This is a genomic window from Streptomyces sp. Q2, assembly GCF_056820935.1.
This window is the reverse complement of the sequence record NZ_JBXEJE010000019.1, coordinates 1664-56770: the sequence shown is the minus strand read 5'-3', so window position 1 is coordinate 56770 and position 55107 is coordinate 1664. Positions and strand designations below refer to the sequence as shown.

The following is a 55107-nucleotide window of genomic DNA, read 5'->3' as shown; positions in this document are numbered from 1 at the left end:
AGATCATGCCCGCCGTGCGCGACGGGAAGGTCGACGCGGGACTCGTCATCCACGAGGCGCGCTTCACGTACCGGAACTACGGGTTGCACAAGCTCGCGGACATGGGCGAGCACTGGGAGAACACGACCGGGCTGCCGATCCCGCTGGGCGCGATCATCGCCAGGCGGTCGCTGGGCGCGGAGAAGCTGACGCTGCTCGCCGACTCGATCCGTACGTCCGTCCGCGCGGCCTGGGACGATCCCGCGGTTTCCCGCCCGTACGTCATGGAGCACGCCCAGGAAATGGATCCGGCCGTCGCCGACCAGCACATCGGACTGTACGTCAACGAATTCACGGCGGATCTGGGCGAGGACGGTTACGCGGCCGTACGCGGGCTGCTCACCCGTGCGGCGGCCGAGGGGCTGGTACCGCCCCTCGGCCCGAACGCGCTGGATTTCCCCTGAGGGACGGTTATACGTCGAGCTGGTCGGCGACCGCCCGCAACAGGCCGGCGATCTTCGCGCCGGCGGCCTTGTCGGGGTAACGGCCCCTTTCGAGCATCGGCGTGATGTTTTCCAGGAGGGTCGTCAGATCCTGGACGATGGAGGCCAGTTCGTCCGGCTTCTTGCGGGTCGCGGCCGCGACCGAGGGTGTCGGGTCGAGGATGGTGACCGAAAGAGCCTGGTCGCCGCGCTGACCGGCGACGACACCGAACTCGACTCGCTGGCCCGGCTTGAGCATCTCGACTCCGGCGGGGAGGACCGAGGAATGGACGAAGACGTCACCGCCGTCGTCGCGGGAGAGAAAGCCGAAGCCCTTCTCGCTGTTGAACCACTTGACCTTGCCGGTAGGCACGTCTGTCCTCGTCCTCGTACTCGTCGGAAAACTGCTTCTGGAAACGGCTCTTGATAGCACTGGGGCGGGTCGTCGGGACCCGCCGGTTCCCAGGCTAATGGTCTTCAGGCCGGTGACAAGACGTCGCCCGGTTGTTCCTTCGCGCAGGGAACTACCCTGGTCCGGTGCGTGACAAAACCCAAACGAATTCCGTCGAGCCCGGTGACCGACTGATCCGCGCCGGTGCGCTCGTGTTCTTCATCGGTGCCGTGGCCACTTTGGTCACGGTGGCCCCGATGCTGCTCGGTACGACGCCCTTTCCGACGTACATGTTCGGCCTGAGCATGCTCATGGGCGTCGGCTTCCTGCTGTCCGGAGCGGGAGTGCTCCGGTCGGTCGCGGCGGGGCGCCGTCAGGCGCGGGCCGGGAGGTAGTCCGCCAGCCAGTCGGGGAACTCGGTGAGGTCCTTCAGGACGACGTCCGCGCCCGCCGTACGCAGTTCGTCCGGATCGCACGGGCCGGTGGCCACCGCGACCGAGAGCGCGCCGGCCTTGCGCGCGCCCCGTACGTCCCCGACGTGGTCGCCGACGTAGACACCCGCGTCGTGCTCGCGCAGCGCGTCCGCCTTCTGCTCCGCCCACAGGTCACCGATGACCTCGTCGGGCGCTATGCCCAGGTGGGCCAGGTGCAGCTCGGCGTTCGGCTCGTGCTTGGCGGTGACGACGATCGCGCGTCCGCCGGCCGCCCGGACCGCCGCGATCGCCTCACGGGCGCCGGGCATCGCGGGGGTCGGCACGATGGCGATGGTCGGGTACATCGAGCGGTACAGGTCGGCCATGGGCTCGACCCGCTCCGCCGGGAACCAGTTGACCAGTTCCTGGGCGAGTGGCGGCCCGAGCCGGGTGACCGCCAGGTCGGCGTCGATGTACGTCCCCGTCCGCTCGGACAGCGCCAGGTAGCAGGCGTGGATGCCGGGCCGGGAGTCGATGAGGGTCATGTCGAGGTCGAAGCCGACGGTCAGCGCGGGGGAGGTCGTAAAGGCCATATGGGCCATTGTGCCCAGCCGCCGTCACGGCAGGCCGGCCGTGTGCCCTGCCCATGCCTGCGCGTGTGCCCTTGTCTGTGCGTGTGCCCTTGCCTGTGCGTGTGCCTGTGCCTGTGATCGCGGACTACCGCCGTCGCTGCGACCGCCACACCAGGAACAGCGCCGACGCGACGGCCGCGCCCCGCACCACCCACGGCCAGGTCTGCGCGATCGCGTCGCTCATGTGTCCCTCGGCGACGGGGTCGCCCCACCGGCCCTCCGTCCGCCCCCACAGCCATACCGCGCCGGCCGTCAGGGACAGGCAGGGCAGGACCACGACCGCCCACTTCGTCTCGGCGTCGCTCAGCCGCCGCGACGCGTAGGCGATGCCCCAGCCCAGCACGAGGGCGATCCAGTTGCCGAGCACGGCACCGGCGACGAGCAGGGCGGCGGCGAGGAGGAGGAACGGGTTGGTCCAGCCGCCCGTGCCGCCGTCGCCTCCGGTGTCTCCGTTGCCCCTGTGGCCCAGGAGCCGGAAGCGGGGGCGGGCGGCGGGCGCCTCGGCCACGGCCTCCACGACGGGCGCTGGAGGGGGCGTGGTCTTCTGGAGCCGGACCAGCTTCCCGAGCGTCCCCGCCTTCTTGTGGACCGTGGGCGCGGGCTGCTGTTCGGCGGGCTGTTTCGCGACCGCCGGCTCCTCCTTCGGCGGCGGCCTGAGCAGCTCCGGGATCTCCACACCTCCGACGAAGCCGGGCACGCTGTCGCCCACCCCGAACGGGCTGCTGTCCACCCGCCACCAGTCCGGCTGCGTCGCGCTGTCCCCGAGCTCGTGCGTGCTCGCCATGTGCGGCGGCGAGGGCACGTCGGACGGGCCGGGGTCGGGGGACGCCTGGGCCGGTCGCGGCCTCGGTACGACCCGCCGCAGCCCCTTCGGGCGGACGCGTTCCTCCGCTTCCCGGTCCCGCTGTACGGGCACTGCGGCGGCCGGCGGCTGCGGTGTACCGCCGGTGTTGCCGGTGTTGCCCGTGCCGCCTGCGGCCTGGACGACCTCGTCGGGGCTGCCCAGGCGGTCGATGATGCGGCGGACGGCGGCGGGGCTGTCGACGGTGACCTTCGCGCGACGCCGGTCGATCTCGTTGCGCAGCTCCGACACCAGGCGCATCCGGGTGGCCGACGGCAACTGCCGCTGCTGGGCCACGTCGCCGACGCGGCTCAGATACTCGTAGACGACCTGGTCGCTCTCGATACCCACGAAGTCCCCTCCGGGGTTGGCGCGTTGGATACCTCGTCGGACGACGGTATCGCGGGTGGGCGCATCTGCCGTAGCGGCGGGCAGCGCGTCGGCAGGGTCATCGGCGGGGTCATCGGCGGGGTAGGACGGCGGGGTGGGACGGCGGGGTGGGACTCGCGGCCCGGCGTTGCGGGGTGCTGGGGGGCCGCGGGGTGCTGGGGGCGGGTCGCGCAGCCCGGCGTTGCGGGGTGCCGCTGCGCCCACCCGTGCCGCCCCAGCGGCACGACTGCCCGCAGCTGGGGGGTACGACTGCCCGCAGCTGGGGAGGCACACGGGCGCCCTGTCGTCGTGGCCACCCGCTACCGTGGGTCGGATGAGCAACCCGGCAACACCGCCGCGCTCCCTCGCCGAAGCGCTCCGTGCCAGGGACGACGCCTCCCTGGCCGCACTCCTGCGCGCCCGTCCCGACCTCATCACGCCCGTGCCCACCGACCTCACCCAGCTCGCGACCCGCGCCGGCACCCGCGCGTCGGTCGTGCGGGCCCTGGAGCGGCTCGACCGGTTCGCGTTGCAGACGGCGGAGGCGCTGGCGGTGGCGGCGGACCCGGCGGCGTACGAGGAACTGCTCGGGCTGATGGCGGGCGACGAGCGGGACCCGGCGGTCACGGCCGCGCTGCCCCGGGCGCTCGGGACGCTGCGCGAGCAGGCGCTGGTGTGGGGCGCCGACGACCGGCTGCGGCTCGTCCGTACGGCCCGGGAACTGCTGGCGCCCTCGCCGCAGCATCCGTCGCCCACCGGGCTGGGCCCGACGGTCCAGGAGGCGACCGCGGGCATGTCGCCGGGTCGTATCCAGGACATCGTGACGGCGGCGGGGCTGACGTCCACGCACGACGCGGTCTCGGCGGTGGCGGCGCTCACCGCACTGTTCAGGAACCGGAAGCGGATGGGGACGCTGCTCGCCGGCGCCCCCGAGGAGTCGCGGGAGGTGCTGGCCCGGCTGGTCTGGGGGCCGCCGTACGGCCAGGTCACCGCGGATCCCGCAGCCCATCTGCGCTGGCTCGTCGACCGGGGTCTGCTGCTGCCGACGGCGCCCGGGACGGTCGTCCTCCCCCGGGAGGTGGCCCTGCACCTGCGCGGCGGCCGGGCGCACCGGGCCGCCGAGCCGCTACCGCCGGCCGTGGAGGCCGCGGCCACGCACCGTCCGCAGGTGGTGGACGCGACAGCGGCCGGGCAGGCGTACACCGCGCTGGCGACCGTCGAGGAACTGCTGAAGGACTGGGACGAGGGCGGGCCCGCGGTGCTGCGGGCGGGCGGGCTCAGCCTCCGTGACCTGAAGCGGACCGCCGTCGCCCTCGACGTGTCCGAGCCGATGGCCGCCTTCTGGGTCGAACTCGCCTACGCGGCGGGGCTGCTGGCCTCCGACGGCGAGCCCGACGAGCGGTACGCGGCGACACCGGCCCACGACGAGTGGCTGGAGCAGCCCCCGGCCCAGCGCTGGGCGCGGCTCGCGGAGGCGTGGCTGACGGCGACGCGGACGTCCGGGCTGGTGGGCGGCCGGGACGTGAAGGAGCGCACGCTGTCGGCGCTGGGGCCGGGGCTGGACCGCTCGGCCGCGCCCGAGGTGCGGCACCGGGTGCTGGCCCTGCTGGCCGGTCTGCCGGAGGGCGCCTCGCCGTCCGCCGAGTCGGTGCTGGCCCGCCTGAGCTGGGAGCGCCCCCTGCGCGGGCCCCAGCGGCAGGACGACCTGCGGGCCCGGATCGCCCGGTGGACGCTGTCGGAGGCGGAGCTGCTGGGGGTGACCGGCCGGGGCGCGATGTCGACGCAGGGGCGGGCGCTGCTGGGCGCGCCGGCGCCGAAAGCGGCAGCGGAGGAACCGGTCGGGCCCGGCGACAAGCTCCCCGTGCACCACCACCCCGTGCCGGCCGTCGAACCCCTCTCGCCTCCCGAACAGGCCACCGCCTCCGCGGCGGCCGCCCGCCTTCTCGCACCCCTGCTCCCCGAGCCCCTGGACCACGTCCTGCTCCAGGCCGACCTGACGGCGGTGGCGCCGGGGCCGTTGCGGCGGCCGTTGGCGGAGATGCTGGGGGTGCTCGCCGACGTGGAGTCGAAGGGCGGGGCGACGGTCTACCGGTTCACGCCCGGCTCGGTGCGCCGCGCGCTGGACTCCGGCCGGGCCGCCTCCGACCTGCACGCGTTCCTGGCCGAGCACTCCCGTACGCCGGTTCCGCAGCCGTTGTCGTACCTGATCGACGACGTGGCGCGCAGGCACGGCCATCTGCGGGTCGGTGCCGCCTCCGCCTACGTCCGCTGCGACGACGACGCCCTGCTCAACGAGATCATGGCCGACAAGCGTGCCGCGGGCCTGCGGCTGCGCCGGCTGGCCCCCACGGTCCTGGCCACCCAGGCCGAACCGGCCGCGCTGCTCGACGGGCTGCGCGCGATGGGGTTCGCGCCGGCCGCCGAGTCCGCCGAGGGCGACGTCCTGATCTCCCGCGCCCACGCCCACCGCACCCCGCCGCGCACCGCCCCCGCGCCGGTGCCGGAGGGCCCCCCGGTCCCCGACGCGACCCTCCTGAACGCCGCGATCCGTGCCATCCGCGCCGGCGACCTGGCCTCCACGGCCCCCCGCAAGCCGACGGCCACCACACCCGTCACCGGCGGCGACCTCCCCCGCACCAGCTCCGCCGAGACCCTCGCCACGATGCAGGCCGCCGTCCTCACGGGCGAGGCCCTGTGGATCGGCTACGTCAACGCCGAGGGGACCGCCACCCAGCGCCTCATCGCCCCGATCCGCGTCGAGGGCGGCTTCGTCACGGCGTTCGACCACACGGCGGACGAGGTGCGGACGTATCCGCTGCACCGGGTGACGGGGGTGGCGGAGCTTGCGGAGGACACCGGCTGACCGGCGGTCTCCGCGCCGCCGACGCCACCGTCCTCTCCGTCCTCTCCGTTCGGTGTGACGCGCGCCCCACCCCGACAGCGGCCCGTGAGGCACACTGGACGTTTGGCCGTGACTCTGGCCTTTCGGAAAGGGTGCCGAGCGTGAATGGTCCACTCATCGTCCAGTCGGACAAGACTCTGCTGCTCGAAGTCGACCACGAGCGGGCCGACGACTGCCGTCGGGTCATCGCGCCGTTCGCGGAGCTGGAGCGGGCGCCGGAGCACATCCACACCTACCGGGTCACGCCGCTCGGGCTGTGGAACGCGCGGGCGGCCGGGCACGACGCCGAGCAGGTCGTGGACGCGCTGGTCGAGTTCAGCCGGTATCCGGTGCCGCACGCGCTGCTCGTGGACATCGCGGAGACGATGGACCGCTACGGCCGCCTCACCCTGTCCAAGCACCCGGCCCACGGGCTGGTCCTCACCTCCACCGACCGGCCGGTCCTGGAGGAGGTCCTGCGGTCGAAGCGGATCGCCCCGCTGGTCGGCAACCGCATCGACCCCGACACCGTCGCCGTGCACCCCTCCGAACGCGGGCAGATCAAGCAGACGCTGCTCAAGCTGGGCTGGCCGGCCGAGGACCTCGCGGGGTACGTCGACGGCGAGGCGCACGCGATCGAGCTGGCCGAGGAGGGATGGGCGCTCAGGCCGTACCAGAAACAGGCCGTGGAGAACTTCTGGCACGGCGGGTCCGGTGTGGTCGTCCTGCCCTGCGGGGCCGGGAAGACGCTGGTCGGCGCCGGAGCCATGGCGCAGGCCAAGTCGACCACCCTCATCCTCGTCACGAACACCGTCTCCGCGCGGCAGTGGAAGCACGAGCTGGTGAAGCGGACCTCCCTGACCGAGGAGGAGATCGGCGAGTACAGCGGGACGAGGAAGGAGATCCGGCCCGTCACCATCGCCACCTACCAGGTGCTGACGACCAGACGGAAGGGCGTCTACCCGCACCTGGAGCTCTTCGACTCCCGGGACTGGGGGCTGATCCTCTACGACGAGGTGCACCTGCTGCCGGCTCCGGTCTTCAAGTTCACGGCCGATCTGCAGGCCCGGCGGCGGCTGGGGCTGACCGCGACCCTCGTGCGGGAGGACGGGCGGGAGTCCGACGTGTTCTCGCTCATCGGGCCGAAGCGGTTCGACGCGCCCTGGAAGGAGATCGAGGCGCAGGGGTACATCGCGCCCGCCGACTGCGTCGAGGTCCGGGTGAACCTGACCGACGCCGAGCGGCTCGCGTACGCCACCGCCGAGACGGAGGAGAAGTACCGCTACTGCGCGACGACCGTGACCAAGCGGAAGGTGACGGAGGCGATCGTGCGCCGGTTCGCCGGGCAGCAGATCCTCGTCATCGGGCAGTACATCGACCAGCTCGACGAGCTGGGAGAGCACCTCGACGCGCCCGTGATCAAGGGCGAGACGTCCAACGCACAGCGCGAGAAGCTCTTCGAGGCCTTCCGGCAGGGTGAGATCAGCGTGCTGGTCGTGTCGAAGGTGGCGAACTTCTCCATCGACCTGCCCGAGGCGACGGTCGCCATCCAGGTGTCGGGGACCTTCGGGTCACGGCAGGAGGAGGCACAGCGGCTGGGGCGGGTGCTGCGGCCGAAGGCGGACGGTCACCAGGCCCACTTCTACTCCGTGGTCGCCCGGGACACCATCGACCAGGACTTCGCCGCGCACCGGCAGCGGTTCCTGGCGGAACAGGGGTACGCCTACCGGATCGTGGACGCGGACGAGCTGCTCGCGGACAGCTGAGCGGCCAGGGTGCGGGCGTCTCACCTGCGGCGGACGCCCACCTCCTCGCGGTACTCCCCGAGGACGAGGACGTCGAAGGCGGCGCCCGCGAAGACCTTCACGGCACGCAGGGCCTCGCCGAGGACGTGACGGTGGCTGCCGAGGACGGGGGTGGCGCCGGCCGGGCGGGGCGGGCGCGGGACTGGGGTGACGGTTGCTGCGCTCATGCCTCCATGGTGGCTCTCCGGGCATAAGGACGGCATCGGTCTGCGGAGCGAACCCGGGTGGTCGGCGCGTAGTACTTCGGAGTGACCGGCCACCCTCAGGGTGGAGGGGGCGTCCCCTAGGGGGCGGCGAAAGCCGTTGGCTCAGGGGACGGAGAAAAACCGTCGGCTCAGGGGGCGCGAAAACCGTCGGCTCAGGGGACGGCGAAAGCCATGCGCTCAGGGCCGCGAAAGCGATGCGCTCGGCCGGCAGGGAAAGCCATGCCCTCAGCCGGTGGGGAAAACCATTCGCTCGCGGACGGGCGGCTCACCTACAATCTCCGCTCTTGCCCGCCTCCCCACGGAGTGCCGCCGCCCGGACGGAAACCGGCCGGTATCCCGCATCACCCCCACCGCAGGTCCTTCCGGAGGCACTCCCTTGTCCACTCCGCCGTCCACTCCGCCCACGCACGTCGACGACGATCCCCTCGCCCGCGAACGCGCGCACCTCGCCGGGTCCCGTGCCGCCCTGCGTGCCATGCGCGAGGACGCCGAGTCCCTCGACATCAGCGACGTCACCGCGAACTGGGTCAACGCCCAGATCCTGGAGCGCCAGATCGGCGAACGCATCAAGGCGCTCGCCGACCTCAGCCACACCCCGCTGTTCTTCGGCCGGCTCGACTACCTGCACGCGCCCGGCGCCGAGCAGGCCGAGGGCGGCGAGGGGGAGCGCTTCTACATCGGGCGTCGGCACGTGCACGACCACGACGGCGACCCGATGGTCATCGACTGGCGTGCGCCGGTCTCGCAGCCGTTCTACCGGGCGTCCAAGAAGGCCCCGATGGACATCGGGCTGCGCCGCCGCTTCGGTTACACGGGCGGCGACCTCACGGCGTACGAGGACGAGCACCTGTCCGACCCGGCCGAGCAGTCGGGGGCCGCGGCCACCAGCAAGCTGCTGCAGCAGGAGATCGAGCGCCCGCGTGTGGGTCCGATGCGGGACATCGTGGCGACCATCCAGCCCGAGCAGGACGAGATCGTGCGCTCCGGGCTGGGCGGGACGGTGTGCGTGCAGGGAGGTCCGGGAACCGGGAAGACGGCCGTCGGCCTGCACCGCGTCGCCTATCTCCTCTACGCCCACCGCGACCGGCTGGCCCGCACCGGCACCCTGGTCATCGGGCCGAACAGCTCCTTCCTGCACTACATCGAGCAGGTGCTGCCCGCGCTGGGCGAGCTGGCGGTCCAGCAGGCCACCGTCGACGACCTGGTCTCCCGAACCGCCGAGGTGCGGGGTACGGACGACGCGGCCGCGGCGGTCATCAAGGGCGACGCGAGGATGGCGGAGGTGCTGAGGCGGGCCGTGTACGCGCACGTGAGCATGCCGGCCGAGCCGGTCGTCGTCGTGCGCGGCTCACGCCGCTGGCGGGTCCCCGCGTACGAACTCGAGGGCATCGTGCGGGAGTTGCTCGACCGCGACATCCGCTACGGCGCCGCCCGCGAGGCCCTCCCGCAGCGCATCGCGCATGCCGTGCTGGTCCAGATGGAACGCTCCGGCGAGGCCCCCGACGACCGGGTGCAGGACGCGGTGGCTCGCAACAGCGCGGTCAAGGCGGCCGTCAAGGAGATCTGGCCGCCCGTCGACCCGGCGAAACTCGTGCTGCGGCTGCTCACGGACGCGGACTTCCTCGCCGTACACGCGGAAGGAGTCCTGACCGAGGACGAGCAGAAGACGATCCTGTGGGCGAAGCCCGCGCGGTCCGTGAAGTCCGCCAAGTGGGCGCCCGCGGACGCGGTGCTCATCGACGAGGCGAACGACCTGATCCAGCGCACGCACTCGCTCGGGCACGTGGTGCTGGACGAGGCGCAGGACCTCTCCCCCATGCAGTACCGGGCCGTCGGCCGCCGCTGCAGCACCGGTTCGGCCACCGTCCTCGGCGACCTCGCCCAGGGCACCACCCCCTGGGCGACCCGGAGTTGGGAGGAGGCCCTCGCCCACCTCGGCAAGACGGACGGCGTGATCGAGGAACTGACGGCCGGTTTCCGCGTGCCGACCGACGTCATCACGTACGCCTCCCGGCTCCTGCCGCACATCGCCCCGGGCCTGACCCCGGTCGCCTCGGTCCGTGAGAACCCGGGCCTCTTCGCCGTCCGCGCGATCTCCGGCACCACCGAAGTGGTCGCCGCCTGCGAGGAGTTGCTGCGCCGCGAGGGCTCCACCGGTCTGATCGCCGCCGACGCCCGGATCCCGGCGCTGGCCGAGGCGCTGACCGAGGCGGGCCTCGGGTATCTCGCCCCGGGCGAGGAGACGACGGCGGAGACCCGCCTCACGCTGGTCCCTGCCTCACTGGCCAAGGGCCTGGAGTACGACTACGTGGTCCTCGACGAACCCCAGGCCGTGGTCGACGGCGAACCGGACGAACGCACCGGCCTGCGGCGCCTGTACGTGGCCCTGACCCGAGCGGTGTCGGGCCTGATCGTGACGCACGCGGCGCCACTGCCCGGCCAACTCGGCTAGGCCCTGTCGTCACCTTCCCGCCTGCCCCGCGACGCCATGCACGTTCCCCACTGCCTCAGGGGCGTGGGAGGTGTCCCCACTCGCCGCACCGGGCACAGCCCCACGTACAACCGGTACAAGGGCTGCGCCCAGGCACGCCGTGAGCACGCACCTGACGCCGCGGGGCCCCCGCCCTTCGGGCGGACGACGGGGATGTGACGACAGGGCCCAGGGACTGCGCGGGAGGACTCCCGGCGTCACCCGCCGTCCAGCGCCCGCCGCCACTGCGCGACCGCCGCCACCGACACCGGGCGGCCCCAGCCGTCCGGCCGGGCGGCCCCGCCGATGTGGAAGGCGTCGATCCCGGCGGCCCGGAGCGACGGCACATGGTCCAGGCGCAGCCCTCCGCCCACCAGGATCCGCGGCTCGTATCCGGGCTCCCCGCCCCGCCTGCGCGCCGCTTCGGTGAGCAGTGCAGGGAGGCCGTCGTCCACGCCGGACGCCGAACCGGCGGTGAGGAGGGTGTCGAGGCCGGGCAGCCCGTCGAGCTGCTTGCGCAGGGCGTCCCGGTCGGCACAGTGGTCGATCGCCCGGTGGAAGGTCCACCGGCAGCCGTCCAGCGCTCCGGCCACCCGTTCCACGGCCGGCAGATCCACTCCGCCGTCCGCGTCGAGGAACCCGAGCACGAACTCCTCGGCGCCGGCGGCCCGCAGCTCCCCGGCGACCCGCACCAGCCGGTCCACGTCCTCGGCGGCTCCCGCCGCGAACCCGTCCGCGGGCCGCAGCATCACGCGCAGCGAGATGTCGACGGCGGCCCGGATCCCGGCGACCGTCGCGGCCGACGGGGTCAGCCCGTCGGCCGCGATGTCGGTGACCAGTTCGAGTCGGTCCGCGCCTCCGGCCTGGGCGGCGACGGCGTCCTCGGTGTCGAGGGCGATCACCTCCAGGACTGCACGCTTGCTCATGGGACCCCATTCGTCGGACGGCTACAGGTCTGGCTGCACGTCTGGCCACACGTCTGGCCAGACGTCTCCTACAGGTCTAGTCCAATCCAGACTACGCCTGTGCGACCACGCCCGTACCGGGCCCCGTGCGCCCGGAGACGTTCACCCCGAGACGTTCACCGGGCAACGCTCACCCGGCGACGCTCACCCGTAGATGTTCAGCTCCTCCTCCTTCGCCCCCGCCAGCTCGTACGCCGCCCCCGCCGCCGACCGCCCCGCGTACAGCCGTACGAGGGTGGCGGCGTCGCCGATGTACCGCGCCGGCGGCCGCTCCCCGGGGACACCGCCCAGCCGCAGCGGCTCGTCGACGTCGTCGAGGTCGGCCTGGAGGGGCACGTGGTCCCGCTCCCGGGTGATCCGGGCCAGCAGCACCAGCGCGTCCGGCAGCCCCGGACCCGCGTACGCCCCCGGCTCCCCGAGCGCCTCGCGCACGTCGCCGGCGTGCACCCACTCCCCCAGCGCGATCCCGTCCAGCAGCCCGCCCGCGCGGGCGATCACCGGCCCGGCCTCGGTCATCCCGCGCTCCAGCTCGTCGACGACCCGCGCGTTCGGCCAGTCGGCCCGCTCGGCGATGTCCCGGTCGTTCGACTCGGGCGAGAAGACGTCCTTGTCGTACCTGCTCTCCACCACCCGCATCAACGCGGCCGAACAGTGCGCCAGCACATCGCGCACGGTCCACCCCGGACACGCGGCGGCCGGCAGGGCGTAGTCCTCGTCGGGCCTGGCCCGCAGCAGCGGGACGAGCACGTCCCGCTCGGTGGTCAGAAGTCGGCCGGGCAGGTCCGGATCACGTACGTCGGCAGAAGTCATGGGCACCACGCTAGGGGTCACGCGCGGCGCGCGGGGAGAATGGGGACATGGCCGATCCAGACGCCCTGCGCACCCGATTCGCCCGCGCCCTGGAAGGAGCCCGGGGCCGCGAGGCCGCCGGCCCCGACCCGGCGCCGTACGCCGACAACCTGCTGGCGCGCTGGCAGGAGCCGCAGCGCCGCTACCACACGTTGACCCACCTCACCGCGGTCCTCGACCACGTCGACGCGCTGGAGAAGTACGCCGCCGACCCGGACGTCGTCCGCCTCGCCGCCTGGTTCCACGACGCGGTCTACCTCCCCGACCGCTCCGAGAACGAGGAACGCTCGGCCCGCCTCGCCGAACGCGCCCTGCCCGAGGCGGGGGTCGCCGCGGACCGGACCGCCGAGGTCGCCCGCCTGGTCCGGCTCACCACCACCCACGACCCGGCCGACGACGACCCGGACGGGCAGGTCCTGTGCGACGCCGACCTGGCGATCCTCGCCGCGCCGCCGTCGGCGTACGCCGCGTACACGGCCGCCGTCCGCGAGGAGTACGGCTTCGTCCCCTCCGACGCCTTCCGCGCGGGCCGGGCCGCGGTCCTGCGGCAACTCCTCGCCCTGCCCAGGCTGTTCAGGACGCCGTACGGGCAGGCGGAGTGGGAGGCGACGGCCCGCTACAACCTCGCCGCCGAACTGGAACTGCTGACGCGGTGAGCCCGGCCGGAGTAGCGTCACAGGCCCCGACCTCCGCAGGAAGGATCACCCTCCGTGGGCGACGCCCCGATTCGCATCGACTCCGACCGGCTCATCATGCGGGGCGTCACCCCCGCCGCCGCGGTCGACCTGCACCTGGGTGGTGAGGGCGGGTTCGCTTGGGTCGCGGACGGACCGATCCAGGGGACCCGGGACGGAGCCGGGATCCTGGTGACGGCGTACGAGGCGGGCGTGCACCGGCCGGAGTGGGGGATGTTCGCGCTCGTACGGCGCGAGGACGGCCTCGCGGTCGGCGCGATGGGCTTCCACGGGCCGCCGGACGAGGAGGGCCGCGTCGAGATCGGCTACGACCTCGCCGAGTCCGCCCGCGGCAACGGCTACGCCACGGAGGCACTGCGCGCGCTGTCGGGATGGGCGCTGGCCCGCCCGGAGGTGCGGGTGCTGTTCGCGGTGATCGAGCGGGGGAACCTTCCGTCCCAGCGGGTGATCTCGCGTGCCGGGTTCACGCAGGTGAGCGGCGAGGCCGGCGACGACGAGCACTACGCCTACGAACTACGCGGCTGATCGCTCCCCTTCCGCCTCCGCAGCCCCGCCCCGTGCAGCAGCCGCACCACCTCGCGGCTGCTGACCTCCACCGCCCCCGCGGCCACCACGTCGGCGTACCGGTGCGAGGGGATGTCGTAGTGGTCCCGCTCGAAGGCCCGCGGCGGCACGCCCAACTTCTCGGCGAACGTGTGCAGTTCGGCGAGGGAGACATCGCTGACGAGGTGGGACCACAGGCGCCCGTGGCCCGGCCAGGTGGGCGGGTCGATGTACACCGTCACGACGGCGGCGTCCCGCCGGTCGCCGACCCGAGCGCCCCCACCGCGGCGACCTTCACGCCCGCCTTGTGGCACACCCAGTGCGGGTCGGGACCGAGTTCCGGCTCGACGTCCAGGGCGTGCGGATCGCCGGTGCCGCACACCGGGCACAACGGCCAGCGGCCGTACCGCTCCAGCAGCGAGTCCTGCACGTCCTGTGCGACCAGCCCGGCCACGAAGGCCACGCCCTCCGGCCACTGCTCGACCCACCAGCGCCGCTGCACGACGGAGTCCTCGACCATCGACACCACGTCCGCGGCGGCCACCTCGCCCGCGGCCAGGTCGGCGAGCACGAGGGCGCGCGCCGCGTGCAACGCCTGCTCCAGGGGGCTGATGGGGTCCATGCACCCATTGTGCGCACTCTTGACCCCGAGACCGAGACGAAAATATCTTTCACTTGTGACCCGGGACGTGAAAGAAATTTTCGGCAACAGCCTCGCCGCCAAGGTGCGCACCCTCGCGCCCTCGATGACCCGCTCCATGCAGCGCGTCGCCGAGGCCGTCGCGCAGGACCCCGCGCGCTGCGCCGCCCTCACCGTCACCGGCCTCGCCGAACTCACCGGCACCAGCGAGGCGACCGTCGTACGCACCGCCCGCGTCCTGGGCTACCCCGGCTACCGCGACCTGCGCCTCGCCCTCGCCGGTCTCGCCGCCCAGCAGCAGTCCGGCCGGGCGCCCGCGATCACCACCGACATCGCGGTGGACGACCCCATCGCCGACGTGGTGGCGAAACTCGCCTACGACGAGCAGCAGACCCTCGCCGACACGGCGGCCGGCCTCGACACCGTGCAGCTCGCGGCGGCGGTGTCCGCGCTGGCGGGGGCGCGGCGCACGGACGTGTACGGGGTCGGGGCGAGCGGGCTGGTCGCCCAGGACCTCACCCAGAAGCTGCTGCGGATAGGGCTGATAGCCCACGCCCACAGCGATCCGCACCTCGCCGTCACCAACGCCGTGCAGCTGCGGGCGGGGGACGTGGCGATGGCGATCACGCACTCGGGCTCCACCGGTGACGTCATCGAGCCGCTCCGGGTCGCCTTCGAGCACGGGGCGACGACCGTGGCGATCACCGGCCGGCCCGACGGGCCCGTCACGCAGTACGCCGACCATGTGCTGACCACGTCGACGGCTCGCGAGAGTGAACTGCGGCCGGCGGCCATGTCGTCGCGGACCAGCCAGTTGCTGGTGGTGGACTGTCTGCTGGTGGGGGTGGCGCAGCTGACGTACGAGACGGCGGCGCCCGCGCTGGCGGCTTCGTACGAGGCGCTCGCGCACCGGCACCGGCGGTAGACCGCAGGGCCGACCGTCAGAACGAAGTGGAAAAGAGCAGTGGAAAAGAGCCGTCACCCCATGACCTCCACCTCCGGCCCCGGAGACCTCCAGGCCCAGTTGGAATCCCTCACCACCGAGGCCTTCCGCCCCGAGCTCGCCGACATCGACCGGCTGCCCACCCTCGACATCGCCCGTCTCATGAACGGCGAGGACGCCTCCGTGCCGGACGCGGTGGCGCGGCGGCTGCCTCAGATCGCCGCCGCGATCGACGCCGTGGCCGAGCGGATGGGGCGGGGCGGGCGGCTGGTCTACGCGGGCGCCGGTACCGCCGGACGGCTCGGGGTGCTGGACGCGTCCGAGTGCCCGCCGACCTTCAACACCCAGCCGGAGCAGGTCGTCGGGCTGATCGCGGGCGGCCGGGAGGCCATGGTCACCTCAGTCGAAGGGGCCGAGGACTCGGCGGAGCTGGCCCGCGCCGACCTCGACGCCCTCGCGCTGACCGCCGCCGACACGGTGGTCGGCATCTCCGCCTCCGGCCGTACCCCGTACGCCATCGGCGCGGTGGAACACGCCCGGCAGCAGGGCGCGTTGACCATCGGCCTGGCCTGCAACGCGGGCAGCGCGCTCGCGGCCGCCGCCGACCACGGCATCGAGATCGTGGTCGGCCCCGAGCTGCTCACCGGCTCCACCCGCCTGAAGGCGGGCACGGCCCAGAAGCTCGTCCTCAACATGCTGTCGACGATCACGATGATCCGCCTGGGCAAGACGTACGGGAACCTCATGGTCGACGTACGCGCCTCGAACGAGAAGCTGCGCGCCCGCTCCCGCCGGATCGTCGCCCTCGCCACCGGCGCACGGGACGACGAGATCGAGCGGGCCCTCGCCGCCACCGACGGCGAGGTGAAGAACGCCATCCTGACCCTCCTCGCCGACGTCGACGGCCCGACGGCCGCCCGCCTCCTGGCGGACTCCCACGGCCACCTGCGCGTCGCGCTGGCGGCGGCCCGCTGATACGCCAACGAGGCTTGTTAGCGTGGGTGTTCGGCCAGGGGGAGGAACCGGAATGAAGCCCACGACCACGTTCCGTATCGGCGGGGATCTGGAAGTACGCCGGCTCGGATTCGGCGCGATGCGACTGCCGACCGAACCGGCGGACGCCCGCGCCGCGTCCGTCGCGCTGCTCCGGCGGGTGGTCGAACTGGGCGTGACCCTCATCGACACGGCCCACCTGTACGGCTGGGGAGCCAACGAGGAACTGGTCGCCGAGGCGCTGCACCCCTACCCCGCCGGCCTCCTCGTCACCACCAAGGTCGGCGTCGTCCGGCCGGCCCCCGACGCATGGGCCTACGACGCCCGCCCGGCCTCCCTGCGCACCCAGGTGGACGAAGCCCTGCGCCGCCTGCGCACCGACCGCATCGAACTCCTCCAACTCCACCGCATCGACCCGGACACCCCGCTCGCCGACCAGCTGGGAGCGCTGGGCGACCTCCGCTCCGAAGGCAAGATCGGCCGGATCGGCCTGTCCGAGGTGACGGTCGCGGAACTGGCCGAGGCCCGCTCGATCGTCGACATCGCGAGCGTCCAGAACCGCTACAACCTGCTCGACCGCGAACACGAGCCGGTCCTCAAGGCGTGCGAGGCGGCGGACATCGCGTTCCTGCCGTGGCGACCGCTGGCGCCCGGGGCGGCGGACAAGGAGCCCGAGATCGCGGCGGTGGCGTCCGAACTGGGGGCGACCCCGACACAGGTCGCCCTGGCGTGGCTGCTCGCGCACTCGCCGGTGATGGTGCCGATTCCGGGGACGGCGAGCCCGGGGCACCTGGAGGAGAACGTGGCGGCCGCGGACATTCGACTGACCCGGGACCAGCACGACCGCCTCAACAGGGCAGCCGCCCCTCCTTGTTGACTCTGCGGACCCGCGCCCGCAGCACCTCCTCCTGCGGCGCGGGCCCCGTCGACTCCGGCGGACAGTCCCACTCACACCCACCGGCGACCGGCCTCAACTGCACCCGCCCACCGACGTGCCCCATCACCTCCCCGAGCCGCCCGTCCCGTACGTCCACGACATGCGTACCGATCGCCGGCCGCTCCCCGCGCAGGACGGAGGCGAGCTTCTCGGCGGTACGGACATTGCACCGCCCTAGCTCGACCAGGGCGAAGGGCTCGTCGCTCGCGCCGGTCACCGGATCGACACGCAGGGAGGGCAACACGACGCCGACGCCCACGAGGGCCTCCTTCAGGGACGTCACCACTTCTTCGGTCGACCGCACGGTCATCTACCTACCTCCACGCTGAGTTAGTCATTCGCAACACAGCGTGTCCGCCACGCCCCTAACCTGGCTATACGGGACGGCCCAACAACCTCTGCTGCTTGACCGGGAGTCGCCATGCCTGGACCGAAGGACCTCGACCCGTCGTCGTCACCGCGGGCGCTGCTGGGCGCCGAGTTGCGTCACGCGCGCGAGAAGGCGGGGCTCAGCCAGGAGGACCTGGGGAACCGGCTGTTCGTCAGCGGCACGTTCATCGGCCAGATGGAGGCGGGGACGCGGCGAATGCAGCCGGAGTACGCGCGACTGCTGGACGAGGCGCTGGGCACGGGGGACTTCTTTCAGCGGAACTGTGGGGCGGCGGCCAAGTCCCGCTATCCCGAGCACTTCGCCGAGGCGGCGGAGGCGGAGGCGATTGCCACGGCGATCCGGCACTACGCGCCGATGCTGATCCCTGGACTGCTCCAGACAGCCCCGTACGCGTGGGCCGTGAACCGCGCATTCGCTCCGACGGCGCCGGAGGAGACCATCGACGAGTGGGTGGACGGCCGGATGGAGCGGACCCGTCTACTCGGCGATCCAACAAAGCCTCTGTTGTGGGCGGTACTTGACGAGGCGGCACTGCGCCGGGAGACCGGTGGCCGAGTGGTGATGGCGGAGGCCCTGCACCACGTCGCGGACCTGGCCCGCCGGAGCCGTGTCATCCTGCAGGTATTGCCGTTCAGCGCGGGCGCGCACAAGTCGATGGACGGCTCGCTGAAGCTGATGGACTTCGAAGACGCCCCTCCGCTGGCCTACTTCGAAGGGCCGGGCACCGGACGGCTGGAGGACGACCCCGCCACTGTCGCCCAACTGAGATTCACCTTCGAACTCCTCACGGCCTCCGCACTCTCGCCGGAGAAGTCCTTGGCCCTGATCGAGACGTTGGCGCAGGATGACGCCCATGAGGAACTTCCCTGAGCACGACCTGAGTACGACCATCTGGCGCAAGTCGAGCTACAGCGGCGGTGGCGGCAATGACTGCCTCGAAGTAGCCGACGGCCACCCCGCCCTCGTCCCCGTCCGCGACTCCAAGCAGCCCCACGGCCCGAAGCTCGTGTTCCGGGCGCAGACCTGGGCGGCATTCGTCGAGGCGGTCATAGAGGTCAGGATCTGACCTCGATGCCTCCTAGCGTGGCCCCATGACCGACACCACACACGCCATCACCACCGACGAGCGCGCCGATCTGCTGGAAGCCCTGGCCCACAGCCGGCGCTTCCTGCGCTTCACCGCCCGCGACCTCACCGACGAACAGGCCGGGCAGCGGACCACCGTCAGCGAGCTGTGCCTGGGCGGCCTGATCAAACACGTCACGTCGGTGGAACGGAACTGGGCGGACTTCATCCTCAACGGCCCGACAGCGATGCCCGACTTCACAGCCATGACCGAGGCCGACTTCGCCCGGCGGGCCGACGAGTTCCGGATGCTGCCCGGCGAGACGCTGGCCGGTGTGCTGGCCGACTACGACGAGACGGCCCGCCGGACCGACGAACTCGTCACGACCCTGCCCGACCTGAACGCCACCCACCCGCTGCCCAAGGCCCCCTGGAACAAGCCCGGGGCTCGGTGGTCGGCCCGCAGGGTGCTGCTGCACATCGCCGCCGAAACCGCCCAGCACGCGGGCCACGCCGACATCATCCGCGAGTCCCTGGACGGCGCCAAGAGCATGGGCTGAAAGGTCCCGAGGCTCAAGCCCTCAGCTCCGAGCCCTCTTTGCAAGGAATGGGTGGAGGGCCTCAACCCGCCCTCCCACCCCGCGTTTTGACTCGACGCGTTCGGATTGCCACGCAGAGTGACGATCGTCTAGCGTGCCCGGATAACGAGACAGAACAGCCCCCGCCAGGTGCTAGCAACACCTGCGGGGGCTTGACCTACGAGATCGAAGGAACAGTTCGATCCCCATGGCTGATGCCCAGCTTAGTGCTGCCTCCCTGCCCGCGCAGGCCCTCTCCCACCCGATGGCCGGTCCGGGTTACGGAAAACGCTCCGCACCCGACCAACGCCCCCGCACCGCGACCGACTTCGCCCATCTCCCGCCCCGCGAAGCCGCTATCGCCGCGTACCTCGACCGCCTCTCCGACGGCGCCGACATTTCCGTGAAGACGCTGGCCAAGGTGCTGCCGTACGGACAGTGCGCGCTCCGCACGGCCCTCAACCGCCTCCAGGAGGCAGGGCACCTGCGCCGCGGCCGCGAGCACCTGGCGGCGTCCGACGGGGGCTCTCGTTGGGTCACCCGATCGTGGTTCTCCCGAACCGCACGCGACGATGACTGGTGGACGGCGTTCACGCGGGGTGACGTACCGGAGCAGCCGTCGACGGACCCGCCCCGCCAGACCCGGTCCCGGGCCCACATCCTGCTCGCCGCCCTGGGGCGTACGAACCCCGCTCTCTCCCTCTCTCAGGCCGACTGCGCTACCCTCGCCCCGCTGCTCACGGAGTGGTTCGCGCGGGGTGCCACCGACGAGGCCGTACTCCAGGCCCTGACCGCCGGCCTGCCCACCCCGGTCCACCACCCGGCCGCCCTCATCCGCAGGCGCCTGACCACGAAGCTCCCGCCCGGGCCCGCACCGGCCCCGCGCCCGCCGCTACGCGTCCTGGAGTGCGCCAAGTGCGGCACCCCGGGCCGCCCGGAGGCCCTGCCGGGCGGTGTCTGCGGCGCGTGCCGGGGTGAACGCGCCTCGAGCCGTCCAGCCGCTGTGGTCCCCGCTTCCACGATCCACGCCCACGCGGCAGGGATTCGCGCCGCCATGTCGCAGCGACGGGGAAAGACACCGGTATGACGACAGGTATGTACAGTTTTCCCATCAGACGTATCCGCTGGTGGAAGCCCGCGGCCGCGCCCATCTGCTTCATGACGCATACGGTCCGTCTGGGAACACCACGCCATGAAGGGCAGCTGATGCAGCGTCCAGCCCGAGGCACCCGCGAGAACCGGAGCCGCACCCCATGAACCACGCCCAGCTCACCGCGCTGGGCCGCGCCCTGCGTCTCCTCGGAGAGCACGGCGAGGCCCTCACCGGCGACACCCCCGACACCCGGCTGCACGAGGTCAAGGCGGACCTCAAGCGCGCCCTGGACCTGCTGGCGGACAGCGTCACCGGGGCCGTGCCCTCCACGCGATGCCCCGAGCACCCCAACGGGCCCGTCGACGAGAACGCCCACGATCTCTGCCTGCTCTGCGAGACCCGGCGCCGCGCGGCCCGCCGCTCCGAGTACAACGGGCCCTCCGCGCAACCGCACCCGAGCGACCCCACGCCCTCCCGGTACGGCGTGCGCGAGGACCGGCCGCAGCCCCAGCAGCGCTGGCTGCCGGAGCTGTGGAACGGACAGGCGTGGCAGCTGTGCGGGACCCCGCGCCGGGACCGGCACGAGGCCGAGCTCTATCTCGCCGCCCAGCGGCGCGGGCCCCGGGCGGCCATGGCCTACCGGCTCGTGCACGAGTTCACCGACTACGAGGTGCTGCGCGTGTGGGGCACCCCGGTGCGCGTCGACATCGAGCCGCTCGGGAATCTGTAGGACACGCTCACGCCAGCAGCGGCATCGGCGCGAACTCGTACCCCTCCCAGATACGCCTCGACGCCTCCTCCGGATACGCCCGCACCTGCGGCTCCGCGTCCAGCACCTGCACCAGCCGCTCCCGGGTGCCGTACGCCGGCCAGCCCGGGTCGCCGGTCCTCGCGAACGCCGTCCAGGACGCCCGGAAGCGGGCCGACAGCGCCTCGGCCTCCGGCGGGACCTCGCCGCCGGGGAACAGCATGAGGCCGACATCGGCGGTGAACGTGCCGAAGAGCAGCGGGATGTCCAGCGCGTGGCAGGCGCCCAGGGCGCCACCGTTGCCCGGCGCCGGCCAGGTCAGTTCGTAGAGGTGGGCGCGGCCGCCGCCCGTGGCCTGCGCCTCGGCCAGGTGATGGCTGGGCATGGCGAACAGCCAGTCGGTCTGGACGCGTTCGAACAGCTCACCCGGTGAGGCGTCCGGGAAGGCCGCGCGGTACCCCGCCTCGCCGGCGGCACCCGGCGCGAACAACCGCAACGCCCTCCGCGCCTGCTCCTCCGTGATCGTCCCCAGCTGCCCGCCCATCGCCAGGAACAGCCGGAACTCGTCCCGGTTGTGCCCGACGACCAGCTCCACGTCCCGGCCCGCCCCGGCGGCCAGCGCCTGCCAGGGCGTGACCGGCAGCACCTCGCCGTCGACGACCGGGGAGAAGGGGGTCATGGTGGGAGCGGCCTGGCCCCACCTGCCGACGTACTGGAGCATCTTCGCGCCCAGTGCCTCACCCGCGGAGGGCAGTTCGCGCGGGCCGACCGTGGACAGGTCGGCCACCGTGGGCCGCAGCCCCGCCTCCGCCGCGATCGCGGTCGCGATGTCGCGGGCCAGCGCGTCGGAGAAGTAGGTGCCCGGCACGCTCTGGGCGATGGCCCGCCGGAACAGGCCGGACGCGCTCGGCATGGCCAGCAGGGCCGCCACTGATCCCGCGCCGGCTGACTCGCCGAAGACGGTCACCTGGCCGGGGTCGCCGCCGAACGCCGTGATGTTGTCCCGTACCCACTGGAGCGCGGCGACCTGGTCGAGCAGGCCGCGGTTGGCGGGGGCGCCCTCGATGTGGGCGAAACCCTCGATGCCGACGCGGTAGTTCAGGGAGACGACCACGACGTCGCCGTCGTGCGCGATGTGCCGGGCGTCGTAGCCGGGGCTGCCGGCGTGACCGAGCTTGTAGGCGCCGCCGTAGATCCACACCATGACCGGGCGGTGGGCGGCCGGGTCCGGGTCGGGCGTCCACACGTTGACCGTCAGCCAGTCGTCACCCGGGGGCACGGCCTGTGCGTCGCCGCGGCCCAGGAACGCCGCCTCCTGCGGGGGCGGCGGGCCGAAGGCGTACGTGTCGCGTATGCCGTCCCACGCCGGGACCGGGCGGGGCGCCTGGAAGCGCGCCTCCCCGACCGGCGGGGCGGCGAACGGGATGCCGCGGAAGACGGTCAGCCCGCCCTCCCGTCGCCCGCGCACCGCGCCGGCTTGGGTAGGGACCACGGGCGGGGCGGAGTCGGTCAGGGGACCTCGCGGCTCGGCTGTCGTCATCGTGGGCGCGCTCCTCGCTGGTCGTTGGTCTGCTGAATCATTGCTCCTGGCCATGATTCTCGACAATCGATCGCACCTGTTCCTCCCCCAGCTCCCACACCGTCTCGTGCGCCCGCGGGTCCCGCGCGTGGAAGGTGTGGAACAGCGGGCCGGCCGGTCCGCCCAGCTCCACCAGGGAGGCCGAGGCGCCGCGTACAGCCCGCTCCGTCCCCGGTGCCGCCGTCAGGTCGATGCGGTTGACCACGCCGGGGGTGACCCAGACCGGCACGGACGCCAGGAAGCCGGAGAGCTGGAGGTGGAAGTGGCCGGTGAGGACGACCCGGACGTCGGTGCCCCGGATCACCGCCGCCAAATCCTCCGGATTGCGCAGGCCGAAGACACGCTGCGTGTCCACGTCCAGGGTGATGGGCGGGTGGTGGAAGGCGAGGATCGTGCCCTGGGCCGCGGACTCCCGCAGCACCTCCCGCAGCCAGTCCAGTTGGGCGCGGCTCAGCCGGCCGTGGCCGCGGCCCGGCACGAGCGAGTCCAGCGTGACGACCCGCCAGCCGTCGGCAACCGTGCTCACGGCCGACCGCTCCGACGCCGCGGACTCCAGCACCAGATCGGGCTCCGGGTGCCCACTGCCCAGCACCTTGGCGAAGGCCACCCGCTCGTCATGGTTGCCGGTCGTGTAGAACACCGGCGCACCGAGACTCCCCGCGAACTCCCCCACCAGATCCTTCAGGGCCGTATACGCCTCCACGGACCCGTCATTGGCGAGGTCCCCGGTGACGACGACCGCGTCGACGCCCCGCTGGAACCGGAGTTCGGTGAGCATCAGGCGCAGGGACTCGGTGGCGTTGACGCCCTGCTTGTTGGGGGCGTCGGTGCGTTCCAGATGGGTGTCCGAGAGATGAAGTATCCGCATCTCTCGGACACTAGAGGGGAACTGGCACTCAGGACAGGGTCGCCAGCGCCGCCGCCTCGTACGGCTTCAGCTCGTCGAAACGGTCGCCGAGCACCTTCGCCGCCCACTCCGGGTCCTGGAGCAACGCGCGGCCAACGGCGACCAGGTCGAACTCCTCGGCCTCCAGCCGGTCGAGCAGGTCGTCGAGGCCCCGGACCGGGGAGCCCTCGCCCATGAAGCCCTTGATGAAGTCGCCGTCGAGGCCGACCGAGCCGACGGTGATGACGGGCTTGCCGGTGAGCTTCTTGGTCCAGCCGGCCAGGTTGAGGTCCGAGCCGTCGAACTCGGGCAGCCAGTAGCGGCGGGTGGAGGCGTGGAAGGCGTCGACACCGGCCGCGGCGAGCGGGGCGAGGACGGCCTCCAGCTCCTCGGGGGTCTCGGCGAGGCGGGCGCGGTAGGCCTCCTGCTTCCACTGCGAGTAGCGGAAGATCACGGGGAAGTCGGACGAGACGGTCTCGCGGACTGCCGTCACGATCTCCTCGGCGAACCTGGCGCGGGCCACCGGGTCACCGCCGTAGGCGTCGGTCCGGCGGTTGGTGCCGGCCCACAGGAACTGGTCGACCAGGTAGCCGTGGGCGCCGTGGATCTCCACGCCGTCGAAGCCGATCCGCTCGGCGGCCGCGGCGGCCTCGGCGAACGCGCCGATGACGTCGTCCAGGTCGCTCCGGGTCATCGCCTTGCCGGTGGGCTCGTCGGCGCCGATGCGCAGCCCGGAGGGGCCGACGGCGGGGGCGTCGGCGTACGGCGGCTGGCCCTGCTCGCGCACCATGCCGATGTGCCACAGCTGCGGCACGATGGTGCCGCCCGCCGCGTGCACGTCCGCCGCTACCTTCGCCCAGCCCGCGAGCTGCTCCTCGCCGTGGAAGCGCGGGATGTCGTCGCTCTGTCCGGCCGACTCGTGGCCGACGTAGGTGCCCTCGGTGACGATCAGGCCGACCCCCGCGGCGGCGCGGCGCTCGTAGTACGACGCCACGTCCGCGCCGGGGATGCCGCCCGGGGAGAACGCGCGGGTCATGGGCGCCATCACGATGCGGTTCGGGACGGTCAGGCCGTTGATCACGGTGGGCCGGGCGAGGATGCGGGCCGCGCGGGAGGTGGACTCGGCGGTGGTGGCGGTCACGTGGGGGCTCCAATGAAACCAGTCGGTATGTGCATGCGCATATACGGTACGCAGGTTTCAACCGACCCACCGGCCACCGCATTCCACCTGTGCTGTGATCCCGGACACGCCCGAGGGCGGCACCCCCTGTCTCCAGGGAGTACCGCCCTCGGCGTCGTACAGCGATGAACTCGCGATCCTCGGAAGGATCAGAAGTCCATGTCACCGCCCGGCATGCCGCCGCCGGCCGGGGCAGCGCCCGCCTTCTCCGGCTTGTCGGCGATGACGGCCTCGGTGGTGAGGAACAGCGCGGCGATGGAGGCGGCGTTCTGCAGGGCAGAGCGCGTCACCTTCGCCGGGTCGATGATGCCTTCGGCGATCATGTCGACGTACTCACCGGTCGCGGCGTTCAGGCCGTGGCCGACGGGCAGGTTGCGCACCTTCTCGACGATGACGCCACCCTCGAGACCACCGTTGACGGCGATCTGCTTGAGCGGGGCCTCCAGGGCCAGCTTCACGGCGTTGGCGCCGGTCAGCTCGTCACCCTCGAGGTCCAGCTTCTCGAAGACCGAGGAGGCCTGGATGAGGGCCACGCCACCACCGGCGACGATGCCCTCCTCGACGGCCGCCTTCGCGTTGCGAACGGCGTCCTCGATGCGGTGCTTGCGCTCCTTGAGCTCGACCTCGGTCGCGGCACCGGCCTTGATGACGGCCACGCCGCCCGCGAGCTTCGCCAGGCGCTCCTGGAGCTTCTCGCGGTCGTAGTCGGAGTCGCTGTTCTCGATCTCGGCGCGGATCTGGTTGACCCGGCCCTGAACCTGCTCGGAGGAGCCGGCACCGTCGACGATGGTGGTCTCGTCCTTGGTGATGACGACCTTGCGGGCACGGCCCAGGAGGTCGATGGAGGTGTTCTCCAGCTTGAGGCCGACCTCCTCGGAGATGACCTCGCCGCCGGTGAGGATGGCGATGTCGTTCAGCATCGCCTTGCGGCGGTCACCGAAGCCCGGGGCCTTGACGGCGACGGACTTGAAGGTGCCACGGATCTTGTTGACGACCAGGGTCGACAGGGCCTCGCCCTCGACGTCCTCGGCGATGATCAGCAGCGGCTTGCCCGACTGCATGACCTTCTCCAGGAGCGGGAGCAGGTCCTTGACGGAGCCGATCTTGGAGTTGGCGATCAGGATGTACGGGTCGTCGAGCGACGCCTCCATACGCTCCATGTCGGTGGCGAAGTACGCCGAGATGTAACCCTTGTCGAAGCGCATACCCTCGGTGAGCTCAAGCTCCAGACCGAAGGTCTGGGACTCCTCGACGGTGATGACGCCTTCCTTGCCGACCTTGTCCATCGCCTCGGCGATGAGCTCGCCGATCTGGGTGTCGGCGGCGGAGATGGAGGCCGTGGAGGCGATCTGCTCCTTGGTCTCGACATCCTTGGCCTGCTCGAGCAGGGCACCGGAGACGGCCTCGACGGCCTTCTCGATACCGCGCTTGAGGGCCATCGGGTTGGCGCCGGCGGCTACGTTGCGCAGACCCTCGCGCACCAGCGCCTGGGCGAGCACGGTCGCCGTGGTCGTTCCGTCACCGGCGACGTCGTCCGTCTTCTTGGCGACTTCCTTGACCAGCTCGGCGCCGATCTTCTCGTACGGGTCCTCGAGCTCGATCTCCTTGGCGATGGAAACACCATCGTTGGTGATCGTGGGCGCGCCCCACTTCTTCTCGAGGACGACGTTGCGGCCCTTGGGGCCAAGGGTGACCTTGACGGCGTCGGCGAGCTGGTTCATCCCGCGCTCGAGACCGCGCCGTGCCTCCTCGTCGAACGCGATGATCTTGGCCATGTGAAGTGGTCCTCCCGGACAGGGGGTGGATTTCTCCGGACCGCGCTGGCGCCCGCGACGGACGGCCTGCCTGCCGCGTGGTTCCTTGCCCCACATGGCCTGCGGGCCTCACCGACCCGGTCCTCGTTGTCACTCTCACCTTCAGAGTGCTAACGCCAATGATTAGCACTCGCCCCTGCCGAGTGCAAGCGCCTGCCGGGGAACGGTCCGCCCCGCGCCGACCTGTTCCGGACATGCCGAAGGGCTCGTAACCCATGACTCCCCATGGGATACGAGCCCTCCGAAGAACAGAAGAACGTCGCTGTCAGTCGGCGCGTGCTTCAGCCGGTCGCCAGTCGGACCATGTCCGCCTGCGGCCCCTTCTGGCCCTGCGAGATCTCGAAATCGACTCGCTGACCTTCCTCCAGGGTGCGGTAGCCGTCCATCTGAATCGCGCTGTAGTGGACGAAAACATCCGCACCACCGTCGACCGCGATGAAGCCGTACCCCTTCTCCGCGTTGAACCACTTGACGGTGCCCTGAGCCATGCCTAACTCCCCTATTACTGGCCCTTGCACAGATCCACACTTCGCGGATCCGGGTCAGACCTCACCCCCCACACGGTTGGGGGCGTGCGCCGGAACGCGTCGACCGCGGCCGAATGTATCTGTCCAACTGCCCTCTGCAACAGGTCAATCGGACGAGAATTCCGGACGTGCGGGGTCCGGAATGTAGTGAGAATTCACCCGAACTCAGGGCAAGTCGGGCCCCACAAAAAGCACAAAAGCCGCAAAAGAAGCACACACTTTGGCTACTTCTTATCGGGTGCAAGGGGAAACTGAAGGGCTTCCGACCCGGAGATCGGCATCGTGTTCCCCAACTGTACCGCGCTCAACCACATTGAATTGCCCCCTCCGCTTCTCTTACGGAGGGGGCAATTCGATGAACGCTCGGTAATCGAAGTTACCGACGGTAATAATCAGCCGCCGGCCACGGCCGGAATGATCGAGACACCGGCACCGTCCGGGGTGGCGGTCTCCAGCCCCTGCTCGAAGCGGACGTCGTCGTCGTTGACGTACACGTTGACGAACCGGCGCAGCTTGCCCTGGTCGTCCAGGACTCGCGCGGCGATACCGGTGTGGTTCTTCTCCAGGTCGGTGATGACCTCGGCGAGAGTGGCCCCCTCGGCGGCGACCTCGGCCTTGCCACCGGTGTAGGTGCGCAGGATGGTGGGGATGCGGACGGTAACGCTCACGATGTGACCTCCGGTCAGGGATACGGGCCTAGGGGCGCGGGGAGCTGCGCGACCAGCCCCCACCGGCCTGCAGCTTGGAGACGGACTAGACGAGACCAGCCTCGCGGAACGACTCCAGGTTCGGACGAATGGTCGCGGTCAACCCGGTCCCCGCCACCGCGTCCAACGTCTTGAGACCGTCACCCGTGTTCAGCACGACCGTGGTCTTCGTCGGGTCGAGGAGACCGCTCTCGATCAGCTTCCGCGCCACGCCCACGGTCACACCACCGGCGGTCTCCGCGAAGATGCCCTCCGTGCGCGCGAGGAGCTTGATCGCGTCCACGATCTGCTCGTCGTTCACGTCCTCCACCGCACCGCCCGTACGCCGCGCGATGTCGAGGACGTAGGGGCCGTCGGCCGGGTTGCCGATGGCGAGCGACTTGGCGATGGTGTTCGGCTTCTGCGGCCGGACGACGTCGTGCCCGGCCTTGTAGGCGACGGACACCGGCGAGCAGCCCTCGGCCTGCGCTCCGAAGATCTTGTACGGCTTGTCCTCGACGAGCCCGAGCTCGATCAGCTCCTTCAGACCCTTGTCGATCTTCGTGAGCTGCGAGCCGGAGGCGATCGGGACGACCAGCTGGTCCGGGAGCTGCCAGCCGAGCTGCTCGCAGATCTCGTACGCCAGGGTCTTGGAGCCCTCGGCGTAGTACGGCCGCAGGTTGACGTTGACGAAGCCCCAGCCCTCGCCGGCCGGGTCGCCGATCAGCTCGGAGCAGAAGCGGTTCACGTCGTCGTAGTTGCCCTCGATGCCGACGAGCTCGCCGCCGTAGATGGCGGCCATGACGACCTTGCCCTGCTCCAGGTCGTGCGGGATGAACACGCAGGAGCGGAAGCCCGCGCGGGCGGCGGCGGCGCCGACGGCACCGGCCAGGTTGCCCGTGGAGGAGCAGGAGAGGGTGGTGAAGTGGAAGGCGCGGGCGGCCTCGATGGCCTGGGCGACGACGCGGTCCTTGAAGGAGTGCGTCGGGTTGCCGGAGTCGTCCTTGACGAAGAGCTTGCCGGCGTCGACACCCAGCTCGCGGGCGAGGTTGTCGGCCTGGACGAGCTTGGTCCAGCCGGGGTTGATGTTCGGCTTGTCCGCCACGTCGGCCGGGACGGGCAGCAGCGGCGCGTAGCGCCAGATGTTCGCGGGTCCCGCCTCGATCTGCTTGCGGAGTTCTTCCGTGTCGTATGCGGAGAAGTCGTAGGCGATCTCGAGCGGGCCGAAACACTCCTCGCAGGCGAAGACCGGGCCGAGGGGCACGCGGTGACCGCACTCGCGGCAGCTCAGCGCTGCGGCGGGGCCGAGGTCTACGGTGTTCGTGGTGCTTGCATCAGTCTGCACAGCCATGGAGGCGAGGCCCTTTCTCCTCATCTTCCTCACGACGCACTTCGCCGTGAGACGGATTTGGCACCTTCCCTAGTCGGGAGCCTCGCTGGTGACGAGAACCGACTGGAGGGTTGCCGGGGCTTCATCGGGCCGTATCCCTCTGCCCCTCTGGATGAGCGGTATGTAGTTGTTGATCGTTGAAACGGAACGCGGACCCCGACATGCGATGGTCATCAGCGTTGTTCAAGACTGTAACCGAAGGCCAGGACAGTTGAGCCAGCCGTCCGAACCGCGAGATGGATCACATGGTCTGCGAGAGAGCATGGATCACACGCTCGCCGAGAGAACGCAGAGGAGCCGCGCACTGTGCTGAAGGAAGTCGAGCGTTGGCTGAGCACTCGCTCCTGGTCGAAGACCGATCGCCCGCTCCACAAGATCATGGCCGCGAAACGCGCCACGAACCAGACGGTCAGTGTCGTGCTGCCCGCGCTGAACGAGGAGGAGACGGTCGGTGACATCGTCTCCGTGATCCGTCACGACCTCATGCGGCAGGTCCCGCTCGTCGACGAGATCGTCGTGGTGGACTCGGGATCCACCGACCGCACCTCCGAAGTGGCCGCCGCCGCGGGGGCCCGGGTCGTCCATCGCGACGACATCCTGCCCCGCATCCCCACCGCTCCCGGCAAGGGCGAGGTGCTCTGGCGCTCGCTCCTGGTCACCAGCGGCGACATCGTCTGCTTCATAGACGCCGACCTGAAGGAGTTCTCCTCCGACTTCGTCTCCGGGATCGTGGGCCCGCTGCTCACCGACCCCGGCATCGACCTCGTCAAGGGCATGTACGACCGCCCGCTGCGCGGCGCGGCCGGTCAGGGCGGCCGGGTCACCGAACTGATGGCCCGCCCGCTGCTGAACATGCACTGGCCGCAGCTCGCCGGTTTCGTCCAGCCGCTCGGCGGCGAGTACGCGGCCCGCCGCTCGCTCCTGGAACAGCTCCCCTTCCCGGTGGGCTACGGCGTGGAGCTGGGCATGCTGATCGACGCCCTGCACCTGGTCGGCCTCGACGCGCTGGCCCAGGTCGACGTGGGTGTGCGCAAGCACCGCCACCAGGACGGCCAGGCGCTGGGCCGGATGTCCGCCGCGATCTACCGCACGGCCCAACTGCGGCTGGCCCGCGGGCACCTCGTGAGGCCCTCCCTCACCCAGTTCGAACGGGGTGAGGACGGCTTCGAGCCGCGTACCTACTCCGTGGACACCGAGGAGCGGCCGCCGATGGTCGAGATCGTCGAGTACGCGCACCGAAAGGTCGCCTGACCGGGCGTGTTTCCGGCATCCGAGGGCCGTCAGGAGCCGTACAGGGCCGTGTACGGCCCTCGGAGCCACCCGAACGTTTGAGTGTTTCCGGGCCGGGCTAGGTTGAGGCGTATGGCTGCAACGCATGGTGCTCGGAGTGCTGAGGTACTGGTCGCGTCCAACCGCGGCCCCGTTTCGTACGAGGTACGCCCGGACGGTGCGGACGGCACGCTCCACGCCAAACGGGGCGGCGGCGGGCTGGTCTCGGGGCTGTCCGCCATCGGACCCGACGCGGACGCGCTGTGGGTGTGCTCGGCGCTGGGCGACGGCGACCGCGAGGCGGTACGGCGCGGGGTCGGCGAGCCAGGCGTCCGCATGCTCGACATCCCCGCCGACGTGCACGCCGCCGCGTACAACGGCATCGCCAACTCCGTGCTGTGGTTCGTCCACCACATGCTGTACCAGACGCCGCTGGAACCGGTCTTCGACGCGGAGTTCCGACGGCAGTGGGCGTCGTACGAGACGTACAACCGCGCGTTCGCCGAGGCGCTGGCCGAGGACGCGGCCCAGGGGGCGGCGGTCGTCGTACAGGACTACCACCTCACCCTCGTCCCGGGCATGCTCCGCGAGCTGCGCCCGGACCTGCGGATCGGCCACTTCTCCCATACGCCGTGGGCGCCGCCGGAGTACTTCCGGATGCTGCCGGACGACATCGCCGGGCAGATCCTGCGCGGCATGCTCGGCGCGGACCGGCTCGGCTTCCTCACCCACCGCTGGGCGGACGCCTTCACGGCCTGCTGTACGGAGTTCGCCGGGGGCCTCGGCGACACCCGGATCGGCGTGCACGGGCTGGGCGCGGACGCGGACTTCCTGCGCGAGCGGTCGCACGAGGCGGACGTCGAGGAGCGGATCGTCGCCCTGCGGGCGGAGATCGGCGAAGGCCGTCGCGCGATCGTCCGCGTCGACCGCACCGAGCTGTCCAAGAACATCGTGCGCGGTCTGCTCGCCTACCGGCAGCTGCTCGACGACCACCCCGAGTGGCGCGAGCGGGTGGTGCACGTGGCGTTCGCCTACCCGTCCCGCCAGGACCTCGCCGTGTACCGGGAGTACATGGCGGAGGTACAGCGGCTGGCGGACGAGATCAACGCGGAGTACGGCACGCCGGGCTGGACCCCGGTCCTGCTGCACCTGAAGGACGACTTCGCACGCTCCCTGGCCGCGTACCGCCTCGCCGACGTGGCCCTCGTCAACCCCATCCGGGACGGCATGAACCTCGTCGCCAAGGAGGTGCCGCTGGTCTCCGACGAGGGGTGCGTGCTGGTGCTGTCGCGGGAGGCGGGCGCCTTCGAGGAACTGGGCGAGGACGCGATCGCCGTCAACCCGTACGACGTCGTCGGCACGGCGGACGCGCTGCACCAGGCCCTGACCATGCCGGCGGGCGAACGGGCGGAACGGACGAAGAGGCTCTCCGCTGCGGCGACCGCCCTGCCGCCGACCCGCTGGTTCCTGGACCAACTGGACGCGCTGCGCCGACTGGGCTAGGACCTGCCGATCCGCTCCGCAAGCGCCCTCAGCACTCCTACGACCCCTTCCGGGCCGTCGACGACCACATCGGCCCGCTCGCTCAGCTCGGTGACCTCGTCGCTGCCGCTGCAGACCAGCAGGCCGGGTGTGCCGTCGGAGCGGAGTTCGTCGACGGCGGCGAAGGCGGGGAGGTCGCCGAGGTCGTCGCCGGCGTAGAGGACCGACGTGGCGTCGATCTCCCGGACGTACTCCAGGAGGGCGACGCCCTTGTCCATGCCGGGTGGGCGGAGTTCGAGGACGAGTCGGCCGGGCTCGACGATCAGCCCGTGGCGCGCGGCCAGTTCGGTGAGGGGGGTGCGCAGGGCCTCGAAGGCGGCCTGCGGATCAGCGGCCCTGCGGGTGTGTACGGCGACCGCGCGCCCCTTCTCCTCGATCCACGCCCCCTCCCGGACGCCGGCCTCGTCGAGCACCGCCGGCAACTCGGCGCGGACGGCGGCGACACCGGGGTGCGGGGCGGGTGCGCTGACGGTTCCGGTACGGGCGTCCCAGCGTTCGGCGCCGTAGTGCCCGAGGACGACGAGGTGTTCGAGACCCGGCACTCCGGCGAAGCCGCCATGCCGAACGGCCACCGCGGCCGGACGCCCGGTGACGACGGCGACGGCGGCGACCTTCGGAGCGAGCGCGGCCAGTACGCGCACCGCCTCCGGATGCGCCCGGGCCTGCTCCGGATCCGCGACGATCGGCGCGAGCGTCCCGTCGAAGTCGAGCGCGATCACCGCGCGCCCCGGTCGAGCGAGCAGGGCGTCGAGCCCGTCCCGCCCTGCCGGGGTGGCCGGCGTCGGCAGGGGGTCAGTGACGTTCGGGTCCGTGGATTCCGTGTGGCTGCCCATGCGTCGACCTTATCCAGGCAGGCCCCCGAGCACGCGGCAGCCCTGGGGGCTCCGCCCCCAGACCCCCGGCCTTCGCCCACTGGAGGTCAAGGGCCACTGCTCTCCCGACCGAGTCGGGTGGTGGGTGGGCACAGGCACGGGGGTCCAGGGGGCGGAGCCCCCTGGTACACGGTGGGGCGAAGAGGCGGCGCCCCTACCGCTCGGCGCGCCGCGCGTCCCGTACCCGCCGCAGGCGGTTCACCGTCACCGGGTCGAAGGCCAACGCCCGCTCGTCGTCGAGCAGTGCGTTCAGCAACTGGTAATACCGCACCGGCGCCAGCCCCAGCTCCTCCCGTATCGCCCGCTCCTTCACGCCGGGCCCGCTGAAGCCACGCCGTTCCAGCGCGAGGATCTCCCGCTCCCGGCGGTCCAGTCGCTGCTCCTCGTCCATGCCCGCACGCTAGCCGCCGGCACTGACAGCCGAGTACCGCGCGGTCTGGACTACCGCGCGCTCTGCGCCTGAGCCGCCGTCGTCTGCAGCCGGCTCAGCACGGCGGACGGGCTCCCGCCCGAGGCCACGGCCTGTCCGATGCCCTTCTTCACGGCCGCGCTGACCTGCGCCCAGGACGTCTCGCCCACCGGATACGTCTCGGACAGCGGCAGTTCGGCGAGGAACGGCTTGAGGTCGGCGTCCCGCTTGGCCGCGCTCATGACCTCGGACGCGGAGTTGGTGACCGGGAGCAGGTCGTACTCGCGGGAGAAGGCGAGGACGTTCTTCTCGTCGTAGACGAAGTCGAGGAAGTCGCCGATCTGCTCGGCGTGCCCGTTCTTCTTGAAGGCGGTCATCCAGTCGGCGACGCCCATGGAGATCTTGTTCTGGCCTTCCTCGCCGGGCATCGGCACCATGCCGAACTTCACGCCCTTCTTCTCGGCCATCTTCATCAGCGAGGGATGCCCGTTGAGCATGCCGACGTCCCCGTTCGCGAACGCGGCGAACGCGGCGGCCCGGTCGAGCTTCCCGGGCGCTACCGGACCGGTCAGGCCCTTGCCGACGAGTTCGTCCTTGAGCCAGGTGAAGGTGTCGATGTTCTCCGAGGAGTCGATGCTGTACGTGCCGAGCGTGTCGGTGTAACCGCCGTCGCCGCTGAGCAGCCACTGCATGGTCTCGGCCTGCGCCTCCTCCGGCCCGAGGGGCAGCGCGTACGGGTACTTCACGCCCTGGGCCCTGAGCGCCTCGGCGTCCGCGGCGAGCTCGTTCCAGGTCGTCGGCGGGGTGAGACCGGCCTCGGTGAAGAGGGTCTTGTTGTAGAAGAGCAGCCGCGTGGAGGCGGCGAACGGCAGGCCGTACTGGACGCCGTTGACCTCGCCCGCGTCGGACAGCTGGGAGATCCAGTCGGCCTGGACGGGGATGGAGACCAGGTCGTCGGCCTTGTAGAGCTGGTCCGCGGCCGCGTAGTCGGCGTACGCGCCGATCTGAGCCATGTCGGGGGCCTTGCCCGCGTCGACCAGCTCCTTGACCTTGCGGTCGACGTCGTTCCAGGAGTAGACGCTCACGTCGACCTTCACGCCGTCGTGCTTCGACTCGTACTCCTTGACCAGGGCGTCCCAGTACTTCTGGGAGCTGTTGGCCGTGCTGTCGCCGTAGTCGGCGGCGACCAGCTTCAGGGTCACCTCGCCGGTGTCGCCGGTGAGGCCGCAGCCGCCCAGGACCGCCGTGAGGCCCAGTGCGGACACCGCCGCGATCGTTCCCGCCCTACCGCGCTGCACTGCCATCGCTCCAACATTGTCGATCATCGAAACCCTCGAAAGGTCATACATATTACTTCCATAAGGTCTACACCACGTGAGTGGACTAGACCTCTTGAGGGTCCACGGGTCAAACTGTCCTCGTGAGACACGTCATCGCCCTCGATGTGGGCGGCACCGGGATGAAGGCCGCCCTGGCAGGGGCGAACGGCGCACTGCTGCACCAGGCCCGGCGCGCCACCGGACGCGAGCGCGGGCCGGACGCGGTGGTCGAGGGCATCCTCGGCTTCGCCGCCGAGCTGCGCGCGTACGGCATCGAGCACTTCGGCGAGCCCGCGGCCGCCGCCGGCGTCGCCGTCCCCGGCATCGTCGACGAGGACCGCGGCATCGCCGCCTACTCGGCCAACCTGGGCTGGCGTGACGTACCCCTGCGCGAGCTGCTCGGCGAAGTACTGGGGGTCCCCGTCGCCCTCGGCCACGACGTGCGCACCGGCGGCCTCGCGGAGGGCCGGATCGGCGCGGGCAAGGGGGCCGACCGTTTCCTGTTCGTCCCCCTCGGCACCGGCATCGCGGGCGCCATCGGCATCGGCGGCCGGGTGGAGTCGGGCGCCCACGGCTTCGCGGGCGAGATCGGCCACATCGTCGTACGGCCCGGAGGGGCCCCGTGTCCGTGCGGGCAGCACGGCTGTCTGGAGCGGTACGCGTCGGCGGCGGCGGTGAGCGGGGCGTGGGCGGCGGCCACCGGAGATCCCGGGGCGGACGCGGCCGACTGCGCGAAGGCCGTCGCGTCCGGCGACCCGAACGCCGCAGGCGTGTGGCAGGACGCCGTGGACGCCCTGGCCGACGGCCTGGTCACCGCGCTCACCCTGCTGGACCCGCGCACCCTCATCATCGGTGGCGGGCTCGCCGAGGCGGGGGACATCCTGTTCACACCGCTGCGGGAGGCCGTACGGCGGCGGGTCACCTTCCAGAAACTCCCGTCGATCGTCCCCGCGGCCCTGGGGGACACCGCCGGCTGTCTCGGTGCCGGGCTGCTGGCCTGGGACCTCCTCGAATCGACCGACCGTACGGAGGTAACCCCCTGATGGCCACCCCCCCAGGGGCGCGGGGAACTGCGCGACCAGCCACGACGAACCCGCACTCCGCAACCGGCAAGGCACCCACGATCCTCACCGGCGCCAACGTGGTCATGCCGACCGGAACCATCGAAGACGGCCAAGTCATCGTCGACGGCACCCGCATCGCCGGCACGGCCCCAGAGAACGCCCACCTGATCGACGTAAAAGCCCACTGGCTCGTGCCCGGCTTCGTCGACATCCACAACCACGGCGGCGGCGGAGCCTCCTTCACCTCCGGGACAGTCGACGAGGTCCTCCAGGGCATCCACACCCATCGCCTGCACGGCACCACGACCCTCGTCGCCTCCACGGTCACCGGTGACATGGACTTCCTGGCCCAGCGGGCCGGAATGCTGTCGGAACTGGCCGAGCAGGGCGAGATCGCCGGGATCCACTTCGAGGGGCCGTTCATCTCGCCGTGCCGCAAGGGCGCGCACGCCGAGGCACTGCTGCGCGACCCGGACCCGGCGGAGGTCCGCAAGCTGATCGACGCGGCGCGGGGCACGGCGAAGATGGTGACCCTCGCCACCGAGCTGCCCGGCGGCCTCGACTCCGTACGCCTGCTGGCCGAACACGGCGTCATCGCGGCGATCGGGCACACGGACGCGACGTACGAGCAGACGGTGGAGGCCATCGAGGCGGGCGCCACGGTCGCCACCCACCTCTTCAACGCGATGCCCACCCTCGGCCACCGCACCCCCGGCCCGATCGCCGCCCTGCTGGAGGACGAGCGGATCACCGTCGAGCTCATCAACGACGGGACGCACCTGCACCCGGCCTCCCTCCAGCTCGCGTTCCGTCACGCGGGCGCGGACCGGGTGGCGTTCATCACGGACGCGATGGACGCGGCCGGCTTCGGCGACGGGCGCTACATGCTCGGCCCGCTGGAGGTGGAGGTCGCCGACGGCGTGGCCCGCCTGGTGGAGGGCGGCTCGATCGCGGGCTCCACCCTCACCCTGGACCGCGCGTTCAAGCGGGCGGTGACGATCGACAGACTGCGCGTCGAGGACGCGGTCGCCGCGCTCTGCGCCAATCCGGCCCGCCTGCTCGGCATGGACGACACGGTCGGCTCCCTGGAGCCCGGCAAGAACGCCGACCTGGTCCTCCTGGACGCCGACTTCGCGCTGAAGGGTGTGATGCGCCGGGGTGAATGGGTGGTCGATCCACAACTGGGGTGATCTGTCCGTCTGTTGGGGGCGGCGGTTGTCCTGTCAAACTGGGAGGACCGTCGTCCGCTTGGCATGATCGGCCCTCCGGACCGACAGACGGCAAGCGCGTTCTGCAAGTCTCCTCGGGGGAGGTCGAGCCAGGTGATCCTCACCGTCACGCTGAACACCGCTCTCGACATCACCTATCGCGTGGTGTCCCTGCGCCCGCACGCCTCCCACCGGGTCACGGACCTGACCGAACGGCCCGGCGGCAAGGGTGTGAACGTGGCCCGGGTCCTGGCGGCCCTCGGCCACGAGGCGACGGTCACGGGCTTCACGGGCGGCGCGACGGGACGGGCCGTGCAGGACGCACTCACCGCGGTGCCGGGCGTGACGGATGCCTTCGTGCGGGTCGCCGGCGCCACCCGCCGCACGATCGCCGTCGTGGACGAAGCGACCGGCGATACGACCCAGCTCAACGAGCCCGGGCCGACGGTCAGCCCGGCCGAGTGGTCCGCCTTCCAGGACGCGTACGAGGATCTCGTCCCGTCGGCGTCCGCGGTGGCCCTGTGCGGCAGCCTGCCGCCGGGGGTGCCGGTGGGGGCGTACGCGGGACTGGTGCGGACCGCGAAGGCGGCCGGTGTCCCCGTTCTCCTCGACACCAGCGGGGAGGCACTGCGGCGCGGGGTGGCCGCCCGCCCCGACCTCGTGAAGCCGAACGCCGACGAACTGGCCGAGCTGACCGGCTCCCACGAGCCGTCGCGCGCCACCCAGGACGTCCGCCGTCGCGGCGCCCGGTCCGTGGTCGCTTCTCTGGGCCCCGATGGCCTGCTCGCCGTCACCCCGGAGGGCCGCTGGCGGGCCACCCCGCCGACTCGCGTCCACGGCAACCCGACCGGCGCCGGCGACTCCGCGGTCGCGGGCCTGCTGTCGGGCCTGGTCGAACGGCTCCCCTGGCCGGACCGGCTGGCCCGCGCGGTCGCCCTGTCGGCGGCGACGGTGCTGGCGCCGGTGGCGGGGGAGTTCGACCGGAGGGCCTACGAGGAGCTGGTCGAACGGGTGACGGTGACGGGGGAGGTCAGCGCTGCGTGAGCCCTACTGGTCGACGTTCTCCGTCACGGAGAACTGATCGAGGTAGGCGTCACACTGGTTGCCCTGCTGGCACGAGAGCTCGATCGTGTTGGTGCCCTTGGTGAGGGAGACCTGACCCCAGGTGGTCTGCCAGCCCTTCTCCCAGTCACCCGCGGGCTGCTTGGCGAAGTTCTTCATGTTCAGCGGCTGCGTGTTGGCCTTGCCGTTGACCGTCAGCGTCGCGTTGGCGTCGACACCGGGGATGTCGTAACGGACGTAGAGCCGGTAGGTGCCGGCCTTCTCGATGCCGTTGACCGTCCAGGTGACCTTGGCGCCGACCTGGTTGAAGCCCTGCACATACACGCCGCCCTCGGACTGGGCGCCCTTCACGTCGGAGGCGAGGCTTGTGCCGCCCTCGAGACGCAGGGTCTTCGCGTCGGTCTTCGGGAGCTCACCGGCGGCGGCCGACTGCGAGGGCGAGGCACTCGGCTCGGAGTTCTGCGTCGTCGTCGGCGACGAGGACGCCTCGTTCCCGCCCGCGTTGTCGTTGCCGTCACCGCCCGTCATCGCCACCCCGATGCCGATGACGACCGCGGCGACGACCGCGATCGCGCCGATCAGCAGTCCCTTGGTGTTGGGGCCCTGCCGGCCGCCGCCACCGCTGTAGGACGGCTGCTGCTGCTGGGTGGTGGGTGCGCTGCCCGGGAAGGTCTCGGGCGCCGCGTAGTGGGCGCTCGGCTGGCCCTGGGCACCCTGCTGCGGAACCTGGCCGTACGGTGCGGTCGCGGCGGCTGGGGCCTGCTGGCCGTACTGTCGCTGACCGACCGCGCGCACCCGGTTGACGGAGCCCGGGTAGCCGTAGCCGCCCGCACCGGAGGGCGGCTGGGCGCCGTTGGCCTGCCCGTCGGCGTAGAGATAGCCGAACGGGTCGTCGTCCTCGGGCGTGCTCGCGCCGTTGTTGCCGGCCGTCATCCCTTGGTCTCCTCAACAGGTGCGGTGCGGATGCGATTGGGGTGGTGAGAAGGGCGAGCCTACCCGCTCCTGGTGGCCCAAACGGGTGACTCGGATCGCATCAGCTCGCTGACCTGGGGATCAACCCGCGCGTCTGTGTTGTTTGGGACGCGATCGTTTCTCGACGTACATCCGCTCGTCGGCCGACTTCAACACCTCATCCGCCGTCATCCCGCAATGGGCCCAGCCGATGCCGAAGCTGGCGCCGACCCGCATGGCCCGTCCGTCGACCCGGATGGGCTGGATGATCTCGTTGCGCAGGCGTACGGCGAGGTCCTGGGCGTCGGCCCGGCCGAGCCCGTCTGCCAGCACGACGAACTCGTCGCCGCCGAGGCGGGCCACGGTGTCACCGTCGCGAACGGCACGGGACAGACGCCGGGCGACCTCGATGAGGACCGCGTCACCGGAGTTGTGCCCGAACCGGTCGTTGATCGACTTGAAGCCGTCGAGGTCGCAGAAGAGGACCGCGAGCCCCTTGGTGCCGTCGTCGTGTTCACCCTCCGGGGCGACGGTGTGCACATGGTGGTCGTAGTTGTCGTACGACTCGGTGCCCGGTCGGAAGTCGAAGCCGTGGCCGCCCGTGTCGAAGACGGGGTGGCTGTACGCGGCGTCCACCGGCTCCAGGACGCTCGCGTGGTCGGCGGCGCGCTGACACAGGCGGGAGGCGAGCCGGGAGCGCAGCTCGGCGGAGTTCGGCAGGCCGGTGAGCGCGTCGTGCGAGGCGCGGTGCGCGAGCTGCAGTTCGCGGCGCTTGCGGTCCTCGATGTCCTCGACGTGGGTGAGGAGGAACCGGGGGCCGTCGGCCGCGTCGGCGACGACGGAGTTGCGCAGGTGGACCCAGATGTAGGTGCCGTCGCGGCGGCCGAGCCGGAGTTCCGCGCGGCCGCCCTCGGCGGAGGTGCGGAGCAGGGTGCCTATGTCCTCGGGGTGGACGAGGTCGGAGAAGGAGTAGCGGCGCATCGCGGAGGCGGGGCGGCCCAGCAGACGGCACAGGGCGTCGTTCGTGCGCAGGATCCGGCCGTGCTGGTCGCCGCCCATCTCGGCGATGGCCATGCCGGAGGGGGCGTACTCGAAGGCCTGCCGGAAGCTTTCCTCGCTGGCGCGCAGGGCCTGCTGCTCCCTTTCGAGCCTGACCAGTGCGCGCTGCATGTTGGCACGTAGACGCGCGTTGCTGATCGCGATGGCGGCCTGGAAGGTGTACATCTGGAGCGCTTCGCGGCCCCACGCGCCCGGACGGCGGCCGTTGCGCGGCCGGTCCACGGACAGCACGCCGATCAGCTCACCGCTAGAGCCGCCGGGCGGGCCGGGCGCGTACATGGGGGCGAAGAGCCGGTCGGAGGGGTGCCACTCGTCCTCGAAGCGGGGCGCGGGCCCGTCGGTGTACCACTGCGGTACGTCGTCGTCGTCGAGGACCCAGCCCTCGGTGTGCGGTATGTAGACCAGGTCGCCCCAGTGCTCGCCCATGCCGAGCCGGCGCTCCCAGGACTCGCGGGAGCCGACGCGGCCGGTGATCAGCGCCTCGGCGGCCGCGTTGCCCGCGAACGCGGCGACGACGAGGTCGCCGTCGGGACGTACGAGGTTCACGCACGCCAGCTCGTACCCGAGGGCGGTGACCACGCCGTCGGCCACGGTCTGCAGTGTGTCCGCGAGGCTGCGGGCCGTGTTCATGTCGGCCATGACCTGGTGCAGCTGTCGCAGGGACGCAAGGCGGACGTAGGGCTCCGACTCGGTCTCCATGCTCGCCCTCCCCCCGAGACCTCGCAGCGAATCAAGGGTTCTCATCGGCGTATCGTCCTAGCAACTTCCCCGCCACTGAATCACAGCGCGCTGCCCACTCGGTACACAGGGTCAACAATTAGTCCCCCTTGTGACTCAAGTCACAGCGAAAGATGAGCAATTGAGTGGAGTTTCTGCGTTTTCCCTGTGCGTTTACTGAACGCAAACTTTGGATGAATGGGGAGACCGCACGGAAGGGCCACGGGCGGAACACAGAGAGTACACAGAGAAACTCGTCCGCGAGTCCTAGGACCGGTCTCGGGCCGAGGTCCGATGCGGCACGCACGGCCCGGCCACTAGCGTTTCGGGTGTGCCGAACACTCCCCTCGCCCCGTCCGCCACCCTCGCCGCTCCCGCCGCCGGGCATGCTGTGGGGGTGAGCAACGACGAGTTCCGAGCAGCCCTGTCCCGGCTGGCCGCCGGCGTGGTCCTGGTGACCGCGCAGGAGGCCTCGCTCGACCCGGACGACCCGCAGGCGCCGACCGGCGAGGACGTCGGCATGACGGCGACGGCGTTCATGTCGGTCTCGCTCGACCCGCCCCTGGTGCTGGTCAGCCTGCGCGAGGGCTCCCGCATGGACGACCTGCTCGACGAGCAGCCCCTGTGGGCGGTGTCGGTGCTCTCCGAGAGCCAGCGGCACATCGCCGGCCGCTTCGCCATGAAGGGCCGTATCAGCGACCGCCTCCTCTTCGAGGACATCCCCTACGTCCGCGGCGAGGCGTCCGGCGCTCCTCTGGTGGGCGGCGCCCTGGCCACCCTGGAATGCCGCACGGAACAGCGCGTTCCGGCCGGCGACCACGTCCTGGTGATCGGCCGGGTCCTGACCGCGGCCCTGCCGAGCGCGGACGGCGGCCCGCTGACGTATTTCCGGGGCCGGTACCGGCAGTTGGGGTGAGCCCGGAATTCGATCGCCCCGCCCCGGGCCGCCTGCCTAGGGTGCGCGCATGACGACGACACCCGCGCCACGCCTCGTGGAGATCACACCCCACAACTTCGAGGCCGCCACCGGCATAAAGGTCCGCCCGGAACAGGAATTCGCGGTGTCCCCGGTGCTGCGGTCCCTCGCCGAGGCGTATGTCCACCCCGCCGGGGTCGCCTGGCCCCGCCTGATCGTCGACGGCGACCGTCCCGTCGGCTTCCTCATGGCCTTCTTCGACATCGACTGGAAAGAGGACGGCACCCTCTTCCGCTCCGGCCTGTGGCGACTGAACATCGCCGCCGGCGAACAGGGCCGCGGCTACGGCCGGTTCGCCGTGGAGTCGGTGGCGGCCGAGATCCGCCGCCGGGGCGGCAAGGAGATGTACGTCACCTGGCACCCCGGTCCGCACGGCCCCGAGGACTTCTACCCGCGGCTCGGCTTCCGCCCCAACGGGGAGACGAGCGAGGGGGAGATCGTCGGGGTGCTGGAGCTGTCGTAGCGACGCGCCGGGGGTCACCCCCAGTCGCGGCCGGTTCTCCCCCGCTTGGTGTCCGAGCGCTGCTTCTTCTCCCGCAGCCGGCGTTCGTTGATGCCCCGGGGGATCCGGGTGGGCCGGCGCGGCTTGGGCGGCGGGGCCGTCGCCTCGGCGAGGAGAGCGGCCAGGCGCACGGCGGCGGTCTCGCGGTTGCGCCACTGGGAGCGGTGCTCGGAGGCGCGCACGGTGACGACGCCGTCGACGAGCCGCCCCGCCAGCTTTTCCAGGGCCCGCTGCTTCCACACCTCGGGCAGCGCCTCGGTACGGGCCAGGTCGAAGCGGAGCTCCACCTGGGTGTCACTCGTGTTGACGTGCTGTCCGCCGGGCCCGGACGACCGGGAGAAACGCCAGATGAGCTCGGCCTCGGGGAGCGAGACGGAGCCGCGGATGACGTGGGGACCGGACATGACGTCCATGTTCCCTGGTCTGTCCGGTCCACGTCACGCGATTATCGGCGCGGCCGGGAAACGGCTCGGTAAAGAAAGTAAAGAGACCTGGAACCTCGCGTACCCCTCTCCGCGTTGATACCGGTAGCTGTAGCTTCATGCTGCCGTATGTCTAACGAGGGAAGGACTCCCAACAATGGCTGTAAGCCTGTCCAAGGGTGGCAACGTCTCGCTTACCAAGGAGGCTCCGGGCCTGACCGCCGTCACCGTGGGCCTGGGCTGGGACGTCCGCACCACCACCGGCACGGACTTCGACCTCGACGCCTCCGCGATCGCGGTCAACACGCAGGGCAAGGTCTACTCGGACGGCCACTTCGTGTTCTTCAACAACAAGCAGACCCCGGACCAGACCATCGTCCACACCGGTGACAACCGCACCGGCGAGGGCGCGGGCGACGACGAGGCGATCAAGGTCAACCTCGCCGGCCTCCCGGCCGACATCGACAAGATCGTCTTCCCGGTCTCTATCTACGACGCGGAGAACCGCTCCCAGAACTTCGGCCAGGTCCGCAACGCCTACATCCGCATTCTGAACGAGGCGGGCGGGGCCGAGATCGCCCGCTACGACCTCTCGGAGGACGCGGCCACGGAGACGGCCATGGTCTTCGGTGAGCTCTACCGCAACGGCGCCGAGTGGAAGTTCCGCGCGGTCGGCCAGGGTTACGCCTCCGGCCTGGTGGGCATCGCCCAGGACTTCGGTGTGAACGTCTGACCGACGTCCATCCGCAGCTCCGCCGAAGCCCCCGACCGTGACGGCCGGGGGCTTCGGCGTTCCCGCCACCCCACCGCCGCCCGGCCGCTAAGTTGCCCGCGTGATCCTCACCGCCCTCCCCCTCACGCCCGACCACGACCTCCCGGGCCCCCTCCTCACCGAACTCACCGCGCTGTACGCCGCCAACCGCGACTTCCACGCGCTCAGCGGTGACTTCCCGGACCCGGACGACATCCGTCCGCAGCAGGTGGCTGCCGCGCTGGCCGAGGAGGCGGCGGACCCGGGGGTGGAGGTGCTGCTGGCTCGCAGCGAGGGACGGCTGGTCGGGATCGCGATCACCCTCGACCGGCACCCCGACCCGGCCGACCCGGACCCCTGGATCGGCTTCCTGATGGTGGCGGCGGACGTCCATCGGCAGGGCCACGGACGACAGTTGGCCTCGCTCGTCGAAGACCGGTTCCGCGCCGCGGGCCGAACCGCCGTACGCCTGGCCGTCCTCGACGCGAACCCGCGGGGCCTCGCCTTCTGGACGGCCCTCGGCTACGAGGTGATCGACCACCGCGCGGACAGCAGGGCCGGCCGCCCCTGCGCCGTCCTGCGCAAGCCGCTGCGCCAGCCGCGCCTCGCCGCCCCGATCGCCGTACCGGATCCCGACGGCTCGGTCTGAGGTCCACCGACCGCCGTCCGCCGGCCGGCCCTCAGTCCTTGGCGGGCGCCGGCTTCCCGTCCCCGTACAGCCAGTCCGCCCAGATCCCGTCGAAGTCCTTCCCCGGCGCGCGCTTCTCCACGTACGCCGTGAAGTCGGCCGTGTCCGCGTTGCCGTGCCGGTGGGCGGCGGCCCAGCCGCGGAGGAGGGCGCGGAAGGCGGTGTCTCCGACCGTCTGCCGGATCCGGTGGAGGACCATGGCGCCGCGCTCGTAGACGGGACTGTCGGAGAGGTGGGCGGCGCTCGTCGGCTCGGCGGGCGGGAAGGACCAGAGGTCCTCGTGGGTCTCCTCGCCGTGGTCGTACAGCGCGTCGAAGGTCTTCTGGGCGCTGTCGCCGCCGTGTTCCTCCCGCCACAGCCACTCCGCGTAGGTCGCGAAGCCCTCGTTGAGCCACATGTCCTGCCAGGTCTTCGGCGTGACCGAGTTGCCGTACCACTGGTGGGCGAGTTCATGGACGAGGAGCGAGGTGTCGGGGACGCCGGGGAAGACGGGCCGGTTCTGGGTCTCCAGGGCGTAACCGGCGTCGCCGTCGCGGTCGACGATCGCTCCGGTGGAGGAGAACGGATACGGCCCGAAGGTGTCCGTGGCCCACTCCATGATCTCGGGGATCCCGTCCAGCACCTTCCGGCTCTCCCCGGCCGGGCCCGGGTCGACGGCGACGTACACGGGCAGGCCGTCGGCGGTGGTGGAGCGGCGGATGTCGAAGTCACCGACGGCGACCGTGGCGGCGTGACTCGCCATGGGTTCAGCGGTGCGCCAGGTGAACGCCGTACGGCCCCCGGTGGTCCGCTCTCCCACCAACTCGCCGTTGGACACGGCCCGCAGTCCCTCCGGCACGGTCACCGTGACCTCGTACGACGCCTTGTCTGAGGGGTGGTGGTCGCCGGGGAACCACGCCATCGAACCCGTCGGCTCCCCGAGGGCCAGCGCCCCGTCCGCGGTGCGCAGCCAGCCCTCCTCGGAGCCGTCCGGGTCGGTGATCGTCACCGGGGTGCCGGAGTAGCGGACGCTCACACGGAAGGTCTCCCCCTCGCCGAGCCCTTCGCGCGGGCGCACGGTCAGCTCCTGCCCGGCGCGGTCCCAGCGGGCTCCCTCGCCGTCCACGGTGACCCCGCCGACGTCGAGCCCCTCGAAGTCGAGGTCGAAGGCGGAGAGGTCCTGGGTGGCGCGGGCGCTGATCGTCGCCGTGCCGGTGAGGTGGCCGGTGTCGGGCTCGTAGGCGAGGTCCAGGTCGTAGTGCGTGACGTCGTACCCGCCGTTGCCCGCCTTCGGGAAGTACGGGTCGCCCACCCCGGAGCCGCCGGGCCGGCCGGGCGCTTCCTTGCCGCCGCACGCGGTCAGGGTGAGGCCCAGGACGAGGGCGACGACGAGAAGACGGGGCGTACAGGCCGGGACAACGGGCGCGGATCGGGACACGCCGGTGATCCTACGAGGACGCGCGTGGCACCATCTCGTACGTGCTCGACATCGGCTACGCCCTCTCCAACCGCTTCCCGGACCCCCCGCAGACCGACTACCGCCGCGCGGACGTCCACACTCTGCGCCACGACCTGTTCTGCGGGGACGTCTACCTCGCCGACACCAAGGCGGACCGGGAGCTGTCCACAGCCTGGGGATGGGTTCCAGTGCTCGACTTCGCGTGGGCCCTGTGCGACATCGTCGAGCAGATCGACCGCGACCCGGCCGGCTCCCGCGCCTCCCGCCCGCAGCGCGCGGAACTCGACTTCACCGAGTCCAGCGACCGCATGCTCTTCGAGCGCCGCTTCGGCTGGGTGGACATCGAGGCCGACTGGATGCCGGCCGACGAGCCCCCGCTGAGCTTCTCCCACGCCGAACTCCGCAAGGAGGCCCGGGACTTCCTGCACGACCTGATCGCCGACCTGATCGACCTGCACGACGACCTGGGCGAGAACCCGGCGATCTGGACCCTGCAGGCGCGCTTCCCCAGGGCCTGAACCGCCTCGCTGGCCCCCCGCCCCCTCGCGGCGGGCTGGGGACCGCGCGCGGGACGGGCTTCTCCGGCCCCCGGCCCGGCCGTCCCACCCGCGGCCACACCGGTCGGCTCCAGGGCGGCGTACGCCACCCGTCACCCCTCCACCCGAACCCCCATCTCCGCCGCCAGCACCGGCGCCAGATCCAGCAGTTGCGCCGGACTGATCACCGCCCCCGCCAGCCGGTCCACGCCACGAGCGATCTCCAGGGAAGCGGCCCCGCGCAGGTCGACGTCCTTCAGCGTGGCCGCACTGAGATCCGCCCCCTTCAGTTCGCAGTCCACGAACTCGACCCGCTCCAGCCGGGCTCCCCCGAAGTCCGGCTCGACCAGGACACAGCCCTGGAAGACGACGTCCTTGAGGCGGGCCGTGCGCAGGTTCAGATAGTCGATCTTGCCGCCCCGGATCAGGACGCGCTCCAGGACGGCTCCGTGCATCTGCGTGCCGCCGAGCCGGGCGTCGACCAACTCGACGTCCCGCAGCGTCGACTCGGCCAGGTCGGTGCCCACACCCCGGATGCCGGTGAGGACCGAGTCCAGGAAGCGGGCGTGGTGCAGCCGGGTCTCGTCCAGCGCGCACCCCGTCAGCGCGCAGTCCATGAAGCGGGCGCCCCGCCCGTCCTGCCCCGCGAAGTCCGCCGCCACGAACTCCAGCCCGTCGTAGTCCCCGTCCGGCTCCAGCCCCCCGCCGCCGTACGGCTCCAGCGGAGGCAGCCGCAGCTCGGGGCGCCGCGCCGCCCTCACCCCGGTCCCGCCGGCCCGTCCCGTCCCGCCCACCGCTCTCCTCGCCATGCCCCCATGCTGCACCCCACCACTGACAATCGCCCTGACCTGCACAAACACCGGCGATGTCACATTCGAGGGCCCGCATCGGTCGTATCCACAGGACCGACCGAAGGAGAACCGAACCATGCACCGCATCACCGTCATCGGCGGCGGCTTCGCCGGACTCACCGCCGCCCTCACCGCCGCCGAGGCGGGCGCCAAGGTCACCGTCTACGAAGCCCACCACACCCTCGGCGGGCGAGCCCGGACCGCCGAGGGGCCGTACCGGACGAACGAAGGACCGCACGCCCTCTACAGCGGCGGCCCGCACTGGGCCTGGCTCAGGCAGCGCGACCTCATCGGCCCGCTCGCGCCGATCCCGCCGCTGGAAGCGGCCCGGCTGCGGCTGCGCCACAAGGGCGTCCTGCGCCGCACCCCGCCCTTCGCGATGCTCAAGCTGCTGCGCCCCGGCATCCGGCAGGCACCCGTCGACGTCGACTTCATGACCTGGGCGACCGAACAGGCCGGCGAGGAGGGGGCCCGCGCCGCCGCGCACTACTCGGCCGTCGCCCTCTTCCACCACGACCCCGGCTCCCTGTCCGCGGCTTTCGTGCAGGAACGCCTGCGCCGCGCCACCAAGCTCCCGCCCGAGGCCCAGTACCCGCGCGGCGGCTGGGCCAGTGTCATCGACCGGATGGCCTCCCGGGCCTGGAATCTGGGAGTCCGGATGGAGACGCTCGCCCGGATCGACACCCTCCCCACCGACACGCCCGTCGTCGTCGCCACCTCCCTCGACGCCGCACGCCGCCTCCTCGGCGACCACTCCCTGACCTGGACCAGCGGCCGTACCACCCTCGTCGACCTCGCCGTACGCACCCGGCGCGGCGACGCCTTCGCCGTCTCCGACCTCGACTCCCCCGGCTGGCTCGAACGCTTCACCGCCCAGGACCGCTCCCTCGCCCCCGCCGGCGAGCAACTCGTCCAGGGGCAGATCCCGATCGCCCCGCACGAGACGAAGGCCGACGGCGTCGCCCGCGCCGAGCAACTCCTCGACCTCGCCTTCGAGGGCTGGCGCGGGCGCGTCACCTGGCGCCGCGAAGCTGTCGCGAACGGCCGTACCGGCGCCGTCGACCTGCCGGGCACGAGCTGGCGCGACCGGCCCGCCGTCGACCGCGGCGACGACGTCTACCTGGCGGGCGACCAGGTCGCCGCCCCCGGCGTCCTGTCCGAGGTCTCCTTCAACAGCGCCCTGACCGCCGTCTCACTCGCCCTCGGCCGGAACACTCTTGACCTCAAGCATGCTTGAGGTTGAAGAGTGGGGCTCTGCCGACAGCACGACAGAGGTCAACACGTCGGCACGTCAGCACGTCAGCACGTCAGCACCAGCCACCGATGCCAGATGCCAGATGCCAGATGCCAGATGCCCGATGGGGGACCCCACATGCACGCCATCCGCCTGCACACCTTCGGCCCGGCCGACCACCTCACCTACGAGGAGACCGAGGCCCCCAGCCCCGCCCCCGGCCAGGTCCGCATCGCCGTGGCCGCGGCCGGGGTCCACCTCCTGGACACCGCCCTGCGCGAGGGCATGCAGGGCCCCCTCCCCGCGCCGCCCACCCTGCCCACGATCCCCGGCCGCGAGGTCGCCGGCGTCGTCGACGCCCTCGGCGCGGGCGTCGCCGGCCTGTGGCTCGGCAAGCGCGTGGTCGCCCACCTCGGTTTCGCGCCCGGTGGCTACGCCGAACTCGCCGTCACCGAGGTCGAACGCCTCCACGAGATCCCCGCGAACCTGGACTTCGCCCAGGCCGTCGCCATGATCGGCACGGGCCGTACGACCATGGGGATCCTCCAGTTCGCCGAGCTCGGCCCCGACTCCGTCGCCGTGATCCCGGCCGCCGCCGGCGGCATCGGCACCCTCCTCGTCCAATACGCCAAGCACGCCGGCGCCACCGTCATCGGCCTCGCCGGCGGCCCGGAGAAGGCCGCCCGCGTCCAGGCGAACGGCGCCGACCTCGCCGTCGACTACAAGGACCCGGCCTGGCCGGACAAGGTCCGCGCCTACCTGGGCGGAGGGACCGCGACCGTCGTCTTCGACGGCGTCGGCGGCGATGTCGCCCGCGAGGCCGTCGACCTGCTCGGCCCCGGCGGCAGGCACATCGTCTTCGGCTGGTCCGGAGAAGGCATCCACGACGGCGGGCCCTATCTGGTAGAGGGCGTGTCCGAGCAGGTCCTCGGCCCCGTGATGCTGCAGAAGGCCGGCGGCCCCGACCCCGTACGCGTCCTCGAACTGCGCGCCCTCACCCAGGCCGCCGAGGGCCGCCTCACCCCCGCCGTACAGCGCTTCCCCCTCGCCGAGGCGGCCGCCGCACACCGGGCCCTGGAGACCCGCGCGACGACCGGAAAGGTGGTGCTGGAGCCATGACGTCCGCGGATGCGGCAGACCCTGATCCATGGTCTGCTGACCAGGTGAGCGTCCCCCCTGCAGGTGCTCCCGAGGCCGACCCGCGCCGTTGGTGGGGCCTGGTGATCATCGCCCTCGCGCAGCTGATGGTCGTACTCGACGCGACCATCGTGAACATCGCGCTCCCCTCCGCACAGCACGACCTGGGCATCTCCGACGGTGACCGGCAATGGGTCATCACCGCCTACACGCTCGCCTTCGGCGGCCTCCTCCTGCTCGGCGGCCGCATCGCCGACCTGGTCGGCCGCAAACGCACCTTCGTCATCGGCCTCGTCGGCTTCGCCGCCGCCTCCGCGCTCGGCGGCGCCGCCACCGGCTCCGCCATGCTCTTCGGCGCCCGCGCCCTCCAGGGCGTCTTCGCCGCGCTGCTCGCCCCGTCCGCCCTCTCCCTGCTCACCACCACCTTCACCGACCCCAGGGAACGCGGAAAGGCCTTCGGCATCTACGGCGCCCTCGCCGGCAGCGGTGCCGCCATCGGGTTCATCGTCGGCGGCCTGCTCACCGAGTACCTGAACTGGCGCTGGTGCCTCTACGTCAACGTCCCCATCGCCGCCGTCGCCGTCTTCGGCGCCCTCGCCCTCCTCCACGACCGCCCCGGCCGCACCGGCGCCCGCCTCGACGTCCCCGGCGTGCTCCTGGGCTGCGGCGGCCTCGTCGCGATCGTCTACGGCTTCAGCGAGGCCGAACCCCGGGGCTGGACCGACCCCCTGGTCCTCGGCCTCTTCGCGGCGGGCGTCGTCCTGCTCGCCGTGTTCGTGTGGTGGCAGACCCGGGCCCCCCAGCCCCTGCTCCCCCTCCACGTCATCAAGGACCGCAACCGCGCCGGCTGCTTCCTCACCATGGGCCTCGCCGTCGTCGGCATGTTCGGCCTGTTCCTCTTCATGACGTACTACCTGCAGGTCGTCCTCGGTTACTCCCCCGTGAAGACGGGCCTCGCCTTCCTCCCCCTCACCGCGTCGATCATCACCGGCTCCACCCAGATCTCGGCCCGCCTGATCAACCGCGTACCGCCCCGCATGCTCATGGTCCCCGGCATGCTCCTCGCCTCGTCCGGCATGGTGATCCTCACCCGGATGACGGTGGACAGCGAGTACGCCACCGACATCCTCCCCGCGCTGATCCTCATGGGCCTGGGCATGGGCCTGACCTTCATGCCGGTCTTCTCCACCGCCACCGCGGGCGTCGCCCCCCAGGACTCCGGTGTCACCTCGGCGACCCTCAACACCTCACAACAGGTCGGCGGTTCCATCGGCACGGCCCTCCTCAACACCATCGCCACCACCAGCAGCACCGCCTACGTCACCGCCCACCTCGCCGGTTCCGGCGACCGGGCCCTGATGGCGAAGGAAGCCGTCGTCCACGGGTACACGGTCGCCATCTGGTGGGCCGCCGGCATCATGCTCCTGGCCGGCCTGATCGCCGGCCTGATGGTCACGACGAAACCCCCGAAACGCGGCGCCCCGAAGGGCACGGCGGTGCCGGAATCGGTGGCCTGAGCAACGGCCGTCAGGAAGGCCGGCGCAGGCGCGGCGACGCACACCCCGAGCCGTCGCCAGGTCCCGAGCCGGCGCTCCGCCGGGTGCCGGACGCAGGTCCCGGGGGCGCCGCGGGCGCGTGTCCACACCCTGTGGATAGCCCGGTGTGGATACCCCGGTCGATTCGCGTGAGGCGACTCCCGCACGCGAGTAGGGTCCGGATCGTGATCGACATACCGGAGGCGCTGGCCGCATCGCAGGAGGAGTTCAACGGAGAGGCGGGCCGCGCGTTCATCGCCGGTCTGCCGGAACTGACGGCCGACTTCCTGGAACGTTGGGATCTGACCGTCGACGGACGGCCGATGCACGGCGTCGCCGCACTGGTGGTGCCGGTCGTCCGCACGGACGGCACGTCGGCCGTCCTGAAGCTGCAACTCCGCGACGAGGAGAGCGAGGGCGAGCCCGTCGCCCTGCGCGTCTGGGACGGCGACGGGGCCGTACGGCTCCTCGACCACGACGAGACGACCGGCACCATGCTCCTCGAACGCCTCGACCCCACCCGCATGCTGTCCCACCTGGACGACACCCGCGAGGCCGTCCTGGTCATCGCCCACCTCCTGGCCCACCTCACCTCCGGGCCCGCCCCGCGGGGCATGCGCCGCCTCGGTGACATCGCGCGCGCCATGCTCGAGCGGACCCCCTCCGCCCTGGCCCGCATCCCGGACCCGGACACCCGCCGCCTGGTCGCCGACTGCGCGGCCGCCGTACGCGAAGTGGTGGACGAACCCGGAGACCGCCTCCTGCACTGGGACCTGCACGACGAGAACGTCCTCGCCTGTGACCGCGCCCCCTGGCTCGCCATCGACCCCAAGCCGCTCGCCGGCGACCCCGGCTTCGAACTCTGGCCCGCCCTCGCCAACCGCTTCGACGCCGACGAGATCCGCTGGCGCTTCGACGCCATGACCGACGTACTCGGCCTGGACCGCGCACGCGCGCGTGCCTGGACACTGGGCCGCCTCCTCCAGAACGCCCTGTGGGACGCCGAGGACGGCCGCCCGCCGGATCCCCGGCAACGGGAAATCGCCAGGCGCCTGAGGAACGGCGGGAGCTAGCCTCCGGGCATGATCCGCACCGCGACTCCCGCCGACGTTCCCGTCCTCCACGCCCTCGTCCGCGAACTGGCCGAGTACGAGAAGGCCCCGCACGAGGCGAAGGCGACCCCGGAACAGCTCCACGAGGCCCTCTTCGGCGAACGCCCGGCCGCCTACGCCCACATCGCCACCGACGACACCACCGGCGAACCCGTCGGCTTCGCCCTGTGGTTCCTGAACTTCTCCACCTGGCGCGGCGTCCACGGCATCTACCTGGAGGACCTCTACGTCCGCCCCACCGCCCGAGGCGCCGGCCACGGCAAGGCCCTGCTCACCGAACTCGCCCGGATCTGCGTCGAGCGCGGCTACGAGCGCCTGGAGTGGTCCGTCCTGAACTGGAACACCCCGTCCATCGCCTTCTACGAGGCGCTCGGCGCCCGGCCCCAGGACGAGTGGACGGTGTACCGCCTGACGGACGGGGCACTGGCGCGGCTCGGCGCACGGACATGAAGAAACCCAGGTCAGATACCAACTGACCTGGGTTTTTCCTGAGCCGGAGCCCCCTGTCGGATTCGAACCGACGACCTACGCATTACAAGTGCGTTGCTCTGGCCAACTGAGCTAAGGAGGCCTGCACGCGTGTGACGTGATGACGTGCCCGTGCAGTGTACCCAGGCCACAGGGTGCGCTTGTCGAAAATTTCGGCGAAGTTCACACTCCCCCAAGTACTGACAGATGCGTTGCCGCCAGGTACCGTCCTGACCCAGTTCACACGCGTGGACTACACCACCCTGGGCTCTGTCCGGGGCGGCTCACCACCTTCCTACAACGGATCGTCCGGCACGTTCCTGCCGGTAGAAGGGGGCCCTTTCACCATGGCCACTGTCTCGTTCGACAAGGCGACCCGGATCTACCCGGGTTCCACCAAGCCCGCCGTCGACGCACTGGAGATCGACATCGAGGACGGCGAGTTCCTCGTCCTCGTCGGTCCGTCGGGTTGCGGCAAGTCCACCTCGCTCCGCATGCTCGCGGGGCTCGAGGACGTGAACGGCGGCGCCATCCGCATCGGCGACCGTGACGTCACGCACCTGCCGCCGAAGGACCGGGACATCGCCATGGTGTTCCAGAACTACGCGCTGTACCCGCACATGTCGGTCGCCGACAACATGGGCTTCGCGCTCAAGATCGCCGGCGTCAACAAGCAGGAGATCCGCAAGAAGGTCGAAGAGGCCGCGAAGATCCTCGACCTCACCGAGTACCTGGACCGCAAGCCGAAGGCCCTCTCGGGTGGTCAGCGTCAGCGTGTCGCCATGGGCCGCGCGATCGTGCGTGAGCCGCAGGTGTTCCTCATGGACGAGCCGCTGTCCAACCTGGACGCCAAGCTCCGCGTGTCGACGCGTACGCAGATCGCGTCCCTGCAGCGCCGTCTCGGCATCACCACCGTCTACGTCACCCACGACCAGGTCGAGGCCATGACGATGGGCGACCGGGTGGCCGTGCTGAAGGACGGCCTGCTCCAGCAGGTCGACTCGCCGCGCAACATGTACGACCGTCCCGCCAACCTCTTCGTCGCCGGTTTCATCGGCTCCCCCGCGATGAACCTCGTCGAGGTCCCGATCACCGACGGCGGCGTGAAGTTCGGCAACAGCGTCGTCCCGGTCAGCCGTGACGCCCTGAAGGCCGCCTCCGACAAGGGAGACCGCACGGTCACCGTCGGCGTCCGCCCCGAGCACTTCGACATCGTCGAGCACGGCGGCGCCGCCGCCTCGGCCCTGTCGAAGGACACCGAGGACGCCCCGGCCGGTCTCGCGGTCTCCGTGAACGTCGTCGAGGAGCTCGGCGCCGACGGTTACGTCTACGGCAGCGCCAAGGTCGACGACGACCTCAAGGACCTGGTCGTCCGCGTCAGCGGCCGCGCGGTCCCCGACAAGGGCGCCACGCTGCACGTCGTGCCGCGGCCGGGCGAGATCCACGTGTTCTCGACCTCCACGGGCGAGCGCCTCACCGACTGAGGCGAAAAGAGCGAACAACCCGGGCATCTTCACCCGAGTTGACGACGCGGGCCCCGCAGTCCGCTGCGGGGCCCTCTTCGCTGCCGACAAATACCCCGGCAGACCGGTCATTTCGAGCAGTCGCGTCAACGCGGTACCCAGAAAAAGGCACCAGTTCATCCCCCGAACCGGTGACTAAATGTCGCCAAATCATCACCCCGCGCTACCCTCACACGCGTGAAGCACTCCACTAACCAACAGACGCGACGCGGCCGGGGCCCCGCCCGCCGGATCGGCCGCACCCTCGCCCTCGTCCTGCCCGTCGTCCTGGTGCTCTCCGGGACCCTCGCGGTCACCCGAGTCAACTGGTCGGGGAATCCCTCGAACTCGGTGCTCACCGCGTCGGACGCCTCGCTGTCGGACGCCAAGGCGCCCGGGGCCCGTGCTCCGCAGGACGTGTTGCGCGACCAGCTCATGACCGAACTCCAGGAGAAGAACCCGGGCCTCGCGCTCACGCACCTCCAGGAGGCGGTCAACGGCCGTCCGTCGCTGGCGAAGCACTGCGTCTCCATCGCGCGTGCGCTGGGCCGTGCCGCGGTCCGTGTGTACGGGCCCACGCGTGCGCAGTCGTACGCCCGCCCGGTCTGTGACACGGCCTTCGCGACGGGCGTCGCGGCGGCGCACAGCTGAACGCGGACCAACCGGGGGAGGGTGGTAACGGCTGATTAAGGAACGGTTGCAGGTCCCGGCCGCGAGCGGGACGCCACGTACAGTTCGGTCATGACCGATCCGAACGCCGCGTCCCGCCCTGTTCAAGCCGTCATTCTGGCCGGCGGCCAGGGCTCCCGGCTGCGTCCCTACACCGACGACCGGCCCAAGCCGATGGTCGAGATCCCCGGCACGGGGACTCCGATCATCGGCCATCAGCTTGTCTGGCTGGCGGAGGAGGGCGTGACGGACGTGGTGGTCAGCTGCGGCCACCTCGCCGACGTCCTGCAGAAGTGGCTGGAGAGCGCCGACCTCCCGGTGAACGTCACGACGGTCGTCGAGACGGAGCCGCTCGGCCGCGGTGGCGGCCTGAAGTACGCCGCCGCGCATCTCCCCCACCCGGAGCGGGCCTGGTACGCCACCAACGGCGACATCTGGACCCGCTTCTCGCTGCGCGAGATGGCGGACTTCCACACCGAGCGCGACGCGGTGGCGACCCTCGCGCTGGCCCGTCCACGCATTCCCTGGGGCGCGGTGGCGACGGACGGCTTCGGGCGCGTCACGGACTTCATCGAGTCCCCGCCGACGACGTACGACATCAATGCGGGCGTCTATGTCTTCTCGCCGGAGTTCGCCGGGCTGCTGCCCGAGCGCGGCGACCATGAGCGCACGACGTTTCCCCACCTCGCCCGTGAGCGGCGGTTGGCCGGTTTCCCGATTCCGCAGGGTTCGTATTGGCGTGCCATCGACACGGCGAAGGATCTGACGGAGGCGGCCAAGGAACTGGCCGCGCTGGGGCGCTAGAGACCGTCCGGAGCAGGACGACGGGGGTCCCGCACTTCT

At 71.5% G+C, this 55107-nt stretch carries 55 protein-coding genes, 1 tRNA gene, 2 pseudogenes and 1 riboswitch (1 of these 59 running past the window's edge); of the genes and pseudogenes, 33 read left to right on the top strand and 25 right to left on the bottom strand.

Translation table 11 applies throughout. The features are described 5' to 3' along the window. A protein-coding gene (locus ACWBNA_RS21750; protein ID WP_482706108.1) for a 1,4-dihydroxy-6-naphtoate synthase crosses the window boundary here: on the top strand, nucleotides 1-443 show its 3' portion. 430 nt of this gene lie to the left of the window's left edge; only the last 443 of its 873 coding nucleotides appear in the window; its start codon lies beyond the left edge, outside the window; it ends in the stop codon at nucleotides 441-443. Between the two features lie 7 nt (nucleotides 444-450). On the opposite strand, the gene ACWBNA_RS21745 is transcribed toward ACWBNA_RS21750, so the two are convergent. Then, entirely contained in the window at nucleotides 451-834 is a 384-nt protein-coding gene (locus ACWBNA_RS21745; protein ID WP_217236935.1) for a cold-shock protein, read from the bottom strand. Nucleotides 835-998: 164 nt separating this feature from the next. On the opposite strand from ACWBNA_RS21745, the gene ACWBNA_RS21740 reads away from it, so the two are divergent. Next, a complete protein-coding gene (locus ACWBNA_RS21740) occupies nucleotides 999-1247 on the top strand; it encodes a hypothetical protein (protein WP_482706107.1) in 249 nt (82 codons plus the stop codon). On the opposite strand, the gene ACWBNA_RS21735 is transcribed toward ACWBNA_RS21740, so the two are convergent. Together ACWBNA_RS21735 and ACWBNA_RS21730 are read right to left on the bottom strand one after the other, a co-directional pair. Beyond that, entirely contained in the window at nucleotides 1226-1858 is a 633-nt protein-coding gene (locus tag ACWBNA_RS21735) for an HAD family hydrolase (RefSeq protein ID WP_482706106.1), read from the bottom strand. The genes ACWBNA_RS21740 and ACWBNA_RS21735 overlap by 22 nt on opposite strands. Before the next feature lie 124 nt (nucleotides 1859-1982). Next, the gene (locus ACWBNA_RS21730) at nucleotides 1983-3089 is read right to left on the bottom strand and encodes a hypothetical protein (protein ID WP_482706105.1); all 1107 of its coding nucleotides are present in this window, start codon (nucleotides 3087-3089) and stop codon (nucleotides 1983-1985) included. A 352-nt stretch (nucleotides 3090-3441) separates the two neighbouring features. Between ACWBNA_RS21730 and ACWBNA_RS21725 the strand changes: the two genes are divergently transcribed. Beyond that, complete coding sequence (locus ACWBNA_RS21725; RefSeq protein ID WP_482706104.1) at nucleotides 3442-5970, top strand: helicase-associated domain-containing protein; 2529 nt, start codon at nucleotides 3442-3444, stop codon at nucleotides 5968-5970. A gap of 140 nt (nucleotides 5971-6110) precedes the next feature. Continuing rightward, on the top strand, nucleotides 6111-7754 hold the full coding sequence (locus tag ACWBNA_RS21720) for a DNA repair helicase XPB (RefSeq protein ID WP_482706103.1): 1644 nt from the start codon (nucleotides 6111-6113) through the stop codon (nucleotides 7752-7754). A 20-nt stretch (nucleotides 7755-7774) separates the two neighbouring features. Here the strand turns inward: ACWBNA_RS21720 and ACWBNA_RS21715 are convergent, their stop codons facing one another. Continuing rightward, nucleotides 7775-7960, bottom strand: a complete 186-nt coding sequence (locus ACWBNA_RS21715; RefSeq protein WP_482706102.1) for a hypothetical protein — start codon at nucleotides 7958-7960, stop codon at nucleotides 7775-7777. A gap of 415 nt (nucleotides 7961-8375) precedes the next feature. On the opposite strand from ACWBNA_RS21715, the gene ACWBNA_RS21710 reads away from it, so the two are divergent. Continuing rightward, nucleotides 8376-10451 carry a HelD family protein gene (locus ACWBNA_RS21710; RefSeq protein ID WP_482706101.1) on the top strand — a complete coding sequence of 692 codons (2076 nt, stop codon included), beginning with the start codon at nucleotides 8376-8378 and terminating at the stop codon, nucleotides 10449-10451. A 236-nt stretch (nucleotides 10452-10687) separates the two neighbouring features. Here ACWBNA_RS21710 and ACWBNA_RS21705 read toward each other — a convergent pair whose 3' ends face one another. Together ACWBNA_RS21705 and ACWBNA_RS21700 are read right to left on the bottom strand one after the other, a co-directional pair. Further along, the gene (locus ACWBNA_RS21705) at nucleotides 10688-11395 is read right to left on the bottom strand and encodes a copper homeostasis protein CutC (RefSeq protein WP_482706100.1); all 708 of its coding nucleotides are present in this window, start codon (nucleotides 11393-11395) and stop codon (nucleotides 10688-10690) included. Nucleotides 11396-11578: 183 nt separating this feature from the next. Then, nucleotides 11579-12244, bottom strand: a complete 666-nt coding sequence (locus ACWBNA_RS21700) for a maleylpyruvate isomerase family mycothiol-dependent enzyme (RefSeq protein ID WP_482706099.1) — start codon at nucleotides 12242-12244, stop codon at nucleotides 11579-11581. Between the two features lie 47 nt (nucleotides 12245-12291). On the opposite strand from ACWBNA_RS21700, the gene ACWBNA_RS21695 reads away from it, so the two are divergent. Next, the gene (locus tag ACWBNA_RS21695; protein WP_482706098.1) at nucleotides 12292-12939 is read left to right on the top strand and encodes an HD domain-containing protein; all 648 of its coding nucleotides are present in this window, start codon (nucleotides 12292-12294) and stop codon (nucleotides 12937-12939) included. A 75-nt stretch (nucleotides 12940-13014) separates the two neighbouring features. After that, nucleotides 13015-13503, top strand: a pseudogene (locus tag ACWBNA_RS21690) (GNAT family N-acetyltransferase); the annotation flags it as partial. Here the strand turns inward: ACWBNA_RS21690 and ACWBNA_RS21685 are convergent. Further along, complete coding sequence (locus ACWBNA_RS21685) at nucleotides 13485-13763, bottom strand: DUF4031 domain-containing protein (protein WP_482706097.1); 279 nt, start codon at nucleotides 13761-13763, stop codon at nucleotides 13485-13487. The pseudogene ACWBNA_RS21690 and the gene ACWBNA_RS21685 sit on opposite strands and share 19 nt — an antisense overlap. Next, nucleotides 13760-14143 (bottom strand): hypothetical protein, encoded by a 384-nt coding sequence (locus ACWBNA_RS21680; RefSeq protein ID WP_482706096.1) that lies wholly within the window; start codon nucleotides 14141-14143, stop codon nucleotides 13760-13762. The genes ACWBNA_RS21685 and ACWBNA_RS21680 overlap by 4 nt, the downstream gene beginning before the upstream one ends. A gap of 55 nt (nucleotides 14144-14198) precedes the next feature. On the opposite strand from ACWBNA_RS21680, the gene ACWBNA_RS21675 reads away from it, so the two are divergent. The 3 genes from ACWBNA_RS21675 to ACWBNA_RS21665 are packed head-to-tail and all read left to right on the top strand — an operon-like array spanning nucleotide 14199 to nucleotide 16974. Beyond that, the gene (locus ACWBNA_RS21675; protein WP_482706095.1) at nucleotides 14199-15086 is read left to right on the top strand and encodes a MurR/RpiR family transcriptional regulator; all 888 of its coding nucleotides are present in this window, start codon (nucleotides 14199-14201) and stop codon (nucleotides 15084-15086) included. 60 nt (nucleotides 15087-15146) lie between these two features. Further along, nucleotides 15147-16079, top strand: a complete 933-nt coding sequence (gene murQ / locus ACWBNA_RS21670) for an N-acetylmuramic acid 6-phosphate etherase (RefSeq protein ID WP_482706094.1) — start codon at nucleotides 15147-15149, stop codon at nucleotides 16077-16079. Nucleotides 16080-16131: 52 nt separating this feature from the next. Continuing rightward, on the top strand, nucleotides 16132-16974 hold the full coding sequence (locus ACWBNA_RS21665) for an aldo/keto reductase (RefSeq protein WP_482706093.1): 843 nt from the start codon (nucleotides 16132-16134) through the stop codon (nucleotides 16972-16974). Here ACWBNA_RS21665 and ACWBNA_RS21660 read toward each other — a convergent pair. Continuing rightward, the gene (locus ACWBNA_RS21660) at nucleotides 16946-17338 is read right to left on the bottom strand and encodes a hypothetical protein (RefSeq protein ID WP_482706223.1); all 393 of its coding nucleotides are present in this window, start codon (nucleotides 17336-17338) and stop codon (nucleotides 16946-16948) included. The two genes, ACWBNA_RS21665 and ACWBNA_RS21660, sit on opposite strands and share 29 nt — an antisense overlap. Before the next feature lie 117 nt (nucleotides 17339-17455). Here ACWBNA_RS21660 and ACWBNA_RS21655 point away from each other — a divergent pair, with 117 nt between their 5' ends. The 5 genes from ACWBNA_RS21655 to ACWBNA_RS21635 all read left to right on the top strand — a co-directional run bounded on the left by ACWBNA_RS21655 (nucleotide 17456) and on the right by ACWBNA_RS21635 (nucleotide 20891). Continuing rightward, nucleotides 17456-18295, top strand: coding sequence for a helix-turn-helix domain-containing protein (locus ACWBNA_RS21655; protein ID WP_482706092.1), 840 nt, complete (start codon nucleotides 17456-17458; stop codon nucleotides 18293-18295). Further along, the gene (locus ACWBNA_RS21650) at nucleotides 18279-18491 is read left to right on the top strand and encodes a DUF397 domain-containing protein (RefSeq protein WP_482706091.1); all 213 of its coding nucleotides are present in this window, start codon (nucleotides 18279-18281) and stop codon (nucleotides 18489-18491) included. Before ACWBNA_RS21655 ends, ACWBNA_RS21650 begins: the two co-directional genes overlap by 17 nt. A gap of 25 nt (nucleotides 18492-18516) precedes the next feature. Continuing rightward, nucleotides 18517-19050 carry a DinB family protein gene (locus ACWBNA_RS21645; protein ID WP_482706090.1) on the top strand — a complete coding sequence of 178 codons (534 nt, stop codon included), beginning with the start codon at nucleotides 18517-18519 and terminating at the stop codon, nucleotides 19048-19050. Nucleotides 19051-19276: 226 nt separating this feature from the next. Then, on the top strand, nucleotides 19277-20155 hold the full coding sequence (locus ACWBNA_RS21640) for a hypothetical protein (protein WP_482706089.1): 879 nt from the start codon (nucleotides 19277-19279) through the stop codon (nucleotides 20153-20155). A gap of 166 nt (nucleotides 20156-20321) precedes the next feature. Next, complete coding sequence (locus ACWBNA_RS21635) at nucleotides 20322-20891, top strand: hypothetical protein (RefSeq protein ID WP_482706088.1); 570 nt, start codon at nucleotides 20322-20324, stop codon at nucleotides 20889-20891. Nucleotides 20892-20898: 7 nt separating this feature from the next. On the opposite strand, the gene ACWBNA_RS21630 is transcribed toward ACWBNA_RS21635, so the two are convergent. The 7 genes from ACWBNA_RS21630 to thrC form a co-directional block, all read right to left on the bottom strand. Next, entirely contained in the window at nucleotides 20899-22449 is a 1551-nt protein-coding gene (locus tag ACWBNA_RS21630; protein ID WP_482706087.1) for a carboxylesterase/lipase family protein, read from the bottom strand. A 37-nt stretch (nucleotides 22450-22486) separates the two neighbouring features. Next, nucleotides 22487-23356: a metallophosphoesterase family protein gene (locus ACWBNA_RS21625; protein ID WP_482706086.1), complete on the bottom strand. Its 870-nt coding sequence runs from the start codon at nucleotides 23354-23356 to the stop codon at nucleotides 22487-22489. A gap of 28 nt (nucleotides 23357-23384) precedes the next feature. Further along, entirely contained in the window at nucleotides 23385-24515 is a 1131-nt protein-coding gene (locus ACWBNA_RS21620; RefSeq protein WP_482706085.1) for an NADH:flavin oxidoreductase, read from the bottom strand. 188 nt (nucleotides 24516-24703) lie between these two features. Continuing rightward, nucleotides 24704-26329, bottom strand: coding sequence for a chaperonin GroEL (gene groL, locus ACWBNA_RS21615; protein ID WP_053749950.1), 1626 nt, complete (start codon nucleotides 26327-26329; stop codon nucleotides 24704-24706). Between the two features lie 320 nt (nucleotides 26330-26649). After that, nucleotides 26650-26856 carry a cold-shock protein gene (locus ACWBNA_RS21610; protein ID WP_007493268.1) on the bottom strand — a complete coding sequence of 69 codons (207 nt, stop codon included), beginning with the start codon at nucleotides 26854-26856 and terminating at the stop codon, nucleotides 26650-26652. A 431-nt stretch (nucleotides 26857-27287) separates the two neighbouring features. Next, complete coding sequence (locus ACWBNA_RS21605; protein WP_053749951.1) at nucleotides 27288-27563, bottom strand: MoaD/ThiS family protein; 276 nt, start codon at nucleotides 27561-27563, stop codon at nucleotides 27288-27290. 85 nt (nucleotides 27564-27648) lie between these two features. Continuing rightward, nucleotides 27649-28932 (bottom strand): threonine synthase, encoded by a 1284-nt coding sequence (gene thrC / locus ACWBNA_RS21600; RefSeq protein ID WP_482706084.1) that lies wholly within the window; start codon nucleotides 28930-28932, stop codon nucleotides 27649-27651. A gap of 17 nt (nucleotides 28933-28949) precedes the next feature. Continuing rightward, nucleotides 28950-29090: riboswitch (SAM riboswitch) on the bottom strand. A 187-nt stretch (nucleotides 29091-29277) separates the two neighbouring features. Between thrC and ACWBNA_RS21595 the strand changes: the two genes are divergently transcribed. Beyond that, nucleotides 29278-30222, top strand: a complete 945-nt coding sequence (locus tag ACWBNA_RS21595) for a glucosyl-3-phosphoglycerate synthase (RefSeq protein ID WP_482706083.1) — start codon at nucleotides 29278-29280, stop codon at nucleotides 30220-30222. Between the two features lie 111 nt (nucleotides 30223-30333). Next, nucleotides 30334-31743 carry an alpha,alpha-trehalose-phosphate synthase (UDP-forming) gene (locus ACWBNA_RS21590; protein WP_482706082.1) on the top strand — a complete coding sequence of 470 codons (1410 nt, stop codon included), beginning with the start codon at nucleotides 30334-30336 and terminating at the stop codon, nucleotides 31741-31743. Here ACWBNA_RS21590 and otsB read toward each other — a convergent pair. From otsB to ACWBNA_RS21575, 3 genes are all read right to left on the bottom strand, one after another. Then, the gene (otsB, locus tag ACWBNA_RS21585; protein WP_482706081.1) at nucleotides 31740-32615 is read right to left on the bottom strand and encodes a trehalose-phosphatase; all 876 of its coding nucleotides are present in this window, start codon (nucleotides 32613-32615) and stop codon (nucleotides 31740-31742) included. The genes ACWBNA_RS21590 and otsB overlap by 4 nt on opposite strands. 193 nt (nucleotides 32616-32808) lie before the next feature. Continuing rightward, the gene (locus ACWBNA_RS21580; RefSeq protein ID WP_383870605.1) at nucleotides 32809-33045 is read right to left on the bottom strand and encodes a DUF3263 domain-containing protein; all 237 of its coding nucleotides are present in this window, start codon (nucleotides 33043-33045) and stop codon (nucleotides 32809-32811) included. 50 nt (nucleotides 33046-33095) lie between these two features. Continuing rightward, nucleotides 33096-34367, bottom strand: a complete 1272-nt coding sequence (locus tag ACWBNA_RS21575) for an ABC transporter substrate-binding protein (protein ID WP_482706080.1) — start codon at nucleotides 34365-34367, stop codon at nucleotides 33096-33098. A gap of 116 nt (nucleotides 34368-34483) precedes the next feature. On the opposite strand from ACWBNA_RS21575, the gene ACWBNA_RS21570 reads away from it, so the two are divergent. From ACWBNA_RS21570 to ACWBNA_RS21560, 3 genes are all read left to right on the top strand, one after another. Next, a complete protein-coding gene (locus ACWBNA_RS21570) occupies nucleotides 34484-35425 on the top strand; it encodes an ROK family protein (protein WP_482706079.1) in 942 nt (313 codons plus the stop codon). After that, nucleotides 35425-36636: an N-acetylglucosamine-6-phosphate deacetylase gene (gene nagA / locus ACWBNA_RS21565; RefSeq protein WP_482706078.1), complete on the top strand. Its 1212-nt coding sequence runs from the start codon at nucleotides 35425-35427 to the stop codon at nucleotides 36634-36636. Before ACWBNA_RS21570 ends, nagA begins: the two co-directional genes overlap by 1 nt. A gap of 132 nt (nucleotides 36637-36768) precedes the next feature. Beyond that, a complete protein-coding gene (locus tag ACWBNA_RS21560) occupies nucleotides 36769-37698 on the top strand; it encodes a 1-phosphofructokinase family hexose kinase (RefSeq protein ID WP_482706077.1) in 930 nt (309 codons plus the stop codon). Nucleotides 37699-37701: 3 nt separating this feature from the next. Here ACWBNA_RS21560 and ACWBNA_RS21555 read toward each other — a convergent pair whose 3' ends face one another. Both ACWBNA_RS21555 and cdgB read right to left on the bottom strand, forming a co-directional pair. Beyond that, complete coding sequence (locus tag ACWBNA_RS21555) at nucleotides 37702-38649, bottom strand: CBM35 domain-containing protein (protein WP_482706076.1); 948 nt, start codon at nucleotides 38647-38649, stop codon at nucleotides 37702-37704. Nucleotides 38650-38769: 120 nt separating this feature from the next. Next, nucleotides 38770-40425, bottom strand: coding sequence for a diguanylate cyclase CdgB (gene cdgB, locus ACWBNA_RS21550; RefSeq protein WP_482706075.1), 1656 nt, complete (start codon nucleotides 40423-40425; stop codon nucleotides 38770-38772). Nucleotides 40426-40774: 349 nt separating this feature from the next. On the opposite strand from cdgB, the gene ACWBNA_RS21545 reads away from it, so the two are divergent. Together ACWBNA_RS21545 and ACWBNA_RS21540 are read left to right on the top strand one after the other, a co-directional pair. Continuing rightward, a complete protein-coding gene (locus tag ACWBNA_RS21545) occupies nucleotides 40775-41359 on the top strand; it encodes a flavin reductase family protein (RefSeq protein ID WP_482706074.1) in 585 nt (194 codons plus the stop codon). Nucleotides 41360-41408: 49 nt separating this feature from the next. Beyond that, nucleotides 41409-41882, top strand: coding sequence for a GNAT family N-acetyltransferase (locus tag ACWBNA_RS21540; RefSeq protein ID WP_482706073.1), 474 nt, complete (start codon nucleotides 41409-41411; stop codon nucleotides 41880-41882). 14 nt (nucleotides 41883-41896) lie between these two features. Here the strand turns inward: ACWBNA_RS21540 and arfB are convergent, their stop codons facing one another. After that, nucleotides 41897-42334 carry an alternative ribosome rescue aminoacyl-tRNA hydrolase ArfB gene (gene arfB, locus ACWBNA_RS21535; RefSeq protein WP_482706072.1) on the bottom strand — a complete coding sequence of 146 codons (438 nt, stop codon included), beginning with the start codon at nucleotides 42332-42334 and terminating at the stop codon, nucleotides 41897-41899. Nucleotides 42335-42500: 166 nt separating this feature from the next. Here arfB and ACWBNA_RS21530 point away from each other — a divergent pair, with 166 nt between their 5' ends. Together ACWBNA_RS21530 and ACWBNA_RS21525 are read left to right on the top strand one after the other, a co-directional pair. Next, nucleotides 42501-43076: a TerD family protein gene (locus tag ACWBNA_RS21530; RefSeq protein ID WP_482706071.1), complete on the top strand. Its 576-nt coding sequence runs from the start codon at nucleotides 42501-42503 to the stop codon at nucleotides 43074-43076. A 100-nt stretch (nucleotides 43077-43176) separates the two neighbouring features. Beyond that, nucleotides 43177-43740, top strand: a pseudogene (locus ACWBNA_RS21525) (GNAT family N-acetyltransferase); the annotation flags it as partial. A 34-nt stretch (nucleotides 43741-43774) separates the two neighbouring features. Here ACWBNA_RS21525 and ACWBNA_RS21520 read toward each other — a convergent pair. Next, nucleotides 43775-45199, bottom strand: coding sequence for a M1 family metallopeptidase (locus tag ACWBNA_RS21520; RefSeq protein WP_482706070.1), 1425 nt, complete (start codon nucleotides 45197-45199; stop codon nucleotides 43775-43777). Between the two features lie 41 nt (nucleotides 45200-45240). On the opposite strand from ACWBNA_RS21520, the gene ACWBNA_RS21515 reads away from it, so the two are divergent. Next, nucleotides 45241-45738 (top strand): hypothetical protein, encoded by a 498-nt coding sequence (locus ACWBNA_RS21515; protein WP_482706069.1) that lies wholly within the window; start codon nucleotides 45241-45243, stop codon nucleotides 45736-45738. 131 nt (nucleotides 45739-45869) lie between these two features. Here the strand turns inward: ACWBNA_RS21515 and ACWBNA_RS21510 are convergent, their stop codons facing one another. After that, entirely contained in the window at nucleotides 45870-46565 is a 696-nt protein-coding gene (locus ACWBNA_RS21510; RefSeq protein WP_482706068.1) for a pentapeptide repeat-containing protein, read from the bottom strand. Nucleotides 46566-46683: 118 nt separating this feature from the next. On the opposite strand from ACWBNA_RS21510, the gene ACWBNA_RS21505 reads away from it, so the two are divergent. The 5 genes from ACWBNA_RS21505 to ACWBNA_RS21485 all read left to right on the top strand — a co-directional run bounded on the left by ACWBNA_RS21505 (nucleotide 46684) and on the right by ACWBNA_RS21485 (nucleotide 52075). Then, entirely contained in the window at nucleotides 46684-47844 is a 1161-nt protein-coding gene (locus ACWBNA_RS21505; RefSeq protein WP_482706067.1) for an NAD(P)-binding protein, read from the top strand. A gap of 135 nt (nucleotides 47845-47979) precedes the next feature. After that, nucleotides 47980-48960, top strand: a complete 981-nt coding sequence (locus ACWBNA_RS21500) for a zinc-binding dehydrogenase (RefSeq protein WP_482706066.1) — start codon at nucleotides 47980-47982, stop codon at nucleotides 48958-48960. Then, the gene (locus tag ACWBNA_RS21495; RefSeq protein ID WP_482706065.1) at nucleotides 48957-50495 is read left to right on the top strand and encodes an MFS transporter; all 1539 of its coding nucleotides are present in this window, start codon (nucleotides 48957-48959) and stop codon (nucleotides 50493-50495) included. The genes ACWBNA_RS21500 and ACWBNA_RS21495 overlap by 4 nt, the downstream gene beginning before the upstream one ends. A gap of 203 nt (nucleotides 50496-50698) precedes the next feature. Continuing rightward, nucleotides 50699-51586, top strand: a complete 888-nt coding sequence (locus tag ACWBNA_RS21490; protein ID WP_482706064.1) for an aminoglycoside phosphotransferase family protein — start codon at nucleotides 50699-50701, stop codon at nucleotides 51584-51586. A gap of 9 nt (nucleotides 51587-51595) precedes the next feature. Further along, nucleotides 51596-52075, top strand: coding sequence for a GNAT family N-acetyltransferase (locus ACWBNA_RS21485; protein WP_482706063.1), 480 nt, complete (start codon nucleotides 51596-51598; stop codon nucleotides 52073-52075). A gap of 47 nt (nucleotides 52076-52122) precedes the next feature. On the opposite strand, the gene ACWBNA_RS21480 is transcribed toward ACWBNA_RS21485, so the two are convergent. Further along, nucleotides 52123-52196: transfer RNA gene (locus ACWBNA_RS21480), tRNA-Thr, on the bottom strand. A gap of 244 nt (nucleotides 52197-52440) precedes the next feature. Here ACWBNA_RS21480 and ACWBNA_RS21475 point away from each other — a divergent pair. The 3 genes from ACWBNA_RS21475 to ACWBNA_RS21465 all read left to right on the top strand — a co-directional run bounded on the left by ACWBNA_RS21475 (nucleotide 52441) and on the right by ACWBNA_RS21465 (nucleotide 55068). Continuing rightward, complete coding sequence (locus ACWBNA_RS21475; RefSeq protein ID WP_482706062.1) at nucleotides 52441-53577, top strand: ABC transporter ATP-binding protein; 1137 nt, start codon at nucleotides 52441-52443, stop codon at nucleotides 53575-53577. Nucleotides 53578-53793: 216 nt separating this feature from the next. Next, nucleotides 53794-54246, top strand: coding sequence for a hypothetical protein (locus ACWBNA_RS21470; RefSeq protein ID WP_482706061.1), 453 nt, complete (start codon nucleotides 53794-53796; stop codon nucleotides 54244-54246). 90 nt (nucleotides 54247-54336) lie between these two features. Beyond that, a complete protein-coding gene (locus ACWBNA_RS21465) occupies nucleotides 54337-55068 on the top strand; it encodes a nucleotidyltransferase family protein (protein ID WP_482706060.1) in 732 nt (243 codons plus the stop codon). Nucleotides 55069-55107: the final 39 nt, after the last annotated feature.

Excerpts from the sequence above, each read along its gene's own strand:
- ACWBNA_RS21610 (WP_007493268.1), bottom strand. The coding sequence starts at position 26,856 with ATGGCTCAGGGCACCGTCAAGTGGTTCAACGCGGAGAAGGGGTACGGC.
- ACWBNA_RS21650 (WP_482706091.1), top strand. The coding sequence starts at position 18,279 with ATGAGGAACTTCCCTGAGCACGACCTGAGTACGACCATCTGGCGCAAG.
- ACWBNA_RS21715 (WP_482706102.1), bottom strand. The coding sequence starts at position 7,960 with ATGAGCGCAGCAACCGTCACCCCAGTCCCGCGCCCGCCCCGCCCGGCC.
- ACWBNA_RS21510 (WP_482706068.1), bottom strand. The coding sequence starts at position 46,565 with ATGGCGAGGAGAGCGGTGGGCGGGACGGGACGGGCCGGCGGGACCGGG.
- ACWBNA_RS21580 (WP_383870605.1), bottom strand. The coding sequence starts at position 33,045 with ATGGACGAGGAGCAGCGACTGGACCGCCGGGAGCGGGAGATCCTCGCG.
- nagA (WP_482706078.1), top strand. The coding sequence starts at position 35,425 with ATGGCCACCCCCCCAGGGGCGCGGGGAACTGCGCGACCAGCCACGACG.
- ACWBNA_RS21530 (WP_482706071.1), top strand. The coding sequence starts at position 42,501 with ATGGCTGTAAGCCTGTCCAAGGGTGGCAACGTCTCGCTTACCAAGGAG.
- ACWBNA_RS21680 (WP_482706096.1), bottom strand. The coding sequence starts at position 14,143 with ATGGACCCCATCAGCCCCCTGGAGCAGGCGTTGCACGCGGCGCGCGCC.
- ACWBNA_RS21725 (WP_482706104.1), top strand. The coding sequence starts at position 3,442 with ATGAGCAACCCGGCAACACCGCCGCGCTCCCTCGCCGAAGCGCTCCGT.
- ACWBNA_RS21555 (WP_482706076.1), bottom strand. The coding sequence starts at position 38,649 with ATGACGGCCGGCAACAACGGCGCGAGCACGCCCGAGGACGACGACCCG.
- ACWBNA_RS21655 (WP_482706092.1), top strand. The coding sequence starts at position 17,456 with ATGCCTGGACCGAAGGACCTCGACCCGTCGTCGTCACCGCGGGCGCTG.
- ACWBNA_RS21705 (WP_482706100.1), bottom strand. The coding sequence starts at position 11,395 with ATGAGCAAGCGTGCAGTCCTGGAGGTGATCGCCCTCGACACCGAGGAC.
- ACWBNA_RS21645 (WP_482706090.1), top strand. The coding sequence starts at position 18,517 with ATGACCGACACCACACACGCCATCACCACCGACGAGCGCGCCGATCTG.
- otsB (WP_482706081.1), bottom strand. The coding sequence starts at position 32,615 with ATGGGCAGCCACACGGAATCCACGGACCCGAACGTCACTGACCCCCTG.
- cdgB (WP_482706075.1), bottom strand. The coding sequence starts at position 40,425 with ATGGAGACCGAGTCGGAGCCCTACGTCCGCCTTGCGTCCCTGCGACAG.
- thrC (WP_482706084.1), bottom strand. The coding sequence starts at position 28,932 with ATGGCTGTGCAGACTGATGCAAGCACCACGAACACCGTAGACCTCGGC.
- ACWBNA_RS21505 (WP_482706067.1), top strand. The coding sequence starts at position 46,684 with ATGCACCGCATCACCGTCATCGGCGGCGGCTTCGCCGGACTCACCGCC.
- ACWBNA_RS21625 (WP_482706086.1), bottom strand. The coding sequence starts at position 23,356 with ATGCGGATACTTCATCTCTCGGACACCCATCTGGAACGCACCGACGCC.
- ACWBNA_RS21635 (WP_482706088.1), top strand. The coding sequence starts at position 20,322 with ATGAACCACGCCCAGCTCACCGCGCTGGGCCGCGCCCTGCGTCTCCTC.
- ACWBNA_RS21485 (WP_482706063.1), top strand. The coding sequence starts at position 51,596 with ATGATCCGCACCGCGACTCCCGCCGACGTTCCCGTCCTCCACGCCCTC.
- ACWBNA_RS21475 (WP_482706062.1), top strand. The coding sequence starts at position 52,441 with ATGGCCACTGTCTCGTTCGACAAGGCGACCCGGATCTACCCGGGTTCC.
- arfB (WP_482706072.1), bottom strand. The coding sequence starts at position 42,334 with ATGGACGTCATGTCCGGTCCCCACGTCATCCGCGGCTCCGTCTCGCTC.
- ACWBNA_RS21495 (WP_482706065.1), top strand. The coding sequence starts at position 48,957 with ATGACGTCCGCGGATGCGGCAGACCCTGATCCATGGTCTGCTGACCAG.
- ACWBNA_RS21665 (WP_482706093.1), top strand. The coding sequence starts at position 16,132 with ATGAAGCCCACGACCACGTTCCGTATCGGCGGGGATCTGGAAGTACGC.
- ACWBNA_RS21700 (WP_482706099.1), bottom strand. The coding sequence starts at position 12,244 with ATGACTTCTGCCGACGTACGTGATCCGGACCTGCCCGGCCGACTTCTG.
- ACWBNA_RS21500 (WP_482706066.1), top strand. The coding sequence starts at position 47,980 with ATGCACGCCATCCGCCTGCACACCTTCGGCCCGGCCGACCACCTCACC.
- ACWBNA_RS21590 (WP_482706082.1), top strand. The coding sequence starts at position 30,334 with ATGGCTGCAACGCATGGTGCTCGGAGTGCTGAGGTACTGGTCGCGTCC.
- ACWBNA_RS21575 (WP_482706080.1), bottom strand. The coding sequence starts at position 34,367 with ATGGCAGTGCAGCGCGGTAGGGCGGGAACGATCGCGGCGGTGTCCGCA.
- ACWBNA_RS21735 (WP_482706106.1), bottom strand. The coding sequence starts at position 1,858 with ATGGCCTTTACGACCTCCCCCGCGCTGACCGTCGGCTTCGACCTCGAC.
- ACWBNA_RS21465 (WP_482706060.1), top strand. The coding sequence starts at position 54,337 with ATGACCGATCCGAACGCCGCGTCCCGCCCTGTTCAAGCCGTCATTCTG.
- ACWBNA_RS21630 (WP_482706087.1), bottom strand. The coding sequence starts at position 22,449 with ATGACGACAGCCGAGCCGCGAGGTCCCCTGACCGACTCCGCCCCGCCC.
- ACWBNA_RS21540 (WP_482706073.1), top strand. The coding sequence starts at position 41,409 with ATGACGACGACACCCGCGCCACGCCTCGTGGAGATCACACCCCACAAC.
- groL (WP_053749950.1), bottom strand. The coding sequence starts at position 26,329 with ATGGCCAAGATCATCGCGTTCGACGAGGAGGCACGGCGCGGTCTCGAG.
- ACWBNA_RS21640 (WP_482706089.1), top strand. The coding sequence starts at position 19,277 with ATGGCTGATGCCCAGCTTAGTGCTGCCTCCCTGCCCGCGCAGGCCCTC.
- ACWBNA_RS21695 (WP_482706098.1), top strand. The coding sequence starts at position 12,292 with ATGGCCGATCCAGACGCCCTGCGCACCCGATTCGCCCGCGCCCTGGAA.
- murQ (WP_482706094.1), top strand. The coding sequence starts at position 15,147 with ATGACCTCCACCTCCGGCCCCGGAGACCTCCAGGCCCAGTTGGAATCC.